This is a genomic window from Xenorhabdus lircayensis, assembly GCF_016306625.1.
Classification (GTDB): Bacteria; Pseudomonadota; Gammaproteobacteria; order Enterobacterales; family Enterobacteriaceae; genus Xenorhabdus; species Xenorhabdus lircayensis.
This window is the reverse complement of record NZ_JACOII010000061.1, coordinates 1-57,671: the sequence shown is the minus strand read 5'-3', so window position 1 is coordinate 57,671 and position 57,671 is coordinate 1. Positions and strand designations below refer to the sequence as shown.

General features: G+C 42.3%; 49 protein-coding genes. 33 read left to right on the top strand and 16 right to left on the bottom strand.

Annotation, left to right across the window (positions count from 1 at the left end):
- Positions 1-300: 300 nt before the first annotated feature.
- Positions 301-1,284 (bottom strand): zinc transporter ZntB, encoded by a 984-nt coding sequence (gene zntB / locus H8A87_RS17200; RefSeq protein WP_198691146.1) that lies wholly within the window; start codon positions 1,282-1,284, stop codon positions 301-303.
- Between the two features lie 76 nt (positions 1,285-1,360).
- Entirely contained in the window at positions 1,361-2,983 is a 1,623-nt protein-coding gene (locus tag H8A87_RS17195) for a peptide ABC transporter substrate-binding protein (protein WP_198691145.1), read from the bottom strand.
- Positions 2,984-3,150: 167 nt separating this feature from the next.
- Between H8A87_RS17195 and tpx the strand changes: the two genes are divergently transcribed.
- The 22 genes from tpx (at position 3,151) to H8A87_RS17085 (ending at position 31,799) form a co-directional block, all read left to right on the top strand.
- Positions 3,151-3,654 (top strand): thiol peroxidase, encoded by a 504-nt coding sequence (tpx, locus tag H8A87_RS17190; protein WP_198691144.1) that lies wholly within the window; start codon positions 3,151-3,153, stop codon positions 3,652-3,654.
- Between the two features lie 517 nt (positions 3,655-4,171).
- Positions 4,172-6,184, top strand: coding sequence for a type VI secretion system Vgr family protein (locus tag H8A87_RS17185; protein WP_198691143.1), 2,013 nt, complete (start codon positions 4,172-4,174; stop codon positions 6,182-6,184).
- 332 nt (positions 6,185-6,516) lie between these two features.
- Complete coding sequence (locus H8A87_RS17180) at positions 6,517-9,087, top strand: DUF2169 family type VI secretion system accessory protein (protein ID WP_198691142.1); 2,571 nt, start codon at positions 6,517-6,519, stop codon at positions 9,085-9,087.
- A complete protein-coding gene (locus tag H8A87_RS17175) occupies positions 9,084-10,157 on the top strand; it encodes a pentapeptide repeat-containing protein (RefSeq protein ID WP_198691141.1) in 1,074 nt (357 codons plus the stop codon). The genes H8A87_RS17180 and H8A87_RS17175 overlap by 4 nt, the downstream gene beginning before the upstream one ends.
- 14 nt (positions 10,158-10,171) lie before the next feature.
- Entirely contained in the window at positions 10,172-10,789 is a 618-nt protein-coding gene (locus H8A87_RS17170) for a DUF3540 domain-containing protein (protein WP_198691140.1), read from the top strand.
- Positions 10,790-10,801: 12 nt separating this feature from the next.
- Positions 10,802-11,203: a DUF4150 domain-containing protein gene (locus H8A87_RS17165; RefSeq protein WP_198691139.1), complete on the top strand. Its 402-nt coding sequence runs from the start codon at positions 10,802-10,804 to the stop codon at positions 11,201-11,203.
- 72 nt (positions 11,204-11,275) lie between these two features.
- Entirely contained in the window at positions 11,276-11,827 is a 552-nt protein-coding gene (gene tssJ / locus H8A87_RS17160; protein WP_198691138.1) for a type VI secretion system lipoprotein TssJ, read from the top strand.
- Between the two features lie 26 nt (positions 11,828-11,853).
- The gene (gene tssK / locus H8A87_RS17155) at positions 11,854-13,194 is read left to right on the top strand and encodes a type VI secretion system baseplate subunit TssK (protein WP_198691137.1); all 1,341 of its coding nucleotides are present in this window, start codon (positions 11,854-11,856) and stop codon (positions 13,192-13,194) included.
- A 14-nt stretch (positions 13,195-13,208) separates the two neighbouring features.
- Complete coding sequence (locus H8A87_RS17150) at positions 13,209-14,423, top strand: DotU family type VI secretion system protein (protein ID WP_198691136.1); 1,215 nt, start codon at positions 13,209-13,211, stop codon at positions 14,421-14,423.
- 12 nt (positions 14,424-14,435) lie between these two features.
- Positions 14,436-18,068: a type VI secretion system membrane subunit TssM gene (tssM, locus tag H8A87_RS17145; protein ID WP_198691135.1), complete on the top strand. Its 3,633-nt coding sequence runs from the start codon at positions 14,436-14,438 to the stop codon at positions 18,066-18,068.
- 40 nt (positions 18,069-18,108) lie between these two features.
- Positions 18,109-19,158, top strand: a complete 1,050-nt coding sequence (gene tssA / locus H8A87_RS17140) for a type VI secretion system protein TssA (RefSeq protein WP_232370339.1) — start codon at positions 18,109-18,111, stop codon at positions 19,156-19,158.
- A 90-nt stretch (positions 19,159-19,248) separates the two neighbouring features.
- Positions 19,249-19,779: a type VI secretion system contractile sheath small subunit gene (tssB, locus tag H8A87_RS17135; RefSeq protein WP_198691134.1), complete on the top strand. Its 531-nt coding sequence runs from the start codon at positions 19,249-19,251 to the stop codon at positions 19,777-19,779.
- A 3-nt stretch (positions 19,780-19,782) separates the two neighbouring features.
- A complete protein-coding gene (gene tssC, locus H8A87_RS17130; protein WP_198691133.1) occupies positions 19,783-21,285 on the top strand; it encodes a type VI secretion system contractile sheath large subunit in 1,503 nt (500 codons plus the stop codon).
- A 118-nt stretch (positions 21,286-21,403) separates the two neighbouring features.
- Positions 21,404-21,889: a type VI secretion system tube protein Hcp gene (locus H8A87_RS17125; protein WP_198691132.1), complete on the top strand. Its 486-nt coding sequence runs from the start codon at positions 21,404-21,406 to the stop codon at positions 21,887-21,889.
- 43 nt (positions 21,890-21,932) lie between these two features.
- The gene (locus tag H8A87_RS17120) at positions 21,933-22,427 is read left to right on the top strand and encodes an Hcp family type VI secretion system effector (RefSeq protein WP_198691131.1); all 495 of its coding nucleotides are present in this window, start codon (positions 21,933-21,935) and stop codon (positions 22,425-22,427) included.
- A gap of 102 nt (positions 22,428-22,529) precedes the next feature.
- On the top strand, positions 22,530-24,239 hold the full coding sequence (locus H8A87_RS17115) for a type VI secretion system-associated FHA domain protein (protein ID WP_232370338.1): 1,710 nt from the start codon (positions 22,530-22,532) through the stop codon (positions 24,237-24,239).
- 83 nt (positions 24,240-24,322) lie between these two features.
- Positions 24,323-24,877 (top strand): type VI secretion system baseplate subunit TssE, encoded by a 555-nt coding sequence (locus tag H8A87_RS17110; protein WP_198691129.1) that lies wholly within the window; start codon positions 24,323-24,325, stop codon positions 24,875-24,877.
- 17 nt (positions 24,878-24,894) lie between these two features.
- Positions 24,895-26,769 carry a type VI secretion system baseplate subunit TssF gene (gene tssF, locus H8A87_RS17105; protein ID WP_198691128.1) on the top strand — a complete coding sequence of 625 codons (1,875 nt, stop codon included), beginning with the start codon at positions 24,895-24,897 and terminating at the stop codon, positions 26,767-26,769.
- Positions 26,770-26,802: 33 nt separating this feature from the next.
- Positions 26,803-27,873 carry a type VI secretion system baseplate subunit TssG gene (gene tssG / locus H8A87_RS17100; RefSeq protein ID WP_408646939.1) on the top strand — a complete coding sequence of 357 codons (1,071 nt, stop codon included), beginning with the start codon at positions 26,803-26,805 and terminating at the stop codon, positions 27,871-27,873.
- Between the two features lie 57 nt (positions 27,874-27,930).
- On the top strand, positions 27,931-30,549 hold the full coding sequence (gene tssH / locus H8A87_RS17095) for a type VI secretion system ATPase TssH (RefSeq protein ID WP_198691127.1): 2,619 nt from the start codon (positions 27,931-27,933) through the stop codon (positions 30,547-30,549).
- 13 nt (positions 30,550-30,562) lie between these two features.
- A complete protein-coding gene (locus H8A87_RS17090) occupies positions 30,563-31,504 on the top strand; it encodes a serine/threonine protein kinase (RefSeq protein ID WP_198691126.1) in 942 nt (313 codons plus the stop codon).
- Entirely contained in the window at positions 31,494-31,799 is a 306-nt protein-coding gene (locus H8A87_RS17085) for a YopJ family acetyltransferase (protein ID WP_198691125.1), read from the top strand. Before H8A87_RS17090 ends, H8A87_RS17085 begins: the two co-directional genes overlap by 11 nt.
- A gap of 64 nt (positions 31,800-31,863) precedes the next feature.
- Here the strand turns inward: H8A87_RS17085 and tyrR are convergent, their stop codons facing one another.
- The 6 genes from tyrR to pspA form a co-directional block, all read right to left on the bottom strand.
- The gene (gene tyrR / locus H8A87_RS17080; protein WP_198691124.1) at positions 31,864-33,441 is read right to left on the bottom strand and encodes a transcriptional regulator TyrR; all 1,578 of its coding nucleotides are present in this window, start codon (positions 33,439-33,441) and stop codon (positions 31,864-31,866) included.
- A 128-nt stretch (positions 33,442-33,569) separates the two neighbouring features.
- Positions 33,570-34,658 (bottom strand): YcjF family protein, encoded by a 1,089-nt coding sequence (locus H8A87_RS17075; RefSeq protein WP_198691123.1) that lies wholly within the window; start codon positions 34,656-34,658, stop codon positions 33,570-33,572.
- Complete coding sequence (locus H8A87_RS17070) at positions 34,655-36,052, bottom strand: YcjX family GTP-binding protein (RefSeq protein WP_198691122.1); 1,398 nt, start codon at positions 36,050-36,052, stop codon at positions 34,655-34,657. The genes H8A87_RS17075 and H8A87_RS17070 overlap by 4 nt, the downstream gene beginning before the upstream one ends.
- 143 nt (positions 36,053-36,195) lie before the next feature.
- Complete coding sequence (gene pspC / locus H8A87_RS17065; RefSeq protein WP_198691121.1) at positions 36,196-36,558, bottom strand: envelope stress response membrane protein PspC; 363 nt, start codon at positions 36,556-36,558, stop codon at positions 36,196-36,198.
- Complete coding sequence (gene pspB, locus H8A87_RS17060) at positions 36,558-36,785, bottom strand: envelope stress response membrane protein PspB (RefSeq protein WP_198691120.1); 228 nt, start codon at positions 36,783-36,785, stop codon at positions 36,558-36,560. The genes pspC and pspB overlap by 1 nt, the downstream gene beginning before the upstream one ends.
- 70 nt (positions 36,786-36,855) lie before the next feature.
- A complete protein-coding gene (gene pspA / locus H8A87_RS17055; protein WP_198691152.1) occupies positions 36,856-37,527 on the bottom strand; it encodes a phage shock protein PspA in 672 nt (223 codons plus the stop codon).
- A gap of 185 nt (positions 37,528-37,712) precedes the next feature.
- On the opposite strand from pspA, the gene pspF reads away from it, so the two are divergent.
- The 8 genes from pspF (at position 37,713) to gstA (ending at position 46,244) form a co-directional block, all read left to right on the top strand.
- Positions 37,713-38,732: a phage shock protein operon transcriptional activator gene (pspF, locus tag H8A87_RS17050; protein WP_198691119.1), complete on the top strand. Its 1,020-nt coding sequence runs from the start codon at positions 37,713-37,715 to the stop codon at positions 38,730-38,732.
- A gap of 286 nt (positions 38,733-39,018) precedes the next feature.
- Complete coding sequence (sapA, locus tag H8A87_RS17045) at positions 39,019-40,734, top strand: ABC transporter substrate-binding protein SapA (RefSeq protein ID WP_198691118.1); 1,716 nt, start codon at positions 39,019-39,021, stop codon at positions 40,732-40,734.
- Positions 40,731-41,696 (top strand): putrescine export ABC transporter permease SapB, encoded by a 966-nt coding sequence (sapB, locus tag H8A87_RS17040; protein ID WP_198691117.1) that lies wholly within the window; start codon positions 40,731-40,733, stop codon positions 41,694-41,696. Before sapA ends, sapB begins: the two co-directional genes overlap by 4 nt.
- Positions 41,683-42,570 carry a putrescine export ABC transporter permease SapC gene (gene sapC, locus H8A87_RS17035; RefSeq protein ID WP_198691116.1) on the top strand — a complete coding sequence of 296 codons (888 nt, stop codon included), beginning with the start codon at positions 41,683-41,685 and terminating at the stop codon, positions 42,568-42,570. The genes sapB and sapC overlap by 14 nt, the downstream gene beginning before the upstream one ends.
- Complete coding sequence (gene sapD, locus H8A87_RS17030) at positions 42,570-43,559, top strand: putrescine export ABC transporter ATP-binding protein SapD (RefSeq protein ID WP_198691115.1); 990 nt, start codon at positions 42,570-42,572, stop codon at positions 43,557-43,559. Before sapC ends, sapD begins: the two co-directional genes overlap by 1 nt.
- A gap of 3 nt (positions 43,560-43,562) precedes the next feature.
- Positions 43,563-44,372, top strand: coding sequence for a putrescine export ABC transporter ATP-binding protein SapF (gene sapF, locus H8A87_RS17025; protein ID WP_198691114.1), 810 nt, complete (start codon positions 43,563-43,565; stop codon positions 44,370-44,372).
- A gap of 228 nt (positions 44,373-44,600) precedes the next feature.
- Positions 44,601-45,389, top strand: coding sequence for an enoyl-ACP reductase FabI (gene fabI, locus H8A87_RS17020; protein WP_198691113.1), 789 nt, complete (start codon positions 44,601-44,603; stop codon positions 45,387-45,389).
- Between the two features lie 246 nt (positions 45,390-45,635).
- Complete coding sequence (gstA, locus tag H8A87_RS17015; RefSeq protein ID WP_198691112.1) at positions 45,636-46,244, top strand: glutathione transferase GstA; 609 nt, start codon at positions 45,636-45,638, stop codon at positions 46,242-46,244.
- A gap of 90 nt (positions 46,245-46,334) precedes the next feature.
- Here gstA and pdxY read toward each other — a convergent pair whose 3' ends face one another.
- From pdxY to anmK, 4 genes are all read right to left on the bottom strand, one after another.
- Positions 46,335-47,213: a pyridoxal kinase PdxY gene (gene pdxY, locus H8A87_RS17010; protein WP_198691111.1), complete on the bottom strand. Its 879-nt coding sequence runs from the start codon at positions 47,211-47,213 to the stop codon at positions 46,335-46,337.
- Positions 47,214-47,321: 108 nt separating this feature from the next.
- Entirely contained in the window at positions 47,322-48,593 is a 1,272-nt protein-coding gene (tyrS, locus tag H8A87_RS17005) for a tyrosine--tRNA ligase (protein WP_198691110.1), read from the bottom strand.
- A gap of 273 nt (positions 48,594-48,866) precedes the next feature.
- A complete protein-coding gene (gene pdxH / locus H8A87_RS17000) occupies positions 48,867-49,520 on the bottom strand; it encodes a pyridoxamine 5'-phosphate oxidase (RefSeq protein ID WP_198691109.1) in 654 nt (217 codons plus the stop codon).
- Positions 49,521-49,630: 110 nt separating this feature from the next.
- Positions 49,631-50,740 (bottom strand): anhydro-N-acetylmuramic acid kinase, encoded by a 1,110-nt coding sequence (gene anmK, locus H8A87_RS16995; RefSeq protein ID WP_198691108.1) that lies wholly within the window; start codon positions 50,738-50,740, stop codon positions 49,631-49,633.
- A 357-nt stretch (positions 50,741-51,097) separates the two neighbouring features.
- Here anmK and H8A87_RS16990 point away from each other — a divergent pair, with 357 nt between their 5' ends.
- A complete protein-coding gene (locus H8A87_RS16990) occupies positions 51,098-51,571 on the top strand; it encodes an outer membrane lipoprotein (RefSeq protein WP_198691107.1) in 474 nt (157 codons plus the stop codon).
- A gap of 78 nt (positions 51,572-51,649) precedes the next feature.
- Here the strand turns inward: H8A87_RS16990 and slyA are convergent, their stop codons facing one another.
- Entirely contained in the window at positions 51,650-52,087 is a 438-nt protein-coding gene (gene slyA, locus H8A87_RS16985; RefSeq protein ID WP_198691106.1) for a transcriptional regulator SlyA, read from the bottom strand.
- A gap of 678 nt (positions 52,088-52,765) precedes the next feature.
- Positions 52,766-53,005, bottom strand: a complete 240-nt coding sequence (locus H8A87_RS16980) for a DUF1289 domain-containing protein (RefSeq protein ID WP_198691105.1) — start codon at positions 53,003-53,005, stop codon at positions 52,766-52,768.
- A 358-nt stretch (positions 53,006-53,363) separates the two neighbouring features.
- On the opposite strand from H8A87_RS16980, the gene H8A87_RS16975 reads away from it, so the two are divergent.
- Positions 53,364-54,458, top strand: coding sequence for a tyrosine-type recombinase/integrase (locus H8A87_RS16975; protein ID WP_198691104.1), 1,095 nt, complete (start codon positions 53,364-53,366; stop codon positions 54,456-54,458).
- A gap of 282 nt (positions 54,459-54,740) precedes the next feature.
- Here the strand turns inward: H8A87_RS16975 and H8A87_RS16970 are convergent, their stop codons facing one another.
- Positions 54,741-55,250: a hypothetical protein gene (locus H8A87_RS16970; RefSeq protein ID WP_198691103.1), complete on the bottom strand. Its 510-nt coding sequence runs from the start codon at positions 55,248-55,250 to the stop codon at positions 54,741-54,743.
- A 422-nt stretch (positions 55,251-55,672) separates the two neighbouring features.
- Here H8A87_RS16970 and H8A87_RS16965 point away from each other — a divergent pair, with 422 nt between their 5' ends.
- Entirely contained in the window at positions 55,673-56,710 is a 1,038-nt protein-coding gene (locus H8A87_RS16965) for a hypothetical protein (protein WP_198691102.1), read from the top strand.
- 47 nt (positions 56,711-56,757) lie between these two features.
- On the opposite strand, the gene H8A87_RS20055 is transcribed toward H8A87_RS16965, so the two are convergent.
- A complete protein-coding gene (locus H8A87_RS20055; protein WP_232370337.1) occupies positions 56,758-57,510 on the bottom strand; it encodes a phage tail fiber protein in 753 nt (250 codons plus the stop codon).
- Positions 57,511-57,671: the final 161 nt, after the last annotated feature.

The window sequence follows — 57,671 nt, the reverse complement described above, 5'->3', positions numbered from 1 at the left end:
TGTGGATTATACGGATTTTTCTTTATGGTTGAAATGAGATGGTTGAATTCCTGAACGACAATAGAAAAAATAGCCGATGTTAAAACTAACATCGGCATAATCATGGTCAATTATTCTGTATAAAGCTCGATATGAGAAAAACTACAATTATGGAGCACAACGCTCATCGCTCAACGTTGTATTCACCTGCGGAAGTGATAGTGCCTTAATTGTAGGATCTGATTATTGATATATCTCAAACCTGATAGCACTATTAGTGCGATTAGGTGATAGTTGATGATTATTTACCCAATTTTCCTGCTATAGCCATTTGCTTCGCCTTAGCCACCAAGCGAAAATCACTATCAATATAGATAACAAAAGGCTGAATAAGCCGAATCCAAATCGATACGCATGGCCGGGTATTCCACCCAAATTGACGCCAAATAATCCCGTCAAAAAGGTAGTCGGCAAGAATATCATTGCCAACAGAGACATCATGTAAGTACGACGGTTCATGGCATCTGCCATCATGGAAGTAATTTCATCCGCAAGGACTGCGGTTCGGGCAATACAACCATCAAGTTCGTCCAATCCCCGTCCCAAGCGATCGGCAATTTCCTGCATTAAACCGCGCTCCTCATCGCTCATCCAAGGCAATCGCTCACTGGCCAAACGGATAAAAACATCACGTTGTGGTGCCATATACCGACGCAGGACGATCAATTGTTTACGCAGCAATACCAATTCCCCGCGGCCGGGAACTTTCTGCTCCAGAATATCGTCCTCAAGCTCAATCAGGCTATCATGTAGCTCTTCAATAAAATCATTCGCCTCATCAGTAATGGCTCCTGCTATTTCAACCAGCCATTGCCCGGTACTTTTTGCACCAACACCGTTGTGTAAATCATCCAAAACTTGGTCGATTGAATGAATCTTCCGATGGCGACTGGAGATAATTATTCTGTCATTAATATAGATGCGGAACGAAACTAAGTGATCGGGGCGCGCATTATCATTGCGATTCACCGACCTCAAGGTAATCAAGGTGCCTTCCCCCATGCGCAAAACCTTCGGGCGAATGCTTTCACTCAGTAACCCGTCCTTGATAGGAGATGGCAGCAAAGTGGTATTCATGAGCCATTGATGGCTATCCTGATTTTTATAATCAAGATGTTGCCAAAATGGCTGTTCTGCTGTTGCAAGTGAATCTTCCCCAAATGCCGTAATTCCCCCTTGTCCATTCAACTGGCAGGCGTAAATTGCATCTGAACCTTTAAATACCGAGCCATAGATTGTTTCCACATCTGCTCCTTTTTCATACCGGTGTTGCGTACTTATGTTTCGTACTTATGTTTCGTACTTATGTTTCATAATTAGTTTAGTGCTTGATGATATACATGGTATGACTATAGGCGACATCTTCAGGATTGGTGATCGGGTATCCTTTTAGCCACGGTTTGATCAATCGACCATTGGTATATTGATAAATCGGGGCAATTGGTGCTTGTTCGGCAATCATTTTTTCGGCCTGATTGTAATCACGGTTTCTGGCTACATCGTCAGTTTCATGACTGGCGGCTTTAAGCAGCGCATCATAGTCAGCATTGTGGAATTTCGCGATATTGCCACTGTGAGTGGATGTCAAAAGAGATAAAAAACTTGATGGTTCGTTATAGTCTCCAGTCCAAGAGGCTCTGACCACATCGAAATTACCGGTGTTACGATTATCGACGTAAGTTTTCCATTCTTGATTGACTAGTTTGACTTCCACCCCCAACTTTTTCTTCCATTCTGAACTAATCGCAATGGCTATCCGCCGGTTATTTTCCAACTTGTTATAAAGCAATGATATTTTCAATGGATTTCCCGGACCATACCCAGCCGCTTTCAATAAAGCCTTAGCCTGATCATCTAGCTCCTGTTGAGTCAATGTTTCCTGCCGGCTTTTCTCTGGCTGGAATCCTGCCGTAACATCAGGAGTGAAATGCCATGCCGGTTTTTCTCCCGTTCCCACTATTTTTCTCGCAATCAACCTCTTATCTATTGTCATGGAAAGCGCTTGTCTGACCCGAATATCACTCGTTGGTGCTCGTTGTGTATTGAAAGCATAGTAGTATGTCCCTAACTGATCTGGTGTGAAGACTTGCCCCGGAAGATCCTGCAGCAATTTCTGGTACATGTTTTTAGGGAAAGATTCCGTAATATCCAGATCTCCTGCCAGATAACGTTTGGTTGCATGAGACTCCTGATTAACGGGCATAAAGGTGACTTTTTTCAGTACCGTATTTTTGTTATCCCAGTAATATTGATTTGGCGTCAGGACAATTTTTTCATTCACCACTCGCCCCGTTAACACAAATGCTCCGTTACCAATCAAATTCCCCACGCGAGTCCAATCGTTGCCATATTTTTCGACACCCTGCTGGTTAACCGGGTAAAGGCTAAAGTTGGTAGTCATACTGGGAAAATAAGGGACAGGCCGATTCAGGGTAACCTTTAATGTATAAGGATCGCTGGCTTCTACACCCAACTTCTCTGGCGGTAACTGTCCGTCAATGATTTCCTGTGCATTCTGAATGCCTGATAAGGCAGCAAACCAAGAGAAAGAGGAAGCATTTTCAGGGTTAACCAACCTCTGCCAGCTATAAACGAAATCAGATGCTGTGACACTGTCACCATTAGACCAACGAACATTCTGGCGCAGTGTAAATATCCATGTTTTGTTATCTGTCGTCTTCCAGTTAATAGCAACTCCTGGAATGGTTTGACCATGGGCATCTTGATTCACTAAGCCTTCAAACAGATCACGCAGTACTTGTGCCTCTGTTAAACCGAAAGATTTTATCGGGTCTAGCGATGCAGGTTCATCTTTCAACTGACGAACCAATTCCTGACGGGGATCAAGTTGTACGCCAGCAGGCACATAAGCAGCAGAAACAGAAAAAGAAAGGGAAAGCCCAGCCATCAGCAACACCGAGGGAAATAACGTAAAATTATGCATAATTTTTTTGCCTTGTGAATTTAATAATTATCCTAAAAATAAATTATAAGACATTGTTAACTAACGGGAGGCAGAGTATTTCATGAATATTACCTCTATTTTTGTGGGCAAGATCGCACTATTCCTTTACACTGACGGCGCAGTTTACTTTATAGAGGGATAAAACCATGACACAAACAGTTAAGTTTCAAGGTAGTGATATCACCGTTAACGGAGATTTTCCACACGCTGGCCAGACAGCGAAAGACTTCACACTCGTTGCCAAGGATCTTGCTGATGTAGCATTGAGCCAGTACGCAGGTAAACGTAAAGTACTTAACATCTTCCCAAGCATTGATACTGGTGTTTGTGCCACATCTGTCCGTAAATTCAATCAACTCGCCAGCGAATTGAACAATACTGTTGTATTGTGCATTTCAGCGGACTTGCCTTTTGCCCAGTCTCGTTTCTGTGGTTCTGAAGGTTTGTCTAATGTTGTTACCCTTTCTACACTTCGTGGTGGGAAATTTCAGGAAGATTACGGCGTTGCAATAAACGAAGGCCCATTAGGTGGGTTGGCTGCACGTGCTGTCGTTGTTCTGGATGAAAGTAACCAAGTCATTTATAGCCAGTTGGTCGATGAGATCACCAATGAACCTGACTATGACAGCGCATTATCAGCATTAAAATAATTGTTTTATTATTGATAATAATATTGCTTTCGTTTTACAGCGCAACAAACTAATTGTTTTATAATAAATTTTTATTTTCTGCCGGTGATGAGTTCACATCAATGAATTTTTCGCCGGCGATTTATTTTATATCTCTCTTTAAAAACCGTCTCCGCAATTAAGAATAATTATTCAAATCCGCGTCAGAATTTACCGTTCATTCAATATAAAAAATATTGTTAAATCAAAAGATTCCATTTGGAATGGTGTATTTCATAACTTGCATACGATGACCCCCATAAACATATCATATTTCCATAAATACACTATTCCTCACAAAAAAGAAATTGCAGTTATAATTTTGTTGCAATATAGTTTTCTATATGAAATATTGTATATTGATTAGTAACATTTGATTACTAATTAAGTTAATAGCAATACCGACAAGACAATTAGTAATTATAAGATATTTTTATTCATTCTCTGATCCTTCGTCCAAAGGCTCATGCGGTAGCTTTGATTTCAAAAGGAGCTTTTAATGGAAAGAACCATTATTGCTCACTCTTCACTGGGTGATAACACTTTACTTTTTAAATCATTAAAAGGAGAGGAAAAACTATCATCTATTTATAGTTTTGAAGTTGAACTTTTTAGTGATAAAAAAGACCTCGATATCAAAGGATTACGAAACAAGCCGATATCAATTGAGATTAAGAATCCAGCAAACACATCAGGAAAACCACGCTATCTAAGCGGGATAATTCGTGAAGCTATCATTTGTGATTATTATGATGAATATCTCTATTTGTATAAGGTCATCATTCAGCCAGCTTTGTTCACACTCACCCTAAACAAAGACTTTAAGATTTGGCAAACAAAAACGGCTCCTGAAATTATTAAAGATATTCTAGATGAACATAAAGTAAAATTTAAGAATGAACTCAATTCAAAATATCAACCATTAGAATATTGCACTCAATACAAAGAAACTGATTTTGACTTTCTGAGTCGGTTAATGGAACGTGAAGGGATTTATTACTATTTTCAGCATAGTAAGGATGATCATACTCTTATATTAGCTGATTCACCTCAGTCCCATTCTGCCCTGTCAGAATCTTCTTCCATTGAATATTATCCGAGCCATTATCCACCAAGGCACAAAGACAAACACTATCTATATGATTGGACAGTAAGTTATTCAATTACACCAAAGCTCTATACGATGAGTGACTATAATTTTCTCAAGCCAAATGCACAGCTAAAAGAAACGCAACAAAATCCAGACTCTACTGTACCAAAAACAGAACTATTTGAATGGCCTGGAAATTATACCGAAAATACACAAGGGCAGTTCTATGTCCAAGTATTACAACAATCCTGTACTGCACAAAGTCAGTATATAAAAGCAAAAAGTATAGAATCAGGTATTGCTCCAGGTTATACCTTTGCACTATCAAAGGCGTTACGGGATAAAGATAATGGTGAATATCTTATTGTCAGTGCGTGTTATGAATTCCACGAAAATACGTACATGATGGGGATAAATCCCCCTAACACTGACAAACTGGGAAAAATACTCACTGAATTTACAGCCATTCCATCTAACGTGAACTGGCGTGCTCCTCGCATCACATCGTGGCCAATAGCTGGCACTGAACGAGCTACCGTTGTAGGGGCAAGTGGTAAAACCATCTGGACAGATGAATATGGTCGAGTAAAACTCAAATTTCACTGGGATCGAAGCGATACAAAAGACGATAAAAGTTCCTGCTGGGTGCGAGTATCCAATAACTGGGCTGGTGCTAAGTTTGGTGCGATACAAATTCCCCGGGTTGGAGAAGAAGTCATTGTCAATTTTATCAATAACAACCCGGACGAACCCCTTATAGTGGGACGTAGTTTTAACAAAAATAATATGCCCCCTTGGGTATTACCGAAAGAGGCCACTAAAATGGGCATCATGTCACGTAGCCTAGAGGGAGGAAAGGATAATGCCAGCTACTTATTTATTGATGACGCCCAAGACAAAGAATCCTTTGAAATACACGCTGAGAAGGACATGAAAGTCTCGGTGGAAAATGATCAAACAGTCGCCATTGATGGTTCACGAACCACAGAGATCAAGAAAAAACAGCAAGATACGGTAGAACAAGACGCCACATTTCTCTACAAGGCGAAACGCGAAACAACGGTAGAAAAAGAAGAAACTGCCACCTTCAAGAATAAACAGAAAACCACTGTTACCAATGGCAAGGAAATTGAAGTCACTAGTGGTGGAATTAAATATACTATTTCTGACGGATATAAAGCAGATATAACCGGCGATAAAGCAGAAAAAATTAGCGGTTCCTATAAATTAGAGGTTGGGAGCGATTTCACTGAAAGCGCTAGTGGAAATTACAAACTGGATATCACAGGTAATAAAAATGAATCAGTCACAGGAAGTGTCGAAGTTAAAGCAAATACACTCACTTTAAAATCTAACTCTACATTAGAAATTAGCGGCGGAGTAAAGATTTCCATAAAAGCAGCGCTTATTGAGTTGGGCTAATCTTCCAGCAATTTTACCCGTATATTCTTCTTGGATAATATTTTAAGAAAAAATAAAACAATTAGATGTGCTATTGACATTATATCTATATATAGAGAGAAACTATATAGAGAACTGTCATACCAAGACCACATTAAAATTGGTATTTCTTAAAATAAGACATTGAGAAAAAAATTTATAAAGGGCTATCATATATATCCGTATGGGAGGGTGGAAACATCGTCATTCTCTGAAACCTCTTTTCCTCCATCTCTACGAAAATGAAATGTTCAATATAAAAATAAACAGGATCTTTCCCTTTTATCTTAAAAAGATTTATTCGGGGCTTTTCAATGAAAATCATTAAACCTCTGCGCTTAAGTATGCTTTATCGTCCTTATCGCTGCCTGCAAAAGAATTATCTTGGGGTATCCATTATGGTTCTGGCCGATATGAGCGCATCCCCTCGCCTGCGACCAGAGCCAGAACTTTGGCAACTTGCAGAGGCCGAATTGAAAACCTGTAATGGCATTATTGATCTCGCCATGCCCAAATCCTATGCTGAATTTCTCGCTACTGGTTATGCCTATACTCACCACCAGACAGATAAAACTACTTGTGCTGCACGTATTCAGGTAGAGCAATTAGATAAGACATTGCTTGCTTTCGGTGATCGACATTGGATGAATGAAGCCCCATCAAAACCTCAGGAATTTGAACAGATGCGGCTGGATTGGAGTCGTGCTTTCGGGGGGGAAAGTTATGATGAGAATCCACACGGTATCGGCTTCACTCCCGAAACACAGGAAAATGGTATAGAGGTTCACCAATTACCCAATATTGAAACCCTGCACAGGCAGTTATTATCGCCACGGGATACACCCAATCCCGCCAGTTTTTGTCCATTAAATTTCATGTGGCCACGTCGTTTTACCCGCATAGGTAAAAAATACGACAAAGAGTGGCTAGAAAATGAATTTCCCGGTTTTGCCCACGATATTGACTGGCGATTGTTTAATGCAGCACCTCGCGACCAGTGGTGGGAACAATATGAAGCACTGCCAGAAAAAGCAACATGGCGCATCTGGAATATGCATCCTAAGAAACCCGTGCAAACAGGAATACTTCCATCATGGCAAGCACGTTGCTTTATCAAACGACTACGTGCTGATGAAGAAGTTTTTGAAGAGATCGTGATGCGTAATACAACAGTATGGTTCTTTCCTCATTTGGAACAAATGATCCTAATATGGCACGGTTGTGCGCGCATTAATGAAGACGATGCCACCGATGTCTTGCAAATGCTCTCCGCAATGGAGCTGAGTGACGAACCTCGTACTGAAAATTACTATCTTCAAATACTCAATCAGCGCACAGATAAGGAAAAAGGCGCATTGTACGCCTTTCGAGAAAAGGATCTGGTTCCAGAAGAGATTATTGGCCCGTGGGTGGATACAGATCAACCAGAAAATGGCAGCTCCTTGAGGGAGACTCTGCAAAATCGTGAAAAACGCCTGCGTGAGCAACAACGGGAACGTATGGCGAAATATGGAAGGGATATCAATACGCTAATTCCGCCCGCTACTGAGCCGCTTTCTCCTCCAAAACAGGATGAATTGCCTGAGTTTACGAACAAAATAGAACAAGATGCCGTTCAAAAATACGCTGAAGCTGAACGGCAACGAGTAGAGATCCGGGCGAGAGCTAAAAAACAAGGCATTAATGTCGAACAAATCGCTGTGGAAAATCAACTCAGGGGGCCACAGAACTTCCATCAGATGCGGGATATACTGCACCAGCAACAACAACAAATGGGACTTAGCGATAAAAATCTGGCACAGGCTGAACAATCACTGCATAAAATGTATCTGGCTTCTGCACTGTCACAAGGCCCTGCCCTGCGTTTAACGGGTGATCTATCACAGATCATTCGCAAACGGGCCCAACGAATCATGCAGAAAGGAGGCGATTTCAGTGGCATGGATTTTACAGGAGCCGATTTGTCCGGCATGGATCTGCGGGGTGCCGACTTTTCCCGTACCTTGCTGGAAAGTGCCTGCTTCAATGACAGCCAACTGGATGGTGCGGATTTCAGTGAAGCAATGCTAGCCAGAACAGAAATATGCCATGCCTCTCTGCATGGTGTGACACTGGATAATGCCAGTCTGACACAGGCAAAGTGTGAACAGAGCAATTTTTCCGCCGCAAGTTTTAAGGAAACTCAATTGCAGGAAACATTGTTTGATCACTGCCGATTTAACAATGCAGTCTTCACAGATTTATTCCTACAAGAAACCTTTATCACACACTGTCGCTTTCAGCATTCACAATGGCAAAGCTGTATTTTTCTCGAAATGACACTGCCTTCACTTAAATTCAACTACGCAAACTTAAATAAAGTTTCTTTTATCAAGTGTCAGCTGGAGAAAGCCATATTTGATCATGCCACGCTTGATGGTTGTTCATGGGTGGAAACAAAAGCAGAAGCAATCCGCTTTCGTTCTGCCAATCTACTAACCTGTGCATTTACCATGGAAAGTGAGCTTAATCAGGCAGATTTCAGCCACGCCACATTGACGGAATGTAATTTGCGCCAGATGCCTCTGGTTCAGTCTACGTTCCATGCTGCAACATTGAATAATAGCGATTTAAGCGAAGCAAATTGCCAATTAGCCAATATGCAGTATTTGAATACTGTCAAAAGTATATTCACCAGAACGGATTTTCGGGAAGCCCTGTTGAATAATGCCAACCTGATAGGTGCCCTTATGCAGAAATGCAGCTTTAATGGTACTGATTTACGAGAAGCCAATCTGTTTCGCACTGATATGTCCCAGTCAATCATTGATGACTCAACTCTGATTGATCATGCCTATACACAGCGTACTAAAACCTTACCCAAACGCGATCAGGAAGTAATATGAGTATGCTGACGGCTGATGAACTCATGATTAAAATCAAACAGGGTGACGTCATTGAACAAGTCAATTTGCAGGGAATATCACTGATTGGACAAAATTTATCAGGCGGGAGATTCAAGGCCGTGGATTTTTCAGAAGCCGACTTTTCCCATTCCATTCTTAGTGAATCAGTTTTTACTGAGTGCCTGCTCGAAGAAACTATTTTTAATTCCGTTAGATGCGATCAAACCCTATTTGAGCGGTGCAATATGGTACGCGCCATGTTCAATAAGGGCACACTGAATGATAGCCTGTTCACTCAATGTGTCTTGAAAAAAACACTGTTTAAAATAACAAAACAAAATAGTATCCAGTTTTCATCCTGTGATCTGCAATATGCTGATTTTAGTGACAGTGATCTTGATCGAGTAACATTTATCGGTTCTTCACTGGATTACGTAAAAATGCGCAATTGTCATTCTTTTCTGGTTACTTTTTTTCGTCAAGACCTACAAAGAATCGATTTTTATGCCAGTGAATTCATTAAGACAGTGTTTTTTGAATGCGATCAACGCGGTCAAAATTATCAAAAACAGCAATTTCAGGAATGCCTGTTTACAGATAATCAACTTGAAGCAGTCAATTTCAATCACACCAAGTTGACCAATTGCAATTTCAAGGGAGCCGGGCTGCAAAACGCTCAGTTATCAAATGTTAATGCTACTCAGGCATTATTCATCGATGCTGATTTAACGCGCGCGTGTTGTCGTAACAGTCTATTTAATGAAGCTATTTTTATCGGTGCTTGTCTTGAATTGGCTGACTTTCGGCAAAGCCAATTGCAACGGGCCATCATGCATAAAGTTCGCGCGGTCAACGCACAATTTTCTGACTGCGACATGGCCTATGCTGATCTTTCCTATGCCAATGTCAACCAAGGTGATTTTCGCGCAGCACAGTTCATGAGAACCCTTTTTCATCGTACTCAACAGGTTGGAGCACTATTCTCTGATCGTCAGGGCATATTGGAAAATGATCCTGAGCTATTTGCTGCTGAAGAGTGGAATACACAACAACGACAACGTAAGTTTTAATTTGGAGAATCGATATGACGGAATCTTCTTATGCTCTTTCTTCATATACTCTTGCCACGGAACCTTCACAGCAGATTGCAGGCCAAATCGTTAATATTCACCAGGACGGCAGTTTAATGGTCGAAAGTAAAAACCGGGGTTGGCATTGCCGACGGGCTGCTAGCTGTCTGTTAACACCGGAAATGGGAGACACCGTATTGATCACAAAGGCTGATGAACAACTCTGGATATTGGCTATATTAGAACGGACGGAACAACAAAACCCGGCCGAAATCAACATACCCGGCGACTTATCCATTACTTCACAGGGAAATTTGAATCTGCACAGTAACGGGCTGAATATCACGGCCGACAATGGAAGCTGCCATATCAATGAAATGCAATACAGCGGTGAGTCCTTATCCGCCTGGGTTTCCATCGCTAGGATAGTCGGTAATCAATTTGAATCTGTCTGGCAAACCGTAACCCAATTAAGCAACCGCCTGTTCCGCCACACAACCCAAACAGAGCAAGTTAACGCAGGGCAATTAGATATGCAGGCTGAAAGCTATGTACGCCTACATGCGCAAAATACTGTGGTTTCCGCCAAAGCAATTACCAAAATAGATGCCGAACAGATTCACATTGGCTAGAGAGGAAAAGTTATGTTTGCTAACACCCAAGGAGGTGGCTCGGATATGGCTACGCCAGATACCTGCCTGACTCCGGCACCCCCAGGCGCACCAGTATCTATGGTTTATGTCAATACGACGCAAGGTACTAATGGTATCAGTGCCAGTACTAGCAATATCCTTTTTATGGGCAGTCCAGCCCATAACACTGCAACAACCATTGCTATGACGAACGGAGATAACGCAGGTATCAATCTTGGTGTCGCTTCAGGTACGGTGATGGGAACATCCCGTCATACGGTTGGAGCCAATAGCGTCCTGATTAAAGGTTTACCCGCAACCCGAATGTCAAGTCCTACCATGCAGAATTCAACCAATGCCATAGGAGCACGCACCAGCCCCAGTCAGACAAAGGTCGATATTTCAGGAGCCTGATATCAACTTGTCAGGTTCTTCAATGGATACAAATCATCACTCATTACAACGCATATGAAGATGAGGGAAATCATGGTTAATACAGGAAGCGCTGCCCATGAAAACCCGCCTTTCAGCAACAAGATATTCGGTACCAAGACGATAATATTACTGTTTCTCACCTTGATAACACTGACAGGATGTGCATCCTCGCCGGAACAGAAAAAATTGCCACCCTATAAATTGATTTTCGATACCACAAATAGCGTAAATGATTCAGCCCCACTGAAAATACGCGTTATTTTATTGAAATCTAATGTGGAATTTATGTCTGCTGATTTTTTTTCATTACAAGGCAATGCGCAGGCTGTACTGGGCGATAAGCTGGTAAATACCGAACAGTTTTTTTTACTTCCTTTCCAACATAAATATTTTTTGTTGGAAAAAAACACGCCAGAAACCAGCTATATCGGCATTTTTGCTGAGTATAAACAATTGGATGGGAAGAAATGGCGAATCTCGGTGCCCGTTCCCATACCTGAACAACCTGCTTTTTACGAGTTTTGGGTTTCATCACCAGACGAATTAAGCATATACATTCAAGTCACAGCCAATGGTTTAAGTTTCATCAATAAATGCAACTAGCGTTATGCCTCTAGAGAAGGAACGGCATGAATAGATCAGAAAAAGTTATCTGGACAGAAGGCATGTTTTTACGCCCCCATCATTTTCAACAGTCTGAAAACTATCTGGAAGCCTATGTTCGTGACTGGGGAATGGCTCGGATTCCATATTATTGGGGTTTTTTGACTCTGGAGTTAAATCAGTCACTCCTTGAGCAAGGTAAGGTGATGATTTCATCAGCCAGCGGAATTTTTCCTGATGGAACGCCATTTAGTTTCACTGAAGCATATGCCCCAGCACCATTACAAATGGTAGAAAATCAAACAGGAGGAAACGTCATATTGGCGCTGCCAATCTTCCGAGGAGGAAGAGAAGAAATCATTTTCAGTGAGAGAAAAGATTCTATGGCGCGTTTTGTCAGCGTTGAATCTGAAGTCAATGATTTTAATGCCATGTCAGTCGGCAGTGCCACAGTACAATTTGGCCAAATGCGTCTGCGGTTGATGTTGGAATCAGATCTGACACCAGAGTGGACTTCACTGAGCATTGTGCATGTCGTGAACAGAACTCGTGATAATAAGTTGCAACTCAATTCACAATTTATTCCTCCTCTACTCAATTGTCATGCACATCCTCAAGTTGTAGGTTTCATTACTGATTTGCAGGGCTTGCTGGAACAACGCCGCCAGCAGATAAGCCAACGTCTGTTACAGTTGGGACGGCGCAACGATTCAGAAGTCATGGACTTTCTTCTATTGTCACTGGTAAATCGTTATAGCGGTCAAGTGAGCCATATACGGAACGTGCCATTACTTCATCCAGAACGGTTGTTCAGTGAATGGCTGCAATTTGCTACCGAATTGGCAAGTTTCTCCCAAACGCGAGTACCAGACGAACATCTCCCTATTTATGATCATGACAATTTGACGATGTGTTTCAATCACCTCATGCTCCAATTGCGTCAGGGATTGTCAATCATTTTGGAAGAACATGCGATTTTGTTGCCTCTGACCGAATATTCTCATGGACTGAATATTGCCACTTTACCAGACGCGAATATGCTAAATACATTCAGCTTTGTGTTGGCTGTCTATGCGGATGTTTCCAAAGAAACGTTGATGAGCCGTTTTCCAGCGCAGATGAAAATTGCACCTGTTGGCCGTATACGTGAGCTGGTTCAGTTACAGTTACCCGGTATTTCAATATGTGCAATGCCATCAGTTCCCAGGCAAATCCCTTGGCATTCAGGTTATTTATATTTCGAATTAGAAAAAGACGGTGACATATGGAACCAAATGGAAAAATCCGGTGGCTTTGCGTTACATCTGGCCGGTGAGTTTCCTGGTCTGAACATAGAGTTTTGGGCTATTCGCAATCAGTCCAAATAGAGGTAGCGGTTCATATGACACAGAAAAAAAACACAAACACGTACAAAGTGCTTTCTGGTAACACTCCAGATAACCCATTAGTGACTGCCGCAAATCCTCTGTTAAATAGTATCCCACAGATCCGACATTCCACAATGCATCGAGATCCCACAGATTTACGGCAAAAACTGATCGATGAAATTCGGGGCTTTGAAGTGAAATGCCAACATGCAAAACTGTCTTATGAAGTGATCATTGGTGCGCGCTACTGCTTATGTACTGCATTGGATGAAGCGGCAGCATTAACCCCTTGGGGGATTCGCAGTGTCTGGTCTGGCAGTGGATTACTGGTCACGTTCCACAATGAAACGTGGGGAGGTGAAAAATTTTTCCAGCTGTTGGTCACGCTATCACAACAACCCAAAGAAAATTTGTTTTTGCTGGAACTGATTAATTTTTGTCTGCAACTTGGATTTGAAGGACGTTATCGTATCATGGATAACGGGCGCTCCCAGTTGGAAACAGTGAAACAACGCCTGTTCCAATTGATTCATTCCGTCCGTGGCAACTATTCCCCAGAACTATCACCAACATTACAGCACATCACAGCACCGAACAAATCCTGGCAATCCCCTTTTCCTATATGGATCTGTACGGCAGTGGTCAGTTTTCTTATGTGTATTCTGTACATCGGACTGAATTGGCAATTGGGTGATATAACCAGCCCCGTATTGGCGACAATCTATCAAACCAATTTGCCTAATGTATCGGTCGATGATCGGGTATCTCCCTCCGTACCACCGACCTTGAATTTGCAAGATATGCTGAGGAATGAAAGTACCGCCGGATTGCTAAATGTGACGGATTTGGCTGATAGAAGTATCGTCACTTTGAAAGGTGATGGATTGTTCAAGACCGGATCCACCCAAATTAAAAGCCATTATCTGAGTGTTATCAGACGGGTTGCTGGGGCAATGAACAATATTCAGGGCAAGATTTTAGTTATTGGCTATACCGATGACATTCCCATCAACAGCTCTAGTTTCTCATCCAACTATGCTTTATCACTGGCCAGAGCCAAATCAGTAAAAAGAGAGCTCCAAAGATATCTGGATCAATCAGAACGGATCAGAACAGAAGGAAGAGGAGCCAGTGACCCTTTGGTACCAAACGATACCCCCAGTAATCGAGCTAAAAACAGACGAGTGGAAATCACACTGTTAGTTTCTCCTGTAAATCAGATGGAGTGAGAAAACTGTCATATGCTAAATGCCATTATTTCTATTATTACTAGCCGGTTAATGTGGAGTTTCCTCGGAATAACAGCCATTTCTTCCATTATCTGGTTTATTGGCCCCATTATCTCCATTGGCAGCGTAGTCCCTTTTGAGTCAAATACAGTACGAATAGTCGTCATTGTCTCATTATTCCTTATCTGGATCTTAATCCAGTTAGTACCTCGCTTATATCGGGCATGGTTAAATAAAAAACTATCCAGCCAGTCGAATAAAGACAGTGATGAGAACAAACAATTCCAGTCTGCACAATATGCAACACTGTCAGAACGCTTTTCTGATGCTTCACGATTGCTGAAAAACGCCTATTTTTATGGCCTGAATACCAAATACAAACCGAATTGGAAGCACTTTTTCAACCGTCAATACTTATATCAGTTACCGTGGTATGTCGTCATCGGTGCTCCCCACTCAGGGAAAACGACCACATTGGCAAATTCCGGCTTGCATTTTCCATTGGCAGACCATTTTGAAAAATCGACCCTGTGCAACATGAAGGGGATGGATAACTGTAACTGGTGGTTTACCAATGACGCTGTTCTGCTGGATACCGCTGGACGATATACCACACAGGACACACAGCACGAACAAGATGCCAGTGAATGGAAATGTTTTATTAAGCTATTGAAAAAGTATCGTACACGCCAACCACTCAATGGAATCATCATTACCCTCAGCGTAGAAGATTTACTGAATCCATCAAAGGACGTGCGTGACCGACAAGCTTATATGTTACGCAGACGTCTATCAGAGTTGCACGAGCAACTCAAGATTCGGTTTCCAATTTACGTCATCATTACCAAAACTGATTTATTGAAAGGATTTAGTGCTTACTTTTCCCATCTTGACAAGGCACAACGCGACCAAATCTGGGGGTTTAACTTCCCATGGAGCAAAACTGGCTGGAGTATGAACGAAGTTTTTGAGCAACAATATAGTCTGTTACAAAAACGATTGGATGCGGAATTACCCAATATCTTACTGCATCAGAATGCTCCTCGACACTGCGCTGAAAGTTATCTATTTCCACAAGAGTTCGCCACACTGCGCCCATGGATTGCTCAGTATCTTGAAATCGCATTCGCTAAATCAGGGTTTGAAATTCCTTATTCACCACGTGGAATTTATTTCACCAGTGGAACCCAGAAAGGCGTACCGTTTGATAGCGTGATGGAGAAACTCAACCACAATCTCCAATTACCGACAGACAATGACAGTAGTTCAATCTCATGGGGCAATAATAAAGCATGGGAAGGTAATAAAGACTTTTTGCATCAGCCCCCCGTTCATCAGGTTTATTTTCTGAAAAATTTACTGGGAAGTATCTTTCAGGAGGCAGGACTCGCCAGTTACAACCGTTGGTGGATATACCGCAACCGATTACTGAATGGGCTGGGTTATGCTATTCTGGCGGCGATTCTAGGGCTTATTATCACCTTGTTTTTTACCAGTTATAGCAACAATAAAAATTACCTGATGGAAGTGCAGGCTAAAATCCCCCCTATCCTGCACCAAGGGGCTGAGTTAAAAAAAAGCACCAATGACATCGATATTTATGCCCTGTTACCTATTTTGAACAATCTGGCTAATCTGGGAAAAAGTAACAACTTTTCGGTTGATGCTCCCCCTCTATCCTATCGTATGGGTTTGTATTGTGGTGAGCAGATCAGTAATGCAAGTTGGTCACTGTACACAAAAACACTACAAACATTGCTGTTACCACAGATAGTACAGTTAATAACCTTTCAGATGCGCCAAAGCGGAAACAATAATACGGATAACACTTACCGCACGTTAAAAGCTTATCAAATGTTATATCTGCCTAAGCATTATGACGGTAAATTTTTGCGTAATTGGGTGATGCAATATTTGCAAACACACTTACCATCAAACATTTCTCAAGAACAGTTGAACCAAATCAACGGGCATCTGCACCAATTACTGGATAATCAAATTGTTACTTCGCCCTATGTTCGTGATAACCAATTGGTGGAACAAAAACAGGTAGTACTCAGTAGCATTCCACCAGCACAACGCATCTATACCCATTTGAAGCATAACTTGTTGAACAATATAAAGTTATCTCCAGTGAATCTGGGAATCCTTGCTGGTCCCCAAGCTGAACTGACTTTTTCACGCATCAGTGGTGCATCAATAACCCTCGGTGTACCCGGAATGTTTACTCCTGTAGGTTATCAAACAGGTATTGGCAAAAATCTCAACTCTCTCATTGACTCCCTGTACAGTCAGGATAGCTGGATACTTGGTTCCTATGAGAGAAAACAGCCCCCTAAAGAGATCGCATTTTTCGTGCGGCAATTTTATATCGATGACTATATTGATCAGTGGGATAAATTTCTGTCTGACATTCACCTGAACAATATTGACAATCTGGAACAACGCGCCAATATGGCACGTTTACTGTCTTCAAATCTTTCACCCATGCGCAACCTACTGATCAATATCAGCAAGAATGTCACTCTGGATGAAGAGCCAAACGATAGCAAAGTAGGTAAAATCGGCAGTACCCTAAGCAATAACTCCAGTTCATTAACAGATTTAGTCTCCAAACAATTACTGCCAGACAACGGTCAACTCACGCCAGAACAAATACTGAAAGAACACTTCGCCCAAATCATTACACTGGCAAAAAGCCCTGATGGGAAAAATAAAAAAATTCCTTTTGATAGCATACTTAGCCAAATCAGTGAATTATATGAATACCTGAATTCAGTACAAAGTGCTGTCAGTATGGGGATACCGGTTCCATCAAATAAAATTATCACGCAGCTACAGACCACGGCGGAACATCTGCCCATTCCCTTCAAAGGCATGATTTCCTCACTGGCGATTGGTGCCAGCAGTGATACGCAGCTTAGTGATATAAAAAATGTCAGTGAGCACCTCAGTGCAGAAGTCAGTAGTTTTTGCAATCAAGCAATTGCCAACCGCTACCCGCTGACACATGGCACACGTAACGATATAAAGCCCGATGATATGGCTCGGATGTTTGCTCCCAAAACAGGCATCATGGACAGTTTTTTCCAAAATAATCTTATAGGGAAAGTCGATACTACCCAATCCGACTGGCGCTTTAGACCGGGAGTGGATGGAAAAACATTGCCGGGAAGTAACAATCTGCTCAAACCGTTCAAACAGGCCCAGATCATTCGCGATACCTTTTTTAACACTGGAGCCACGCCTTCATTTCGTGTCATCGTTCGCACGGTCGATATGGATAACGACATATTGAGCATGATACTGGATGTAGACGGCCAACGATTGCAATATAGCCACGGCCCACCGGTTTCACAATTACTCAACTGGCCCGGTCCCAACGGAACCAACCAGGTTCGCATCCAATTGAATTTAGCAGATGGCACAACTGCAAGTTTAATCACTTCTGGCCCGTGGGCGCTGAACCGCCTGATAGATCTTAAGAAATATTCTACGATGAGCCAAAACACGGGCAATAGCATGGGCCTTTTCGCGACATTCAACATCAGTGGTCATGATATTTCATTAGAATTCACCCCAAACAGTATCTTTAGCCCGTTTCAATTACCCGATTTCACCTGCCCCAGTCTGATAAATTTATAAGAATCGGTAACCTCTATTTAACCATTGATATAAGCAGAAAATGACCATGAATATCGATGCCTTACTTGAGCCAGTCAGCGCCGAATCTCCCTGCGGAGAGTATTTGGAATACGATACCGAATTTATGAAATTAGAGCAGTCCTTGTTCGGAAAAACAGAACAGCAGTTTGGTGATATCACTATTCCAGCAGAGCCACCGAACTGGATACAGGTAGAAAAACAATCCATTAACTTGTTAATGCGCACCAAAGATCTGCGTGTCATCATAGCGTTAATACAAGCATGGGTGGAAACACGAGGATTATGTGGTTATGCGGATGGCCTGAATTTACTCAAGCAAATGCTGGAACGCTATTGGGAAGATGTTTGGCCAAAATTGGTGTTTGAAGGTGAATATGACCCTTTATTCCGTCTTAATATATTGGCTGCCATTGAGGATGCTTCTCCTCTCACGTTGCAAGTGAAACGCTCCATTCTACTGAAAAGCATTTCGAAGGAATTGTCATTACAAGAAGTTTATTCATTGCTGGATGGCACAATAAACGAAGTCAGTGGTTATACAGGTGGGCGCACTCGATTACTGGATGAATTGAGACAACAGGCCAATACCCCTGAAATTGCAGCAATAATAAGTATTCGTGATCACCTTATCGAGATCCTCGACATTATTCGCCAAAAATTATCAGAAAGTAATGTTCCTGAACTATCAGGGTTTTTAAAACATTTGAATAAGCTCATTGAATTTTGCCCTGCATCTCAGCCAATGATAAACATTCCTGAGGCGTCAGTTGGCCCAGATGTTGAACCCACACCATTTATGGAGCAGGAAGATCCCTCATCATCAGCAACTTCGACACATGGAATCTCTATTCATTGGAGCGAAATTGAAGCCGGCAACCGTGATGAAGCACGCATGTTATTAGAAAAAGCTAAAATCTATTTTCTCAAGTATGAGCCTAGCCATCCGGCTCCGATGATGATTGCTCGTATTCAGCGGTTAATTGATCGTGATTTTATCGACATTGTTTATGATCTTGCCCCAGATGGATTAAATCAACTCGAAATCATTTTTGGTCGCCCAGACCCTTAACGTAAGTTAATTGCTTCCAGTCTTACCCCATCAGTCTTATTAGCTGTTTATTTCTTATTAATCTAATTAGCCAGTAATGGAGAATTTGTCATGAAATCCAGTGGACAAAAGTTTATTAGTCGGAATCGACCTCCGCGTGTACAGATTGAATATGATGTCGAACTTTATGGTTCAGAACAGAAAATCCAATTACCGTTTATTATGGGGGTGATGACTGATTTAGCGGGAAAACCCGTAGAAGCCTTACCTGAAGTGGGTGATCGCGGCTTCATGGAAATTGATGTTGATAACTTTGATGAGCGAATGAAGTCTCTAAAACCCCGTGTCGCTTTTCAAGTGGATAATACGCTGACAAGTGACGGAAAACTGAATGTCGAACTGATTTTTGAGAAAATGGAAGATTTTCAGCCCGGGGCCATTGCCAAAAAAGTGGAACCACTCGCTAAACTACTAGAAGCACGAACACAACTGGCAAATTTATTATCCTATATGGACGGTAAAAACGGCGCAGAACAACTGATTGCCGATATCCTGCAAAACCCTGCCCTACTGAAATCACTGGCCGAAGCGCCAAAACCCGCAGAGAGTTCCACCGAAGAAGGAACGGAGAATAAGGAGTAATTAATGAGTACCACTGAACAAGAAACCGAACTTCAGCAAGAACAGGCACCGAAAGAATATACGCCTGATGAACTGAGTGTGTTACTGAATAAAGAATTCCGTCCACAAAGTGATCAGGCACGCAGTGCTGTTGAAAATGCGGTAGCAACGCTGGCACAACAGGCGCTGGAAAATACGGTTACAGTCTCCGGTGATACTTACCGTACCATTCAAGCTCTGATTGCCGAAATTGATGACAAACTATCACAGCAAATCAATCATATTCTACACCATGACGAGTTCCAAACACTGGAAGGTGCTTGGCGTGGCCTGCACCATCTGATCAATAATACTGAAACAGATGAAATGCTGAAAATCCGTGTGATGTGCATTTCCAAAAAAGAGTTGGGCAGTACTCTAAAACGTTTTAAAGGGGTCAGTTGGGATCAAAGCCCAATCTTTAAAAAGATCTACGAAGCAGAATATGGTCAATTTGGGGGTGAACCTTACGGTTGTCTGATTGGAGATTACTATTTCGATCATACTGCACCCGATGTTGAACTTTTGCGTGAGATGGCACAAATTAGCGCGGCAGCACATTGCCCATTTATTTCAGGAGCCGCTCCGAGTGTTATGCAAATGGAATCTTGGCAAGAATTATCTAATCCGCGGGATCTGACCAAAGTTTTTCAGAATACTGAATACGCCCCTTGGCGCAGTTTACGCGAATCAGAAGATGTTCGTTATCTGGGGTTGGCGCTACCACGTTTTCTCTCTCGTCTACCCTACGGCAACAAAACCAATCCCGTAGATGATTTTAATTTTGAGGAGGATACCGAAGGCCCCACTCATAGTAACTACACTTGGGCCAATGCCGCGTATGCCATGGCCGTTAATATCAATCGCTCATTTAAATTGTATGGCTGGTGTACCTCTATCCGCGGCGTAGAATCCGGCGGGAGCGTGGAAAACCTGCCTTGTTATACTTTCCCATCCGATGATGGAGGGGTTGATATGAAATGCCCCACCGAAATAGCAATCAGTGATCGCCGTGAGGCTGAATTGGCCAAAAATGGTTTTATCCCATTGTTGCATCGTAAGAATACGGATATGGCAGCATTTATTGGTGCACAATCACTGCAAAAACCTGCCGAATATTACGATCCCGATGCTACTGCCAATGCAAATCTTTCAGCCCGTCTACCCTATTTATTTGCCTGCTGCCGTTTTGCCCATTACCTGAAATGTATTGTGCGAGACAAAATAGGCTCATTTCAGGAGCGCGGTGATATGGAGAATTGGCTTAATCGCTGGATAATAAACTACGTCGATGGTGATCCAGTAAACTCTTCACAAATAGTCAAAGCTAAAAAACCGCTAGCAAATGCAGAGGTTCAAGTAGAAGAAGTCGAAGGCAATCCTGGGTATTATAAGGCGAAATTTTTTCTGCGTCCTCATTATCAACTAGAAGGTTTAACGGTTTCTCTACGTTTAGTGTCAAAACTTCCTTCATTAAAAGGAGATTAAAATAGAGCAGACCACATATCAATATTTATTTTGTAATGAAATTCATTTGCAATACCATTCTATACATAATTTCAGAATATGTATTATTTATATATTGCTCATTCAATCGGAGTAAATTATGACTGAAGCTAATTATGGGTATATTCAGTTTGAGGGTATTGAAGGCGAATCCGGAGATTCAAAACATACCAACTGGACAGGTTTTAGTAATATTGGTATTCAGACTATAAATCCCTCAAGTATAGATGGTGTTTCTGGTCTGAGTGCTGGAACACCACAAATAGATGAAATCCGGATAGCGTTCGAACTCGAAAAAGCTTACATCACAATGCGTAAATTTCTATTAGAAGGAAAGCACATTAAAACAACGACAATAGAAATAATGAAAAGGGGGGAAGCAAAAGATATAGTATGGCAGAAAATTGTGCTGACAAATGCCTTGATTGTCTATAGTAGTATAAGTATTAGCCTTAATTACTCTTATTGCCAGCTTGGAATAGACTTCGAAAAATACGAAGAGACATACACAGGGCAAAAAGCCGATGGTACTGCTGATGCTGCAATTAAACATGGTTATGATCGTTACACTAACGAAATTACTTGATTAACTTAATTAAAAGTGACATTAATTAAAAGAGACATTAATTATGAGCGAATTAACCAGCGGTTATTTAAAAATAAAAGATATTAAAGGTGAATCCAAACACACCAAATATGTAGATTGCATAACTATTTTAACAATGGATCATATTATAACCAATTCAGCAAGTATGACCCAGAAAAAAGGACTATGCGCAGGTACGCCTTACATAGGTGAAATGATAATTCAAATATTGTATGATAAATCCAGCACTGCCTTGCGTGATTATTTAATAAAGGGAAAACATATTCAAGAAGCCAAATTGGATATATTAAGATCATCAAGTAAGGATGAAGAAGAAGCATTTCATGTGTTTACGATGACGAATGTACTTATTACTGCATGTAATACAACTTACGATGCATTTGGCAGCAGCAATAGCATATTTATCAAGTTAAGTTTTGAACAATACCTAGAAACCTATACTGGCCAAAAATTTGATGGCACTCCAGATGCTTCAGTTTCTTGCGGTTATAATGTTGCCACTAAGAAAATTAGTTAATGAACACAAAAATAATAATGTCAGTAATAACCTCCCTATTTCAAAAGGGAGGTTATCTTTATCAACAATAGGCATCTATATCAACAATAGGTATCCATGGTTATGCGATTCACCATTGTTAAAAATATCGGTACAAACCAGCCGCCACAACTGAGTTGTGACTTTTCTCCACCTGGTGGCACTATCGGCCGCAGTACGGACAATAATTGGGTTCTGCCCGATGAAGATCAAGCTATAGCCCGTTCACAAGCGATTGTCTCCATTTCTGCCGATGGCGAATGCCGCATTACCAATCGTGGGGCTGCCTCTGAGATTTTGCTGAACACAATACCTATGGCTCCCGACCGTCAGATTGAAGTTCGTGATGGTGATGTGCTGAATATTGGTGATTACCAAATTCAAGTCATTAATATCGACCAAAGTGTTCCACCTTCGGCTACAACTCGCGTTCTCAATACGACACAAACACCCACCAGCAAACCTGAGGAAATCCCCAGTGCAGTCTGGGAGGGATTGGAAAATATTTTTACCGCGCCCGATGTAACATCAACATCAACAACATCGACGCAAAAAAACCAACAGATATCTCAGGAATTGCATGACAATAATCCGCTAATAAAGCCTCAGCAACATCAGGAACGCAATCCCATTAATCCACTCGAACAAATGGAGACAACGATTGACCTTGATACTCTGCAATTCCGTGCCACCGATCCTATTACGATGTTTACTTCAGATACTGATTTCCAGCAGGAAAATATTCTGAATGACAGCACGCCCAGTACATTATTACAGCAGAACAATCAATATGGTAATCGGAGTGATAAATGGGAAGTTGATCCACTGGCACTATTTTCCGATAAGCATGCACAGAGTCTTAAAAATGATGATCCCCTGAATTTGATGCTGAATAATGCTGAACCTCTGGTAGCTCCGGATGAAGCGGCTATTTCTGAACTACAAGAAAGACCCGGTCAGGATAATTCACTATACTTTACTCAGGAATCTTCTTCTCCCTTGCCCTCACTCTTCGCAACAGAAGAAACAACCCGAAGCTCTACGGACCCAGTTAAGCACCAGTACAGTGCCAGTAATCCACCTTTTCGTAATAAGAATAATGGTAACCGTGCCTATGAGCGTCTTGATATTGACCCAATTACAATTAAATATACACCTAATTCTCACCCAACAGAGGGGGTTAAATTAGAGGGTAAACTATTGGCAGCCTTACTGGATGGTATGGGACTCAACCATATCCAAAGGCCACAATTTGATGAACATGCGATGTATCAATTGGGGAAATTACTCAGCCAGTTATCCCAAGGTATTATGGCGCTCAATGCTTCACGCACTCTGCTGAAACACGAAGCTGATACAGACATGACCCAGATTCTGGTGGATGCTAACAATCCGTTTAAACTTCTCCCTTCTGGTCAGGCTGTACTGGTTCAAATGTTTGGTAACCAGATGCCGGGATTTATGTCACCAGAACAGGCAACGCGAGATATTTTAATCGAGTTGCAAGCACATCAATTAGGTATGATTGCAGGGTTACGTACCATCGCAACAGACATCTTACAATCATTCGAACCCACCATTATTGAGCAAAAAGCACGTGAAGAAGGTGGGCTTCCTCGCTTGTCATTATCATCAACCTATAAAGCCTCTTTATGGGATTATCTCATCCAAAGTTATCAGAAAACTGTCAATAAACCTGAACAAAGTTATCCCCTGTTTGGTGAGAACTTTTGGCAAACTTATGAAGCAGAAATAAATCAATATAAAGATTCTCAAAATAAATCAAAAAAATAAAAAAACATTAAGAGTCCATTCCTACCACCTTTTCACCCTATCAATCACCATTGCCCATAATCATAATACCTAATAGGTGACCAATGAATGACAATATAACTATGCTATATGGCGGTTATCGTAGTCGTAGGCCACCCGCACGCATAACAGCCAAAGATAGAATGCTGCCTTCTTTGCTGGACAGGCTCACCGATAACGAACCTGATAAAAAAAAAGAAGTCGTTAGCAACTATCTATTGTCACACAACGCTCTGCGGCAAAATGTACTGCGAGATTTGCAGTGGCTGCTCAACAGCATCAATAGAGAATCTAATCAAGATCTTTCCTCTTTTCCGGAGATACGTCACTCCACTTATAACTTTGGCATAACACCCTTGGCTGGTAAAAATATGTCTGATATCGAATGGAATGATATCCAAAATAACATCATTAACACGATTCATGTTTTTGAACCACGCATCCTTCCCGATGAACTTCAGGTGAGTTGTATTTCCGATATAAATTCACTATCGCTATACAATATATTATCCATCGAAATAAAAGGTTTTTTGTGGTGTATTCCTTGGCCACTTGAATTCCTGTTCCGTAGTGATATTGATCTGGAACACGGTTATTTCACCATGAAAGAAGCTGGATAAAAAATACGAGGGAGATTATGGACAGTAAGCTGTTGGAGTATTATAACCGTGAGCTGGTGTATTTGCGTGAAATGGGCAAAGAATTTGCTGAACGCTACCCTAAAGTTGCCAACCGTTTGGGAATGCACGGTATTGAAGTCACCGATCCCTATGTTGAACGCCTAATGGAAGGTTTTGCTTTCCTAACTTCCCGCATCCAATTAAAAATGGATGCCGAGTTTCAACATTTTTCCCAGCACTTACTGGAGATGCTATATCCCAACTATCTGGCCCCTACTCCCTCAATGGCGATTACAGAACTCCAGCCAGACATGAGTAAAGGAGACATCAGCCACGGTTTTCTAGTGCCACGCGGTACCATCATGCTCTGCCAGACACTGAAGAAAGATGGTATTACTTTTCAATATTCCACCGCTCAGGATGTGATTTTACAGCCACTGAATTTGCAAAAAGTGGAGCTTGGCAAGATCCCCGCCAATATTCCTCTTGTGGGATTAAACCTTCACCAATATGGTGCTGTCAGTGCATTGCGGATCCACCTTACCTGTAAGGGAAAGTTTTTCCTCAATGATCTGGATCTGAACAAACTCACATTCTTTCTTTCAGGGCCAGATATTCAGTCCCAAAAATTGCTGGAACTGATTATGGAGCATTCTGTTGGCATGGTATGCCAAACTCTGGGGGCCACTCCGCAATATCAGGTATTGCCTGATATTTCACCACATCATGAGGGCTTTGATGATGATCAGGCACTTTTGCCCAATAATCCCCGTAATTTCAGCGGCTATCGCCAAGTCCAAGAGTATTTTGCCTTTCCGGCACGTTTCCGATTTTTCAGTATTCGTGGTATGCAATCTTTACTAGGGCAAACCCCAAAAGATAATGAATTTGAACTGATCCTACTTTTGGACAAAACCGATAGTGTTTTAGAAAGTCTGGTCGATATTTCCTATCTGGCTTTGAACTGTACTCCCGTGATTAACCTGTTCCCCAAAGTGACCGAACGAGTCACCATTGATGAAAGCACCAATGAATATCATCTGGTCGCAGATAACATCCGTCCACGGGATTACGAAATTTTTTCTGTACAACGCCTGCACGGTGCTGATGCACAACACAAAGAAGAACAGATATTTCGCCCTTTTTGGTCAACTAACAGTGATGATAAGGGCAATTATGGTGCTTACTTCTCACTGCGTCGTGATCCCCGTATTTTGTCTGAACATGATCATCACTATGGAACCCGTACCAGCTATATAGGTACAGAAACATTCATCTCAATTGTTGATGAACATCATTCCCCATGGCCTAACACATTAAAATATCTGAGTGCCGATGTTATGTGTACTAACCGCGATTTACCGGCAATGTTACGACAACAGGATATCAACAGTTTTGCCATGCTGGATTCCATTCCCATCAGTCAGATTGTGTTTCTTAAAAGGCCAACTATCCCACACCCTGCTCTGGCAGAAGATTCAACGTCATGGAAATTAATTAGCCAACTTCAAATTAACCATATGAATTTTATGGATAAAGATGAAAAAGAAGGCACTCAGGCACTACGACAATTATTAAGTCTCTATGCCAACCTTGCTGAACCCGCAGTGGCACGTCAGATCAGCGGAATACGTCACTGCTCATTAAAGGAAATCTATCGCAGAGTACCCGAACCAGGTCCCATCGTTTTTGCCCGTGGCGTTGGCATTAAGCTGGAAGTCGATGAACAGGAGTTTGCAGGTTCCGGTTCATGGCTTCTAGGCAGTGTGCTGGAAAAATTATTCTCACGTCTGGTGACCATGAATTCATTTATTGAAATGACACTGCATAGTCAACAACGTGGGCAGATTGGTTTCTGGCCTGCCCGCATGGGCAACAAGAAATTAATATAAGAATGAATAATAAGAGTTATATAAAAGATACATATGAATATGAAGACAGATGTCATTGCCATTCATCGTGTATGCCGTTTACCAGATAATTTCTGGCAACAACTCTCTCAAACACCCTGGCAATTCGATTTATTCCAGACCCTGCGTCGGATCGACGCCCAATACGGAGAGTATTATAGGCTGGGGACTGCACCATTACCGCGATATGACCCTTTGCGCTTAGGACAAAAAGCTTCAATGGCATTCGCGCCCTCCACGATTTCAGAAGCTCAAAAACGGGAAAATTCGACACTGTATGAAATTATTATTTATAGTTTCGGGTTATTTGGCCCCAATGGGCCATTGCCACTGCATCTAACCGAATATGTCTATTCACGGAAGTATAATTATCATGATACTACGTTGGACGCCTTTGCTAATTTATTCCACCATCGACTGATACTCCTGTTCTACCGTGCGTGGGCCAATGCACAGCCCACATCATCGCTGGATCGGCCAGATAACCAGCAATTTTGCCATTATTTAGCCTGTCTGATAGGCATGGGATTGCCAGCTCAACAGAATATTGAGTCTATCAGTAACCACGCTAGCATAGGCAACCATGCCCGTTACGCTCTGGCTGGTCATCTTTTCCGTCAAGGGCATAGTGCAAAAGGGCTAGAAAAAATCCTGTTCTTTTATTTCAAGGTGCCCGTAAAAGTCATCCAGAATATTCCACAGTGGCTGAAAACCGAAACGCAGGATCAAGCTCGATTGAAAGCGGGACGTTATATGCCCCGTTTAGGTAAATCAGCATTTTTAGGTATTGCGGTATACGATATTCAACACAAGTTCCGCATTGAACTGGGGCCATTAACACGAGCAGAATATGTCATGTTTCTGCCAGGGCAACCCAAATTACAACAACTTCGTGATTGGGTTTATCAATATCTAGGTATTGAGTACGCATGGGATATCAAATTGATACTTGATAAATCAGCCATAACAGAAATGCATTTGTCGGAAACGGTAAAATTGGGTCTGAGTAGCTGGATTGGACAAGCTACCAGACCAACCCATTATGATGATTTAATCTACAACCCAGAACCCTCCAGAACGAATTAAAAACCATTAGCCTCTAGATAAATTCTCCCATAAACACAACTATTGCGGGTTACGCTTATGTCAGAAATCAGTCGTTCTGCGCTCTTTGGTAAACTCAATCGTGTATTATTCACATCACTGGAAAATGCCACAACATTCTGCAAACTACGCAGTAATCCTTATGTCGAACTGGTGCATTGGCTACACCAGCTCATGCAGCAGCAAAACAGTGATTTGCAATTAATAATCCGTTACTTTGCACTGGATGAGTCCAGTCTGACAAAAGATATTATCGCAGCACTGGATCGTCTGCCACGCGGTGCCAGCACAATTTCCGATCTCTCCGAACACATTGACAGCGCCGTAGAACGTGCCTGGGTATATGGTTCACTGAAATTTGGTGTTGATAAGCTCCGCAGTGCGCATTGGCTGATTGGTATGTTAAAAACCTTCAATCTCCGCAATACCCTAAAAGCCATTTCCCCGCAGTTTGATCGGATAAATACAGATATTCTGTTAGATAATTTCAACGCTATCTGCGGTAGCAGCGATGAAGCACAAGAGAGTGCCATATCACCACCAAATGCCCAGACAACAACACAATCAACGTCTGACAGTGCCTTGCGGCAATTCGGACAAGAACTGACCGCCCGCGCCCGCTCTGGCGATATTGACCCCGTATCAGGGCGCGATGAGGAGATCCGCCAGATTATCGATATTCTAATGCGCCGCCGTCAAAATAATCCCCTGCTAACAGGTGAGGCTGGAGTTGGTAAGACTGCTGTCATTGAAGGGTTGGCGTTGCGGATTGTGGCGAACGAAGTTCCCCCACCTCTGCAAAACGTTCAACTCTGGCTATTGGATATTGGTATGTTACAGGCTGGTGCAGGGGTTAGGGGCGAATTCGAATCCCGCTTGCGTAAAGTGATTGATGAAGTGCAATCCAGCCCGATCCCCATCATTTTGTTTATTGATGAAATTCATACTCTGATTGGTGCAGGCGGGCAACAGGGAACCGGCGATGCCGCCAATTTGTTAAAACCCGCATTAGCACGAGGTCAGTTACGAACCCTAGGAGCCACCACTTGGTCAGAATACAAAAAATATATCGAAAAAGATCCTGCCCTCACTCGCCGTTTTCAAGTTGTCCAAGTTCATGAACCAGATGAAACCAAAGCGCTGCTGATGCTGCGTAGTTTAGTAAGTGCACTGGAAAAACACCACCGTGTCCTTTTACTGGATGAAGCCGTTGAAGCTGCGGTGCGTCTCTCCCACCGCTATATTCCTGCCCGTCAATTACCCGATAAAGCGGTGGCTTTACTGGATACAGCTTGCGCTAGAGTTGCAATTAGTCAACAGGCCGAACCACCTCAACTAGAAAATTGCCGCCATCAAATTGATGCATTGAAGATTGAATTAGAAATTGTCGAACGGGAGTCTAAGGTAGGTATTGACGATCGGCTGCGGTCAGAAACGATCCTCAATGAACTATCCATATGGGAAGAAGAGCGGATCCAGCTGGAAAATTGCTGGCAACAAGAACTCGCTCTGATTGACAACATTATTCGCCTGCAAACCCAGCTTCATGAACAGCAGCTCGATGATATCAATACAGTTCATACGGAGTTAACAGAGCGACAACAGCAATTAAAAACTTTGCAGGGAGACACTCCCCTTATCTTTGCCTCAGTAGACAGCAATGTTATTTCCGCTGTTGTATCAGACTGGACGGGGATTCCTCTCAGCCGTATGGTAAAAGACGAAATTGATGCTGTATTGCAGCTGGCTGATACACTCAACCAACGTGTCATCGGCCAGTACCACGCCTTGGAATCAATCGCTAAACGGGTACGCACTTCACGGGCCAGATTAGATGATCCCAATAAACCTGTAGGTGTATTCATGCTCTGTGGCCCCTCCGGTGTCGGTAAAACCGAAACGGCTCTGGCACTGGCAGAAACGCTATATGGCGGTGAACAGAATCTGATCACCATCAATATGAGTGAATTTCAGGAAGCTCATACCGTATCCACATTGAAAGGTGCCCCACCGGGTTACGTAGGTTATGGTGAAGGAGGTGTGTTGACTGAAGCCGTTCGCCGTCGCCCTTACAGCGTGGTATTACTGGATGAAATTGAAAAAGCCCACCCAGATGTTCATGAGATTTTCTTTCAGGTTTTTGACAAAGGTTGGATGGAAGATGGTGAAGGCCGCCACATCGACTTTCGCAACACCATTATTATCCTGACATCCAATGTTGGGGCTGATTTAGTCAGTTCTCTATGTATACAGCAAGATCTTATCCCAGACCCGGAAAAACTCAGTACGGCACTGCGAAAACCGTTGCTTGACGTGTTTCCTGCGGCCTTATTGGGGCGGTTGCTGGTTATTCCTTACTATCCATTGAGTGATGAGGTGATGACAAACATCGTTCATCTGCAATTGGGGCGAATTAAAAAACGCTTACTGGAAAATCATGATATTACAGCCACATTCGATGATGATATGGTTAAATATATCGTTACCCGATGTACAGAAATCGAATCAGGTGGCCGTATGGTCGATGCCATCCTGACCAACACCCTGCTGCCACAAATCAGTCAACACCTGCTTTCTGCCAGAGCGAATGATCAACAATATCATCAGTTACACGTATCTCTCGAACAAGGTGAGTTTCAATTCCAATTCATGGATTAAGAGATTATATATCATGCTAAATTCTAGTAATAACCCTGCCAATGACAATCATTGTCTCTCCTACGCATTGCCTATTGGATACTGTTTTAATGAGTTTGAAATCGAAAAAGTCATTGGCAAAGGAGGATTCGGTATTGTATACCGTGCCTGGGATCATCGGTTGAAACGTACGATTGCTATCAAAGAATATATGCCTTCTTCCTTAGTGACACGCAGCCAAAACTTGGAACTAAAACTGCATAGGGGAAATCTTCAAAAAAGGTTTCAAACTGGGCTAACAAGTTTTATGCGTGAAGCCCATTTTATGAGTTGTTTCAATCATCCATGCCTGCCACTTTTTCTTCGTTTCTGGCAAAAAAACCATACCGCTTATATTGCGACGCCGTTTTACAATGGAATAACGTTAAAAACATTGCAGGCAACACAACCGGAAATCATCAATCAGTGCTGGATCAGCAAGATCTTGTATCCGTTGCTTGATGCAATCAATACGCTCCATAAAACGGGTTATCTACACTGTGATATTTGTTTGGATAATATCCTGATTCAGGAAGATGGAGCCCCCGTCCTGCTTGATTTAGGTTCAACAAGGAAAATAACGGAGCAATTGTCTGATGAATTTGAAATCACTATAAGACCAGGTTTTACGCCTGTAGAACAATACACTGCCAATGAAGAAAGACAGCAAGGCCCCTGGACAGACATCTATGCGATAGGCGCAACACTCCATACCTTGATCATAGGCACTCCCCCACCAGTTAGTATTGTGCGTAATATTGAAGATAACTATCAGCCTTTGGTCAAACGTAGCCCTGCGGGCTACGCATTCCCATTTCTGCATGCCATTGACCGTACTTTGTCCATCCGACCTTCAGAACGCCCAATGACCACTTCAGAATTGGTGACGTCGATAGAATTATCAGTCATCACAAAAGATAAATCCTATGTATACTGAAGAACAACTTTATGAAAAATTGTCTAATCTTTTTATAGAAAATCAGGCGGACGTGAAACATGTACAAGCAGAAAGTCGGTTAAATACATTTTTATTAAAATGGGAAATAAGTCCAGCTACTCTAATTAATAAGAAAAATGAGGTATTGAGACAACGTTTTGATAGATATAAAATCACCGGGGAAAATCAAAAAACTTACAGTAATTCGATAGAAATAAAACGTCAGGAAATCATCAGATCAGTGTTAGAAAATTATAACATGAGAGAAGATTTCTTTGATGATAAGATAAAATGACATTCGATAATTCAGCCAGAGATTATCTCTGGCTGAATATTTAAAACACATAATGCTTCATTAATTATTCATTATCTTCATGTTCAGCTACGTGTTTTTTACCACTTAAGCCATATTCACGTAATTTATTAGCAATTGCTGTATGAGAAACACCAAGTCGTTTGGCCAGTTTACGCGTGCTGGGATAATGGCGATAAAGACGCGTCAATACCGAACGTTCGAAGCGTTTGCTGATTTCATCCAAAGAACCCACCAGAATATCTTCATTAAATGCCATTTCTGTCTCTAATTCAGGTAACTGAATATCCTGTGGACATAATTTGTTACTCTCAAGCTGAGTTAATGCATGGTAGATGGCATTCCGCAGTTGTCTGACATTCCCCGGCCAATGATAACCACACAAAAATTGCGCCAGATCATAAGAAAATTTAGGTTTTTCCAAACCTTGTTCTTCTGCAAAACGCGCCACAAAGTAATCTGTCAACGGCAGGATGTCCGCCTGACGCTCCCGTAAAGGAGGCAATGTAATGGTTAAAACATTCAGCCGGTAATAAAGATCTTCTCGGAACTCCCCTTTTTGTACCAACTCAATCAAGTTCTTCTGAGTGGCACAGATAATCCGGACATTAACCTTAACTTCATTGTCTTCACCAACTCGACGGAATGTTCCATCATTCAAGAAGCGAAGCAATTTGATCTGCATCTGTGGCGACATTTCACCGATTTCATCCAATAAAACCGTACCACCATTAGCCTGTTCAAAGAACCCTTTTTTGCATTCCGGCGTATTCGGATAGGCTCCTGCCGCATAGCCAAATAACTCACTTTCTACAACATCATCCGGCATAGAAGCACAATTTAGCCCCAGAAAAGGCTGTTTTACCCTCGCACTTCGCAGATGGCAGGCTTTAGCAAATTCATCTTTTCCTGTTCCTGTCTCGCCGATAAGCAGTAAAGGTGCATCAAGCATCGCCATTTTACGCGCCTGCTCAACAACATGAACCATTTTAGGACTGACTGCTATGATTTGTTCAAAGGCGCCATCATCATTTACGGTTAATTTTTTGAGTGGCGACTCAACATGTACCGCAGAACGCAGCATAATCACGGCGCCTACACATCTAACGACCTGATTTTCATCCGTTAACTGCATAGGAATAATATCCATCTCATAATCCTGCCCTTTGATGGATAAACGTGCTGAATGTGGCTGATGATGCTCGCTTTCAAGCCAGCGGAGGAAGTTGTGATTGTTAATCAGATAGCTGATGTTTTTTTGGCTGATCTTTTCTTTACTGAGGCCAAACAGTGCCAAAGAGGCGGGATTAGCCAGTTCGATATTACCTTTCATATCAATAGAGAAGATAGGTTCAGGAACCGATTCCAGCAGTGTCCACATTGCCCTGTGCTCTTTCTCTGACGGCATGAAGGCTACCGTCCTGACATCAATCACACCGTTGATACGGCGAATTTCCGCCATCAATAAACGAAAAGTATTGAAATCAATTTGAGTAAAATTAAGGTAAATACGACGTGCAGGAGAAATCTCAATTCCTTTCAGGTCAATATTTCGTAAAACCAGTAAATCAAGTAATTCGCGGGTTAACCCAATTCGATCCTGACAAGTAACTTCCAATCGCATTATTCTGACCTTATTTACACGATGTTCATAACCGTCTGAAATGTTACCTGTTACTGTCCAATAGATGAAGCCCTTGTCAGCAAAAGTTTACGATAAAGCAAGATGTCAATTTGGAATGACAGTAACCACTATTTGGCTACTGTTTTGTCATCTGTATCTTTGGCTGTGCTTTTGCTTTTCATCGGTAACGTACTTTTGAGCTGAGTGAGCAATTGGTTACGAAAATCCCCTAATTTTGGCCTATCTCCATCAATCCACGGCAAAGGACGACATAATTCCATTGCCTTGATGCCCAAACGTGCCGTAAGCAGCCCCGCGCCGATCCCTTGTGCTGCACGCGCTGAAAGACGAGCCGCAATGTCCTGTGACAACCAGTCCATACCAACTTCTCTCACTAACTCTGACGCTCCCGCAAAAGCAATATTCAGCAATACTAACCGAAACAGGCGAATGCGGCTGAAATAGCCTAATTCGATTCCATAAAGTGCCGCAATACGATTAATCAGGCGAATATTCCGCCACGCAATAAAGGCCATATCCACTATAGCCAACGGACTAACAGCTATCATTAAGGCAGATTCGGCAGCAGAACGACTGATCTCTTTCTTGGCCAGCGCGTCCAGAACAGGCTGAACCAGTTTGCTGTATAACATGACGATTTCACGATCATTGTGAGTTTCATGCACTGCCGCCTGCCAGCGCTGCAACGCCGGATGCTGCTGTCCAATTCCAGCCTGTTTCGTTAATTTTTCGCAAAATTGACGCCCCTTGCCAATACCATGACTTTGCAGTAGGGTTTTCGCGGTATCTCGCTCTTCTGTGCGCTGGCGTAAATGGTAGAGCCGTCGCCATTCCCTTATCACAGTGCCTATTCCCGCAAAAACAATCATGCTACCTGCCGCGGCGACTCCCAGTGCAATCCAATCGTGCTGCTGCCATGATTGGTATATCCACTGAAGGAATTGTGCAATGACACTGACGCCTAACAACAACACTGCGCTGGAAAAAACTTTTCGCCAAAAGCTACGCTTCGGTTTCAGTGCTGCATTCACTGCTCCTTCCAATTCGCCTTCCTGCTCCTCTGCTTCCAGCTCTGGCATGGCTGGATAGAACTCCTTTTCCTGATCATTGAATTCTTTTTTTAATTTCAGTGACGGCCCTGGTGATGTTTGCACAAAGTCGTCAAAATCAATTCTCGGTTTCAAGGGATCGGTCATGTTAATTTGTCTCCCAGTAAAAATTCCATCGCACTATCCATGCGAATATGGGGTAACGGTGTGTCAACATTGGCTTGTCTTGGCCGGAATGATTCGAAATGAAACCCTTGTTTTTGCCAGAATTCACTATTCGGCAAACGCTGCGGTACTTCTCCCGGAAAAAACGTCAGTAATTTATCATCTGACAAGCGATTACCCTTAATGGCAGGGATTTTTTCACCATCATGGATCACAAGACCACTTTCTGTTGCCTGAACGGATGCTAGACCCACACAATCCATGCTGATCCCTTCAAATGCCGCGTTTTGCCAAGCCTCCTGAACCAATTGCTGTAAAAGAGAGACAAGGCTGGCATGCTGATCTGCCGTAATATGATCAGCTTTGCTGGCAGCAAACATCAATTTATCAATGCAGGGCGAAAATAAACGTCGAAAAAGGGTTCGCTTACCGTAATGGAAACTCTGCATAAGCTGCGTCAATGCGAGTCGCATATCGTTAAATGCCTGCGGGCCACTGTTTAATGGCTGCAAGCAATCCACCAGAACAATTTGCCGATCAAAACGGAGAAAATGCTCTTTATAGAAGCCTTTGACGATGTGATCACAGTAATAAGCAAAACGCTCCCGCAGCATACCAATATTGGTATATTTATCCGCTTTTGCTAATTGAAGCTCCCCGATTCTGTCAATATCCGGCCATGGAAAAAATTGCAGTGCCGGCGCTCCCGCTAAATCCCCCGGCAATATAAAGCGTCCAGGTTGAATAAAATGCAACCCCTGCTGTTTGCATTGATGTAAGTAATCGGTATAAGCCTGAGCGATTCTGGCAAGCAAATTTTCATCAGCAGGAGCCAATGGATCACATTGTTTGCATAATTCCAACCACGGTTTGGCCCAATTCACTCTTTCGCCTTTCAGCAACCCATTCATATGCCGTGACCACGCCAAATAACTTTGTTCCAGCATGGATAAATCCAATAACCATTCTCCTGGATAATCGACGATTTCCAGATAAAGAGTGGAAATTTCTTTGAGGTAACGGAATAGGGAGCCTTCAGAACGATAACGCAGAGCCAAACGAATTTCACTCACTCCACGTGTTGGTATTGGCCAATAAGGTGGGGTGTCGTGTAATGATGCAATGTTTTCATCATAGGCAAAGCGGGGAATACCAAAATCTCGTTGTGGTACGCGCTTCACACCCAGCAAGCGCCCATCACGCACAGCAGAAAACAGTGGCAACCTAGCTCCACTGTGGACATGAAGTAGTTGGTTCACCAAAGAAGTAATAAATGCGGTTTTTCCACTGCGACTTAATCCTGTTACCGCTAGCCGCAGGTGGCGGTCCATTCCACGATTAACGAGAGCTGTCAGTTCGTTTTGCAATCGTTTCATGTTTCTCCTCAATGGGGTACCGTGACTCCGTTTCATCCGGCCAGTAACATCGGCATAATTGCTACGCAAAACTTGACATTATTTCGGCTGTTACTGACCAGATCCCATATTTTTCTATGTTATAGCCTAATGTTGCTCACGGTCTAGAGCTGGCGAAAGCGGCTGCGAACACTGTAAGTCTCAGAAGTAATATAACGTTCCATCTGACGCAGGCGTGCTTCGCCTGCTCTCAATTGGTAGTCTACTTCATCCAGCATTTTTTTGGCTGATGGCTCCCTCTCTTTTCCCTCTTCCAGATATCCCTCAGGAGCGGGATCCATCACAAAGGTCAAGATAATATAAGCCAATACCGTTATGCCAAATAGCCCAAAGAATAGCGATAATACCGTGATGGTGCGGATAAGCGGAACGGGCACATCAAAATAGTTTGCCAGCCCAGCACAAACCCCTTTTACCATCCCCTGCTCTGGCAGACGGTAAAGTTTCCGGCGGTATGTATTCGACATTATGGCTGTCTCCAGTTCGGATGCTCTGCATCAAGGATATCTTCCAGCGTTTTGATCCGCTCCTGCATACGCCGGGCATTCTCTGTCAATTGTTCTAAACGCTGAATTTCACTGTTCCCTAACTGACCTCGATTGGCATTCTGGTTGCTATAATGCAGCCACAACCAAATGGGTAAAACAAAAAGCACAAAAATGATCAGCGGGATCCCCAGAAATATATAGCCCATTATCTTTCCTTAGTTATGCATGACATAAGTTCAACATCAACATGACTATCATCATGCATGACATATGTCATCATTGTGAATCTTTGATACTCATTTTAGCTTTCAAGGCCGCAAGTTGCGCACTGATTTCATCATCCGCTTTCAATTCTGCAAATTGCTGTTCGAGTGATTTCTGTTTGCCCAGTCCGACAGCTTCCGCTTCAGCTTCCATATGATCTATCCGGCGCTCAAACTGTTCGAAACGCGCCATTGCTTCATCTATTTTACCACTATCCAGCTGACGGCGTACTTCGCGAGAAGATGCTGCGGCCTGATGGCGCAGAGTCAATGACTGTTGTCTTGCACGCGCTTCTGTCAATTTGTTTTCCAGTTCAGTCACTTCACTTTTAATGCGCTCAAGGGTTTCATCCAAAATAGACAGTTCATTTGTCAATGTTTCAACCAGGCTGCTGACTTTCTGTTTTTCAATCAAAGCTGCGCGAGCCAAATCTTCTTTGCCTTTACTCAATGCCAACTCTGCTTTCTCCTGCCAGCCATCGAGTTGGCTTTCACCCATGTTGATACGGCGCAGAAGCTGTTTTTTCTCTGCCAGTGTGCGGGCTGAGGTTGAACGGATTTCCACCAGCGTGTCTTCCATTTCTTGAATCATCAAACGAACCATTTTCTGTGGATCTTCAGCTTTTTCCAGCAGAGAAGAAATGTTGGCGTTAACGATATCAGCAAAGCGAGAAAAAATACCCATAGTCATAAACCTCTTTCATTAGAATGTATGTATGTTATGCCTGTGTACTGTTAAAACGGATACAAGATACATGCCAACTTTTCTAGTTTACTCATCCAATTGAAATAATTTAAATAATCTTTCTTTAACTTTTTATTCCAATAGCTTAATGTAGTTAAATTAACCAACTATTGGCGAAAAACACCATGTCTCAGTTCATTGATAACCTATTAGGTGAAGCAAACTGTTTTATTGAAATTTTGGAACAAGTCTCTGCACTAGCAAAATTAAATAAACCCGTTTTAGTTATCGGAGAAAGAGGAACGGGCAAGGAACTTATCGCCCGCCGCTTACACTATCTTTCCCCACGTTGGCAAGGCCCTTTCATTTCCCTGAATTGTGCTGCGCTCAATGAAAATCTACTTGATTCAGAGCTCTTTGGTCACGAAGCGGGTGCATTCACTGGCGCTAATTCAAAACATCAAGGACGCTTTGAACGGGCAGATGGCGGAACGTTGTTTCTTGACGAATTAGCCACGGCTCCCATGCAGGTACAGGAAAAATTACTGCGGGTCATTGAGTATGGTCATCTGGAACGCGTAGGCGGTAATCAGTCATTACAAGTAGATGTACGTCTGGTCTGTGCAACCAACGAAGACCTGCCCGCTATGGCTGCTCGTGGGAAATTCAGGGCTGATCTGCTTGATAGACTTGCATTCGATGTGGTTCAAATTCCACCACTGCGTCAACGGCAACAGGATATTATGTTACTGGCACAGAATTTTGCGATTCAGATGTGCCGTGAATTGAACCTACCATTTTTCCCCGGTTTTACCGACGAAGCCAAACAGCAATTACTTTCTTATCACTGGCCTGGCAATGTTCGTGAATTAAAAAACGTGATAGAACGCTCTATTTATCGACATGGCAATAATCAAAATGAATTAAATACTATCATTATCAATCCATTTTCATCGTCACAGCTACTTGCTTCACAACCTGCGATTCCACTATCCACTGATGGTGAAATTCCCAATGATTCCCTTCCCAAATTACCTCTCGATTTAAGGCAGTGGCAAAATGATAATGAAAGGCTTTTGATCATGCAGGCATTGGCAGAAAGTCAATTCAGTCAGAAAAAAGCCGCTGACAAGCTAAATCTGACTTACCACCAGCTACGTGGATTAATTAAAAAACACCATATCAATATCCATATTAGTGATTAAACATAAAGTGGGTCAGACAAGATAGATAAAAAAATAGCCGGCACCCGAGCCGGCTAATAAAATACTGGAAGCAATGTGAGCAATGTCGTGCCTTTTCTGAGATTACATACTTGGTATTTCAAAGATGTCTCCCTGTAAGCACGGTACAAATGATAATACTTCTCAATTCTATTTGTAAAGCTTTTTATTGAGAATTTTTCTCATTACCGTGATCTGATCGTTGTTTTTGAGCAAAAAGCATTAATTAAGCTACAATAGCGGACTCTTTTTATGACTGGCTTTTTATATGCGCCATTTGATTTACTGGATTATATTATTGCTGTCCGCCCCCGCTTTGGCGGCCAAGAGCGCTATTCCAGAACCTATTAAAGCGATTCCAGAATCGAAACCCAACAGCACATCGGAAAACCTGTCCCATATTTCAACAGCTTTACGACAGAATGGCTTTATTTATTGTGTTAATGGCAACCTGAATACGTTTAATCCACAAATGAGCATCAGCGGCTTGACCGTGGATACTCTTGCCGCGCAGATTTATAATCGCCTGCTGGGGGTTGATCCCCTGACCTATCGTTTGGTTCCTGAGTTGGCTTCTAACTGGGAAATACTGGACAATGGAGCAACTTACCGTTTTCACCTGCTCCATAATGTCGCTTTCCAAACAACCGCTTGGTTTACACCAACCCGTACCATGAACGCTGATGATGTCGTTTTCAGCTTCCGCCGAGTCTTCGATAAAACGCACTATTATCATGATGTCAATGGTGGCCACTATCCCTATTTCGATAGTTTGCAATTTGGTGATTCAGTGCAGGACATTCGAAAAATCGATAAATATACCGTCGAATTTCGTCTTAAAGCCCCGAATGCTTCCTTTATCTGGCATCTGGCAACACACTATGCGCCTATACTGTCCCAAGAATATGCTGAAAAATTGCACCAACTGAATAGGCAGGAGAAAATAGACTGGGAACCCGTTGGAACGGGGCCATTCATGTTGGAAGATTATCAGATGGGACAATTTATCCGCCTTGTTCGCCATGATAAATATTGGAAAGGCAGACCAAGCATGGAGCAGATTGTGATAGATACTGGAGCCGGTGGTACAGGCAGAATCTCAAAACTGCTCACGGGTGAATGCGATGTGCTGGCCTATCCTGATGCCAACCAGTGGAATATTTTGCAGGATGACCCAAACCTGCGTCAGACATTACGCTCCGGCATGAATATTGCTTATCTTGCATTTAATACCAGCAAACCACCACTGGATAAGCTGGAAGTTCGTCAAGCCATTGCTTATGCCATCAATAACCAACGTCTGATGAAATCCATTTATTATGGTACGGCTGAAACAGCAGCCTCGATATTACCACGCGCATCATGGGCGTATGATAATCGAGCTGAAGTCACCGAATACAATCCAGAAAAAGCCCACAAGATGTTAAATGAACTGGGATTAAACGGATTGGAATTAACTTTATGGGTTCCAACTGCGTCACAATCCTATAATCCAAGTCCTCTGAAAATGGCAGAGCTCATTCAGGCAGATTTGGCGCAAGTCGGAATAAAGATGTCGATTCGCCCCGTCGAAGGTCGTTTTCAGGAAAATCAGCTGATGGATAAGACCCACGACATGACACTGGCTGGCTGGTCTACTGATAGCAATGATCCCGATAGTTTTTTCCGCCCGTTACTGAGTTGTGCCGCGATCTCCTCCCAAACTAACCTGAGCCGTTGGTGTTATCCGGCTTTTGATGATGCACTTCATCAGGCTTTATTAAACCAGCAGCTGGCATCACGCATCAAAGATTATCAAGTCGCACAAGAAATCCTCGCGCAGCAATTACCTGTATTACCATTAGCTTATTCGATGCGCTTGCAGATATTTCGTTATAACATTAGGGGATTGGTACTGAGCCCGTTTGGTAACAGCTCCTTTGGTGGAGTTTACCGCGAACAGGAAGCCTCCGTTCCTGATGAAAATAAAAAGGGAAGCAAATGATTATTTATATCCTGCGTCGTTTGCTGCTTCTGGTTGTGACGTTATTTTTTCTTTCATTAATCAGTTTCAGCCTGATGTACTTCACACCTCATGGCACCTTAAGTGGTGCATCGCTGACAGATGCCTATGTATTCTATTTCCGTAGCCTACTCCAATGGGATTTTGGCATTTCCAGAATAAATGGTGAGCGGATTATTGAACAACTATACGAAGTTCTCCCTGCAACGATGGAGCTTTGCATTCTCTCTTTTTCCATGGCGTTGTTAATCGGTATCCCTCTTGGAATTATCGCCGGTGTCTGGCGCAACAAAAAGGTAGATACCATTATCAGCACGTTTGCCCTGTGTGGTTTTTCCATCCCTGTTTTCTGGCTGGCTCTGCTGCTAACCCTGCTCTTTTCGCTCCACTTGGGATGGCTGCCCGTTTCAGGGCGATTTGATTTACTCTATCGAATGGAGCCTGTGACTGGTTCTGCACTGATTGATGCCTGGCTGTCAAAGTCACCTTATCGCAATGAGATGATCATGAGCGTTATTCTGCACATGATTCTGCCTGTTATCACTCTGGCCGTTGCCCCCACTACCGAAGTCATTCGTTTGATGCGTAACAGTGCCGAGGAAATATCAGCTGCAAACTATATTAAATCAGCGGCAACACGCGGTTTGTCACGGCTGACAATCATTCGCCGCCACCTGCTGCATAATGCTTTGCCTCCCATTATTCCCAAACTGGGATTGCAGTTTTCAACCATGCTCACGTTAGCTATGGTGACAGAACAAGTATTTAACTGGCCTGGTTTAGGGCGTTGGCTTATCAGCGCCACTCGCCAGCAGGATTATTCCGCAATTTCAGCGGGTGTCATGGTGGTAGGAACGTTGGTTATTTCAGTTAATGTGCTGACAGATATTATTGGAGCGATGGCTAACCCCCTGAAGCATAAGGAATGGTATGCCCTTAGATAACTTTTACCAAGAAAAGAAAATGCCGTCGCCATTGAAAGTTATTTGGCGATTTTTCTATGCTGATATATTGGCAATGACTGGCTTTTATGGGGTACTGGTTTTAATTGCATTGAGCTTGTTGGGAAACCAACTCGCTCCGTATCGGCTTGATCAGCAATTTATGGATCACCTTATGCCGCCGTCATGGTCACATCACGGCAATGTCGCTTTTTTCCTTGGAACCGACGATCTCGGTCGCGATATTTTCAGTCGCCTGCTGATTGGCACGTCTTCTACATTTGGGACTGCATTAATTGTGACTGCTGCGGCTGCCATTGTAGGGTTAATCATTGGTAGCCTTGCCGGAATGACTCACGGATTGAGATCTGCTGTTCTGAACCATATTCTCGATACTTTACTCTCTATTCCTTCATTGCTGCTGGCCATCATTGTTGTTGCTTTTGCCGGAGCCAGCCTACACCATGCGATGATTGCGGTTTGGCTGGCATTGCTGCCAAGAATAGTACGCACTATTTATACTGCTGTGCATGATGAGCTGGATAAAGAGTATATTATTGCTGCACGCTTGGATGGCGCTTCAAATTATCATATTTTACGCTATGCTGTTTTTCCTAATATCACTGCGGTGATAGTCAGCGAGCTAACCCGCGCACTCTCTATCGCTATCCTTGATATCGCTGCGTTGGGGTTCCTTGATCTTGGTGCACAACTGCCATCACCCGAATGGGGAGCCATGCTGGGAGATTCATTGGAATTGATCTATGCTGCACCATGGACCGTTATGCTACCCGGAGCCGCGATTATGTTGAGCGTCCTGCTGGTTAACTTACTGGGTGACGGCCTTCACCGCGCCATTAACGCAGGAGTCGAATAATGCCATTGCTCGATATTCGAAACCTTACCATTGAATTCATGACGGCAGAAGGCCCCTTCAAAGCCGTTGACCGTATGAGTATTTCACTGACAGAAGGTGAAATACTCGGGTTGGCTGGCGAATCAGGGTCAGGTAAGAGCTTAATTGCCAAAGCGATATGTGGCGTTACAAAGGATAACCTTAATGTTACCGCCGATCGTTTTCGCTTCAACGATATTGATTTGTTGCGCCTGACACCACGGCAACGCCGTAAAGTGATTGGTCACAATATCTCAATGATTTTCCAGGAACCACAATCATGTCTCGATCCATCAGAAAACATTGGTAAACAGCTTATTCAAGCTATTCCAGGATGGACGTATAAAGGCCGTTGGTGGCAAAGATTTAATTGGCGGAAACGCCGTGCAATTGAGCTGCTGCATCGCGTTGGTATTAAAGATCACTATGACATCATGCACTGTTACCCTTATGAATTAACCGAAGGTGAATGTCAAAAAGTGATGATTGCCATTGCTCTTGCCAATCAGCCACGACTGTTGATTGCAGATGAACCAACCAATGCAATGGAGCCAACCACACAAGCCCAGATATTCCGTTTGCTGTCGAGCTTAAATCAGAACAACAACATGACAATCCTGCTAATCAGTCATGATCTGCAAATGATGAGCAAGCTGGTCAAACGCATCAATGTGCTATATTGCGGCCAAACAGTGGAGAGTGCTACACCAGATGAATTGCTGGTGACACCTTATCATCCCTATACGCAGGCTCTGATTCGCTCAATTCCTGATTTTGGTAGCCCGTTACCGCATAAGAGTCGGCTCAATACGCTGCCCGGAGCTATACCATCATTGGAACATCTTCCGATAGGATGTCGTTTGGGGCCACGTTGTCCCTATGCTCAGAAAACCTGTATTGAAACCCCACGGTTACGAGTGATTAAGAACCATGCATTCGCCTGCCATTTCCCCTTGAATATGGAGGAATAATAATTGGTTGAGACATTATTGGAAGTCAAAAACCTGACGAAAACATTCCGCTATCAAACCGGACTATTTCGCCGTCACCATCTTGACGCCGTAAAACCCGTGAGCTTTATATTGCAACCTAAAAAAACACTGGCCATCATTGGTGCAAATGGCTCCGGTAAATCCACACTGGCAAGAATGCTATCGGGAGTGATTGAACCAACATCAGGTGAAATTCTGATTAACAGTCATAAATTGACTTATGGGGATTACAGCTATCGCAGCCAGCGCATTCGCATGATTTTTCAGGATCCCAGTACTTCATTGAATCCTCGCCAGCGTATTGGTCAGATCTTGGATATGCCATTAATCCTGAATACAGAGTTGTCCCCTTCCGAGCGGGAAAAACGAATCAACCAGACATTACGTCAGGTTGGTTTACTGCCAGATCATGCCAACTATTATCCACACATGCTCGCATCAGGACAAAAGCAGCGCGTGGCTTTGGCACGAGCCTTGATATTGCAACCACAAATCATTGTCGCAGACGAAGCATTGGCTTCCCTTGATATGTCGATGCGCTCCCAAATCATCAACTTGATGCTGGAGTTACAGGAAAAACACGGTATTTCTTATATCTATGTCACTCAACATCTCGGTATGATGAAACATATCAGTGATCAAGTACTGGTGATGCATCAAGGAGACGTTGTCGAGCGTGGTAATACAGCAGAAGTACTGGCTTCTCCACTGCATGATATTACACGCAAGTTGATCGCCAGCCATTTTGGTGAAGCTTTGTCCGCTGAAGCGTGGCGGCAGGATATCACTTAATATTTTAACTGGATGTATTTTATTCACTGATCGGAACAGCATGGGAAACTCACCACATTTCTCTCCGGCGTGGTAGAATCGTCTCCGTTTATTCACAATAGGCACCGTAATCATGCTGGGAATATTTATTATTTTTGTTACTCCATGACTATTGGTGTTTGACCGCAAAGAACTATTTTGATCACAAAGAACTATTTTGATCACTTAAAGAACAATAAGGATACTGCTATGGGTTTCATGACCGGCAAGCGCATTCTCATTACTGGCGTCGCCAGCAAACTGTCTATCGCTTATGGAATTGCCAAGGCAATGCACGATCAAGGAGCTGAACTGGCTTTTACCTACCAAAATGACAAGTTGAAACCTCGTGTCGAAGAATTCGCCGCATCACTGAATTCGAATATCGTTCTGCCATGCGACGTGGCTGAAGATGAAAGTATCGAGGCATTGTTCGTTGAACTGGGTAAAGTATGGCCTAAATTCGATGGCTTCGTTCACTCTATCGGCTATGCACCCGCTGATCAGCTTGATGGTGATTATGTTAATGCCGTCAATCGTGAAGGTTTCAAAATTGCACATGATATCAGCGCATACAGTTTCGTCGCGATGGCAAAAGCATGCCGTGAGATGCTGAATCCTAAATCTGCCCTGCTTACCTTGAGCTACCTAGGTGCAGAACGTGCGATCCCTAACTATAACGTAATGGGTCTGGCGAAAGCTTCTCTGGAAGCGAATGTGCGTTATATGGCTAATGCAATGGGTGCTGAAGGTGTTCGCGTTAACGGTATCTCTGCGGGCCCAATCCGTACTCTTGCGGCATCTGGTATCAAAGACTTCCGTAAAATGCTGGCACACTGTGAAGCAGTTACACCAATTCGCCGCACTGTAACAACAGAAGACGTTGGTAATGCTGCTACATTCTTGTGCTCTGATCTGGCTGGTGGAGTTACAGGTGAGATCCTGCACGTTGACGGTGGTTTCAGCATCGCTGCCATGAATGAGTTAGAATTAAAATAATAGCTCATTGATATATTAAGATAGCCCCAGCTTATACCTTTATGATTGGGGCTATTTCTTTTCTATCTTCTGCATCCCTTTGCATCAATTTATTTTTCACATCATCGTGCCTCCTTCACACCATCTAAGCATTTGACTATTTTTTTATTTGAAGTGCAGCTAAAGTAGATACAGTTGACAATCTATTACCAATTAATTTCGTTCTATTGCATCCCTATATTAAAAATTTTGATTACGGAGCAACATATGAAACTATATTATACGCCGGGTGCTTGCTCACTCTCCCCACACATTATCCTCCGTGAAACTGGGCTAGATTTCAGTCTCATCAAGGTAGATTTGAAAAATAAAACCACAGAAAGTGGCGACGACTTCCTCAAAATTAACCCCAAAGGGCAAGTTCCAGCTCTGGTACTCAATAATGAGGACATTCTCACGGAAGGCCCGGCTATTGTTCAATATATAGCTGATAAGAAATTAGATAGGAAGTTAATAGCGCCAGCCGGGACTTTAGAACGTTATCATCAAATCGAATGGTTAAATTATATCGCCAGCGAAATACACCAAAGCTTTTGGGCATTCTCTCCCATAATGGCGACACCAGAAAGTTATCGTTCTACTGTTCGGAATAAATTGCTGGGGAAATTGACTTACCTTGATGGTATTTTATCAAAACAATCACATATCGCAGGTGATCATTTTACGGTAGCAGATGCTTATCTATTCACCACCTGCACTTGGATGCCTAGCATCAAACTGGATACATCCAAATTAAGACATTTAAGTGTTTATTTACAAAAAATTAAGCAACGCCCACATGTTCATGATGCTTTGAAAGCAGAAGGGATAATTTAAATCTAGCAGCGGCTGCTTCCGGTAAACCAATTCAGTAATTCAACACATCAAAGGCTACCGGAAGCATAATTTCACTGAAAGTCTTGAGCGTCAGTCTATTTGTACAGCATTAAATTGATGCTCTGGTGTAACCATCTTATCTTGAGCAGCAACAAGCTGTAATTCAAACTCCTCACTCTTTTGTGTTTCCAACATGACTTCATAAACTGCCGCGGTGATATGTTCTAACGCAGCTTGTAATGCTACATTTGTCAAAGATGGGCTTTTCAATAGATTGACGAGGAATAAACCACTCGTTAAATCACCGACACCAACTGGCTGACGTGTCCCCGTGTCAATCAATGGGCGGCTGATATGCCAACTGTGTTCTTTAGTCACCAGAAGCATTTCAAAACAATCTACTCGATAACCTGCACGACTCAAGTGCTTAACTAATACAATTTTAGAACCTTTTTCACATAACTCACGAGCTGCGGATATAGCTTGTTCTACATTTTCAATTTTCCGCATCGTCAGTGTTTCAAGCTCCAATAAATTAGGTGCAATCATATCACTGGCAGGCAATGCTTTTTCACAGAAGAATTCAGCAACACCTGGTGCGACAATACATCCTTTTTCTGGGTGTCCCATTACAGGATCACAGAAATACCACGCTTCAGGATTAGCTTTCTTAACCTGCTTCACGATATCAAGGATATAATTTCCCTGCTCCGCAGAACCAATATAACCACTCAATACTGCATCACAGGATGCTAATTTATTAATTTCACCAATTCCCTGCGCAATTTCAGTCAAATGTTCTGGTGGCATCACACAACCACGCCATTGAGGATATTGGGTATGATTAGAAAACTGAACCGTATTTAATGGCCATACGTTCACTCCCATACGACGCATTGGAAAAACAGCCGCGCTGTTCCCCGCGTGACCAAAGACAACATGAGACTGAATTGAAAGAACATGTTTCATGATAAGGCCTAGTTTATTATTTTATATTCATGGATAACTTATATTTATAAAGGTGTCAGATACTTTAAGGGCAACATTACTGTTGCCCTTAAGAATCACCTTTATGGATTATTTCCAGTTAATAAGGCAATAATGCTTTTTACCGCGACGTAACAAGGTATAACGCCCAAACAAACGATCGCCATCCGCAAACACATACATAGGCTCGGATTGTTTTTCACCATTGATCGAAACCGCATTAGAGCTGATCATGGTACGCGCCTGTCCACGGGAAGGAACAAATTCAGCGGTGACCAGTGCTTGTTGCAAATCAGCCCCTTTTTCAAGTTCAACCGCTGGCATACCATCTTGGGCCAATTGTGCCAGATCATCTTCGGTCAAATCAGCAACCATCCCCGAGAACAAACTCTCAGTGATGCGCTTCGCCGCAGCAAGACCTACTTCGCCATGCACCATACCGGTGACTTGCTCTGCCAATACATATTGGGCACGTGGAGCTTTACCGCTGTTCTTATCTTCTTCTTCCAATGCATTAATTTCTTCAATGTCCATAAAAGTAAAGAATTTCAGGAAACGGTAAACATCTGCATCTGCTGTGTTAATCCAGAATTGGTAAAATTTGTATGGGCTTGTTTTCTTCGGGTCCAACCAAACTGCCCCACCCTCTGTCTTACCGAATTTAGTTCCATCTGATTTAGTGATCAGTGGCACTGTCATACCAAACACTTGTTTCTGGTGTAAGCGACGAGTCAAATCAATACCTGAAGTAATATTGCCCCATTGGTCTGAACCACCAATCTGTAATTCAACACCGTATTTTCCATTCAGGTTTGCAAAGTCATATGACTGCAACAGGTTATAAGAAAACTCAGTGTATGAAATACCGACATCATCACGATTCAGGCGCTGTTTCACCGCTTCTTTGTTGATCATCTGGTTAACGGAAAAGTGCTTACCAATATCACGCAGGAAAGCCAGCACATCCATTTCACCAAACCACTCATAGTTATTGGCTAACTCCGCCCCATTTTCACCATCAAAACTGAGGAATGGCGAAACCTGCTTGCGAATTCTTTCAACCCACTCTTTGACGGTTTCTTCTGTATTTAATTTGCGTTCAGTTGCTTTAAAGCTTGGATCGCCAATCAAACCTGTCGCACCACCGACCAACGCAATAGGCTTATGCCCAGCAAGTTGGAATCGTTTTAAACACAGCAAGGGAACCAGATGGCCCAAATGCAAGCTGTCGGCGGTAGGATCAAAGCCACAATAGAGAGAAACCGGACCTTGCGCCAGTCTCTCAGCTAACGCCTCTTCATCCGTTACCTGGGCAACAAGGCCCCGCTCTTGCAGTTGTTTAATCAGGTTATTGCTAGACATCAATGACTCCATCGGTTTGTATACTTTACCTATAATATATATACCTTTCATCTTTCAAGTTGCTGCTCTGTTGGCTGTAACTTGAAATCTATTGGGTATTATAAATATCTCGTTATAAATCGCGGGCTATAGCATAAAACGCCAGTAATATAAGTGCCAGTATTAAAAACGGTAATTATACCCCCATCTTTCAAGTCACTACTTTATTGGCTGTAATTTGAAAGTAATTAGGTATCACTCGGTATAGGGCATTCTGTATTGGGCGTTGTGTTGTTAAGGAGCCAAGCGATCAATATGCCACTCATTACCTTCACGCTGATACAAAAAACGATCATGAAGACGATGAGCACCTCCCTGCCAGAATTCCACCGAATCAAATTCGACTCTGAATCCTCCCCAGAAACTGGGCAAAGGAACTTCACCATTCTGGAATTTCTGTTTTAACTCCAAAAACTTTCCTTCCAAAATTCCTCTGGCAGAAACCCGTGAAGATTGCTGAGAGGCCCAAGCCGCAATTTGGCTATCTCTTGGACGACTATGGAAATATTTCACTACCTCAGTAGGAGACAATCGCACAGCCTTACCGAGAAAACTGACCTGCCGCTCCAATTGATACCATGGGAAGTGGAGACTGATCCGATTATTCTGAGCCAGATGCTTCGCCTTGCGACTACCAAGATTGGTATAAAAAACTAGGCTGTGAGCGTCAAAATGTTTTAATAAAACAATGCGCTGATAGGGCTGGCCTTGCTCATCCACTGTAGCAATACACATCGCCGTCGGATCGCTGAGTTTAGCTTCACAAGCCTGCTTTAACCAACTCTCAAAAAGCTCAATCGGTTCTTCAGTAAGATCTTTTCGCCTTAACCCACCACGTATATATTCGCGGCGTAGTTCTGCGATAGCCGTTTCATTATGTTCTGACATTTCTAACTCTCGGTTTCTTAATGAGTATTAGCATATCATTATTATGCTGCTAGCTAACTGTTATCTAACAACTATTATCTGTTAATAGGTAATAATCTGTTAACAGATTATTATCCAACTACAGGGTAAATCGCCCCTAAAATCGTTTCCCTGTCCGCCCCTGTTACTGATGGTAAATTACCAGACAATCCAGACATGGTTCGGAATGCCAACCAAGCAAATGCCAGAGCTTCCATGTCGTCACCACTCAGCCCATATTTGTCTGTCGTAGTCACTTCAGTACCGGATAATGAAGCAGATAACCGATTCATTACGAGTGGATTTCGAGCCCCTCCGCCACAAACCAAAAGACGATCACATCCACCACTCAACATGACTTGTTGAGCAATACTTACAGCCGTTAACTCAGCCAATGTTGCCTGAATGTCCACTGGTACAACATCAGAAAAATCAGCTAGCTGTTTTTCCAACCATGCCATATTAAAATATTCACGCCCCGTACTTTTTGGTGCCGTACGTGCAAAATAGGGATCAGAAAGCATTTTCTGAAGTAAAGGCTCATTAACGGTTCCTTCACTGGCCCACAGCGCATCTTTATCATAAGGCAGTTGCTTATGCCGCCATGTCCAAGCATCCATCAACATGTTACCCGGCCCAGTATCATATCCTTTAACAGTAGAATTAGGCAGAAGCGCGGAGATATTTGCAATTCCGCCAACATTCAGAATAATGCGCCTTTCTGTTGGGTGCCCCAATACAGCCATATGGAATGCTGGCACCAAAGGCGCTCCCTGACCACCATAAGCCATATCACGCCGTCTGAAATCACCTACAGTTGTAATATTAGTAAGTGCTGCAACACGGTTATTGTCACCGATTTGCATGGTAAAAGGTTTTTCACCGTCTGGCTCATGCCATACCGTCTGCCCATGACACCCAATTGCAGTAATATCACTTGCGGTCAGCTCTGCTTTATCCAGTAACCCTTGCACGGCTTCCGCAAAAAGAGTACCAAGTTCATAATCAAATCTTCCCACCATCGATAATGTCGTTTGCTGCCCCTGACAGATAGAAAGTAATTTTTGTTTAAGTTCCTGCGGGAAAGGATAGTTATAACTCACTTGCTGAGTGACGACTTTATCACTAATTTCCGCCAGAATAACATCAACTCCATCCATGCTGGTGCCAGACATCACACCAATATAACGTCCTGACTTCATAAATATTCTCCTATTAAAGAATGGATTACATTTAGCGTGCAAATTACATTTAATCTTGGGTAAACTATAAAACACATCTATTTGGACTATATATGTTTAATGTTCATTATCAGAGATAAAATCTAAGTTTTGGAGAGCTCTTCACAAAACATGCTAAACTTTTGGTCAGGAATTATTCCTTTCGGAGTTCATCGTGAGCATTTATTATATATGTAGATATGAGGCACTGGTGGCTGGCAAATTTATTATTCCTGCTACTAACAATAGCATCTGCTGCTAACAACAATAGTAGCCGAATGCTTGGTTATAGGTTTATTATCAAGCTCCCCCTATCGGGCATTAAAATTAGGAGTGACTATGTTAAAACGTTTCCTGGTTGGTGCAGTTGTAGTAACCACGTTATCTGGTTGTGCAGACATGGGAGCACTTTCTAGTGATACTTATTCTATTGGTCAAGCCAAACAAGCTCAAGCTGTAACCTATGGCACCATCCTGTCTGTACGCCCCGTCACTATCAAAGGTAATCAAGCTGGTGATCCTAATATGTTAGGTCTCATTGGTGGAGCCGTTTTGGGAGGGTTGTTGGGTAATACGGTCGGCGGTGGTACTGGTCAAAGGCTTGCGACAGCTGCAGGAGCTATTGCTGGTGGTATGGCTGGACAAGGAATCGAGGGCGCTATAGATCAGACAAAAGGTGTTGAGTTAGAAATTCGTACAGATAGCGGAAAAAATATCATTGTGGTACAAAAATTGGATCGAGTCGCATTCAATAGAGGGCAGCGTGTCAGGATTGCCGATAGTGGGGATTCTCTAACCGTTTCACCACTTTGAAATACTCAAGCAACACAAGACTAAAAAATCGCGGCTTACCAGTATCTGGACCGCGATTTTATTATTATCGATTAATTTTTATATTACCTGTTTATGTAATTGGCTAATATTTTTTTCGATTTTTTTTATTACAGAAGCAAGGAGAGTTAACTCATCATGAGTAATTCCTCCCAAAATTTCTTTCCTTGTCGAATCAATAACACTATCCACTTCTCTGATAAAAGTTTCCGATTCTCCGGTTAATTTGATTCTTTTTGCTCGTCGATCATTGACACATGTATGCCGTGTAATCAGCTTTTTTTCTTCTAATTGATCAAGAGTCCTCACCAGAGATGGTTGCTCGATACCAATAGCTTTCGCGAGCTGTATCTGTGACTGCTCTGGTGGCAGCTGACTAATATTGTATAGAGTAACCCAATGTGTTTGAGTTAATTTCAACGGTTTCAAACGATGATCAATTAAAGCGCGCCAAACACGAACTAAACGTGCCAGGTCTGATCCCAATGTCAATTCCAATTACCCCTCCTTATAATTAGAGACTCATATAACATCAATGAATTATCCAATCAGTTTATTCATATGAATAATGGATACGCACTCTATATCATGCTTACATTAGCAGAGTCAGAAATTTCGCTAATTACCTAATTAGTGTCGCGTTGGCTTGTTACTCAAAGTTGACATCTTCGTCGCCCTAAAGAGCGAAATTCTACGGTACACCGAATAAAATCGCACATTAAACCACCAACTATATAAACTGTATAAAATAATCCTCCAACTAAACTATTGCAATTTTAAATATCAACAAAAAAAATACAAACCCCCAAAATATATACATTTCCACTCGGTTAAAGTTCTATAAGAATAACCGCCATCCAAATACTAATCTATATATTTTTACATTAATATCATTTTTCTCTTACAGAGAGTGCCAAAATTAGAATAAATAACATAAAAAACAAACAGATAACAAATCATCTCTTTTATTGTTCAATAAATAATTCTTTGATAAGAAATTTTTATCGAAATATCTCAACCAATCAATAGAAGCAAAATTTTGAAATGACTTATGTCAAATTAAAGAGATGTAATATAAATAATATATCATTTATTACTGGTATTATTTTTTATTTTTAAGGTAATCCTAAACCATTATTCATATAAGTAATATTTTTTCATCAATTCAGTATAAAATTAAAATAAATCGGTCTGATCCGGAATAATATCTCCTTCATCCCCTTTTATTTTTAAAGTCCTTAGATATCTCTGATGACATAACCGCAATATCTTTCTTTTTTCACTATTCGATGATTCCATCCACATAAATCGTTCTTCCCTGCTCCGATAACATCCTCGGCAAAAACCACGGGAATCAGATTCACAAATTCCTCGGCAAGGATTTGGAATAGCAAAGAATTCTAGTTGTTCAGCCATCTAATCCTCCTGCACCTAGATTTATCAGCCCACTCCCCATAAGGAAACGGCCATATTGGTCAGTATAAGCCTCAAGCATAACAATTTAAAATGAAATAATAACAAACTAAACTAAATAAATGAAAGGGCAAATTGAATTATTTTATCTATACAAGTTATAGTTGGATAGATAATAAAAACAAATAGCCCTATCTAATCGGCAAAGCCTCACCATACCTTGCTATCACAGTGAAATTCATACACTTTTACTTTTACTTATTTTCGTGCATTTGGGGTTATTTTAGGCTATTTTGTCATTAACAGCACCCCAAATAGCACCCCTGTTATTATGGGGAGTCCGAACAGGAAAATATTAAAAATGGCCTACTATAGTATAGAAAAACGCCCACGTGCAGATGGCACAATACGTTACCGCTGCACCGTTGGTGTTAAATCTGGCGGCAAATATATTTACAGGGAGAATCGCACATTTGGAAAGCAGGCTCATGCCAAAACATGGGGCATCAAACGGGTGGCGGAACTGGAACAAAATGGAATCCCTGTACATGACGATATGGATGATTTAACAATTGGTGATTTATTATCTAAATATATTAATGATCCAAATGTTGGTGGAAAGGCAGGGAAAACGAAGAAATCTATATTAAATATGTTATTACGCAGTGAACTCTCAAAATTATTGCTATCTGAGCTATCAGTTAGTCATATTATTGAACACTGCAAGCAGCGACACTCTACAGGAATCGCCCCCTCCACTATCATTCATGATGTCATCTATTTGTCATTGGTCTTAAAATCAGCCAAGCCTATCTATGATATAAACTATACTTCAAACCCCGCACATGAAGCTCGTCCACTTTTAACCCAAATGGGATTAATCGGCAAAGCCCAACGACGCAGCAGGAGACCAGAGGTAAACGAACTAGCGCAACTAACTGAAGCACTACGCAAACGAAGTGGTCACTGGAGGAGTAAAATTCCTTATGAGGATATATTGAATTTCTCTATACTTACCTGCATGCGCATAGGGGAAGTGTGCAAAATCAGATGGGATGATATAGACGAAAAACAGAGAGCGGTTCTTGTAAGGGATAGAAAAGATCCTAGAAAAAAAACTGGTAATCATATGTTCGTCCCTTTACTTGGAGAGGCATGGAATATAGCTCAAAAACAACCAAAATCTGATAATGAATTTATATTTCCCTACAATCCTTCAAGTATATCCCTCGGATTTCATCGGGTGTGCAACGAACTGGGTATTAAAGATCTCCGCTATCATGATCTCCGCAGAGAAGGTGCGAGTCGCTTATTCGAAGCAGGGTTCTCAATTGAGGAGGTGGCGCAGGTTACGGGACATCGTTCTCTCAATATATTATGGCAAGTCTATACAGAACTGTTTCCAAAAACTCTGCATGACAAATTCAATAAGCTAGCGCAACAGAAAGAAGAATAATTTCCAAAGGGCAGGTTTCTGCCCTTTAACATATGAAGCGATAGCCTGAAAGAATTTTCCGATTTGAAATCGGGAAACCTGCACCATGCAGGAGATAAGAGATATCGAGGGGTTAAAGAGGATAATTCTCCTATTTAACGTAACCTATTGATTTTGCTTAATTCTGTCAGAAAACCAGAGATTAATGGAATCAAGGGGTTAAAAGGTGAGAAATCTCACCTTTATATCGATAGTTTCAGTTCATCAAGAAATAAATAATCATATTTAAATCTCAGTGCATTTCTACTTCGAAAAACCTATACTTATAAAATCAGGTGTGTGAACACCGACACTTCCCATCTTTGTCATGTGACAATTATTCAGATCTGAGCAATAATTAAGACAATCCATGTCTGCACATGTTGCATAGCTAATTAGATTTTCGCAGGTGCTTGTAATTGCTGCATGCCAATGATCAAACCAGTAATAAGTAACACTAAGTTGCACGAAACAAGCTTTAGGGTCTGTACTGGCGTGGTTGTGTGTATGACTCACTGCCCAGATTATCTTTTTTTGTATTCCAGCGCATATGCCAAGACCAGCGTTACTATCTTCAATGGTCATCTTATATTGATTGCTAACACTGAAATTTAATGGACCCGCGCTATCCATACATTTATCATTTATTCTAGATAAGTGAGTAGCACTAGTGTTAGCTGGATTTGAAAATGTTATATCATATTTCTGCCAAGATAAAGCCGGTTTTGCGATTAAAAATAACGCCATTAAAATAACACCAAGTAAAGCTTTCATATCGCCTCCTTTTGATGAAATTACGCAAAAGAATTATTATCACTTCATTATTAATAAAGCGCTAACATGATAATTTCTTTATCATATAGGTTATTTACCCATGCGATTTAATGTAAATAAATTCATTTAATGACGATAGCTTAAAAGCCAGCAATCGATTGAGGTGATTTAATATGACCCGCCCCTTCCCTCGGGTTCAGTTACCTTAGTCCCTGTTGCTATAATCCCCCTTAAAAATCACTTCATATCGGCATCATTCCATTCAATAACAATAACTTATGTAACTACGTGCGCGTTATAAAATTCATCTCACAGATTAAGAAAATTCCGATCATATATTAGGGGAAGTTAATTAGTATGGGCGCTAACACTGATAGGAGTCATATCAAGACTATATATAAAAATTTACTATGGAATGAATTATGGAAGCAATTAAGATCAATAACTTAAACGATATCACTGCGCTACTACTTAAAATAAATCAAGGTGAACATATAGATGTTGGGTTATTAGATCTTACGGCCCTAAATGAAATAAAAATCAAGGCGTTTGGTGAAGGTGAGCAGTTTTCAGGAAAACTTACATCATCCATTTGTTACGGGCTTAGAGATTTTCACAATGAACTTCTAAAAACATATTGCATCATTAGGTACAATACAGATAATTTACGGCATTTAAAGGATGCTGATAAAGAAGCTCTCGAAATAATATTCTCAATAGAACCCGGCTGCACTCAAATCTTAGCAAATCTGAAGGATTTTATAGTAAGTTGTGGTGAAGCATTCAGTAAGGCGACTAACGGTATGACTGGAAACCAAAAAGCAGCGTGTTATATTTTTACAGCGCTTTGCGTTACGGGATACTTTGCTTTTGATAATTACAGTGAAAGGCAGTCCATCGAAGCAATCGCGGAAAAAGAGAACACTAAAGAAATTGAATTGCAAAAAAATCAGCTTGAACAAATGCAAGAGATTAGGGCGGGAATTATTCAGGCTTTATCTGTGAATAACAAGCAACCTCTGATAATGCCAGAGATAGAAACAAAAGCCTCAAAAGCGTACGAACATGTAATAAAACCACTTGCAAATGCTGACAAGATAGAAATTCAAAGCGTTCAAAATGTAGAACTTAATAATAAAGAAATTAATGAATTTTTAGCTAATCCAACTCCCAAGATTCAAAGCGAAGATGCGAAAAAAGTCTTGGAAATTGATAGCATTAAGCGAACCTTTGAAAAGCTGACAGTAATCTGTAGAGAAAAAGGCTCAGAAGATTCATTTGCTCTATATGTTGATCTTAGCTTTATCAACAAAGATGAAGTCGATATTTTGTTCGATGCATTCAAAAATAACAAGCCTGTGACTGTCCAAGGTAACTTTAAAACAAGAGCCCGAATTATTGAAAGAGCAAACGCCTCATCAATTACAGCGCATTCTCCCACGCAGCCAAAGAAAATCTAATCTAAATTAATGCTTCTCAGCCCTCTCTGAGGGCTTTTTCACATCTGTCACAAACCTACACCCACCTTCTCCCTCAAATTCCACACCGAATCTGCCGGCATCTGAACGCGGACGTCCAGGCGACACCCTTCGGGAATGTCACAGGGTTCCCCATCAGCGTAGTAAACCTTCTCGCCGTCCACGATGGCTTTTATCCGCCGGTTCTGAAACCGTTCAGGCAAATGCGCGTGCTGACGGTGGAACGTCTCAATGGTGATGCTGCCGTCCTTCTTCACCCGGTCATCAAGGTAGATGAGTTCCAGTCCGTTGTTGTTCTTCGGCGAGGAAATACCGCCATGCACCCCCCATGCCCCGTCAGCGTTATAGCCCAGTACCCCGGAGACCTGATAGTGACCGGTGCCAAGTTTGGCAACCGTGGCCCCTTCGGATTCGTCGTTGGGGGTAAAGGTGCCGTCGGGGTGAATTTGGATGATGGGGGAGGATTTTTTGTAATATCCGCCGGGATCCACAGTCCACATATTGGAGGTCATGACGGTATAGTTTACCCATGAGCTGCCTCCGGTCAGCCTCTTAATATACATAATAGGCAGGTTATAGTTTGACAATACAATCATCTGTTGGTTATGAGAGTTATAACACGTCTTGATAACAGAGCCGAATGGAATGTAGTCCCCCGTTAGATTGGCTGTACGGTTGGTGTACGAATAAAATCCTATTTTATATCCCCTATCCTCCATGTCTCCAATGAATGACTGACCATCCATGTTGCCAGTGCCAATTCCATACTCCCCCACTTTCATCGCATTTCCCAGCCCAATATTCCGCACAAACTCCGGTTTATTCGGAATATCCGCCCCGTTCCGGCCCCTGTCCAATTTCCGGTCCATCTCCGCCTGCAATGCCCGGATCGATTGCAGCGCCACCGTCTGGCCATTCGGCAAAGTCACATTCACCACGCCAT

Excerpts from the sequence above, each read along its gene's own strand:
- H8A87_RS17195 (WP_198691145.1), bottom strand. The coding sequence starts at position 2,983 with ATGCATAATTTTACGTTATTTCCCTCGGTGTTGCTGATGGCTGGGCTT.
- tpx (WP_198691144.1), top strand. The coding sequence starts at position 3,151 with ATGACACAAACAGTTAAGTTTCAAGGTAGTGATATCACCGTTAACGGA.
- H8A87_RS17185 (WP_198691143.1), top strand. The coding sequence starts at position 4,172 with ATGGAAAGAACCATTATTGCTCACTCTTCACTGGGTGATAACACTTTA.
- H8A87_RS17180 (WP_198691142.1), top strand. The coding sequence starts at position 6,517 with ATGAAAATCATTAAACCTCTGCGCTTAAGTATGCTTTATCGTCCTTAT.
- H8A87_RS17175 (WP_198691141.1), top strand. The coding sequence starts at position 9,084 with ATGAGTATGCTGACGGCTGATGAACTCATGATTAAAATCAAACAGGGT.
- H8A87_RS17170 (WP_198691140.1), top strand. The coding sequence starts at position 10,172 with ATGACGGAATCTTCTTATGCTCTTTCTTCATATACTCTTGCCACGGAA.
- H8A87_RS17165 (WP_198691139.1), top strand. The coding sequence starts at position 10,802 with ATGTTTGCTAACACCCAAGGAGGTGGCTCGGATATGGCTACGCCAGAT.
- tssJ (WP_198691138.1), top strand. The coding sequence starts at position 11,276 with ATGGTTAATACAGGAAGCGCTGCCCATGAAAACCCGCCTTTCAGCAAC.
- tssK (WP_198691137.1), top strand. The coding sequence starts at position 11,854 with ATGAATAGATCAGAAAAAGTTATCTGGACAGAAGGCATGTTTTTACGC.
- H8A87_RS17150 (WP_198691136.1), top strand. The coding sequence starts at position 13,209 with ATGACACAGAAAAAAAACACAAACACGTACAAAGTGCTTTCTGGTAAC.
- tssM (WP_198691135.1), top strand. The coding sequence starts at position 14,436 with ATGCTAAATGCCATTATTTCTATTATTACTAGCCGGTTAATGTGGAGT.
- tssA (WP_232370339.1), top strand. The coding sequence starts at position 18,109 with ATGACCATGAATATCGATGCCTTACTTGAGCCAGTCAGCGCCGAATCT.
- tssB (WP_198691134.1), top strand. The coding sequence starts at position 19,249 with ATGAAATCCAGTGGACAAAAGTTTATTAGTCGGAATCGACCTCCGCGT.
- tssC (WP_198691133.1), top strand. The coding sequence starts at position 19,783 with ATGAGTACCACTGAACAAGAAACCGAACTTCAGCAAGAACAGGCACCG.
- H8A87_RS17125 (WP_198691132.1), top strand. The coding sequence starts at position 21,404 with ATGACTGAAGCTAATTATGGGTATATTCAGTTTGAGGGTATTGAAGGC.
- H8A87_RS17120 (WP_198691131.1), top strand. The coding sequence starts at position 21,933 with ATGAGCGAATTAACCAGCGGTTATTTAAAAATAAAAGATATTAAAGGT.
- H8A87_RS17115 (WP_232370338.1), top strand. The coding sequence starts at position 22,530 with ATGCGATTCACCATTGTTAAAAATATCGGTACAAACCAGCCGCCACAA.
- H8A87_RS17110 (WP_198691129.1), top strand. The coding sequence starts at position 24,323 with ATGAATGACAATATAACTATGCTATATGGCGGTTATCGTAGTCGTAGG.
- tssF (WP_198691128.1), top strand. The coding sequence starts at position 24,895 with ATGGACAGTAAGCTGTTGGAGTATTATAACCGTGAGCTGGTGTATTTG.
- tssG (WP_408646939.1), top strand. The coding sequence starts at position 26,803 with ATGAATATGAAGACAGATGTCATTGCCATTCATCGTGTATGCCGTTTA.
- tssH (WP_198691127.1), top strand. The coding sequence starts at position 27,931 with ATGTCAGAAATCAGTCGTTCTGCGCTCTTTGGTAAACTCAATCGTGTA.
- H8A87_RS17090 (WP_198691126.1), top strand. The coding sequence starts at position 30,563 with ATGCTAAATTCTAGTAATAACCCTGCCAATGACAATCATTGTCTCTCC.
- H8A87_RS17085 (WP_198691125.1), top strand. The coding sequence starts at position 31,494 with ATGTATACTGAAGAACAACTTTATGAAAAATTGTCTAATCTTTTTATA.
- tyrR (WP_198691124.1), bottom strand. The coding sequence starts at position 33,441 with ATGCGATTGGAAGTTACTTGTCAGGATCGAATTGGGTTAACCCGCGAA.
- H8A87_RS17075 (WP_198691123.1), bottom strand. The coding sequence starts at position 34,658 with ATGACCGATCCCTTGAAACCGAGAATTGATTTTGACGACTTTGTGCAA.
- H8A87_RS17070 (WP_198691122.1), bottom strand. The coding sequence starts at position 36,052 with ATGAAACGATTGCAAAACGAACTGACAGCTCTCGTTAATCGTGGAATG.
- pspC (WP_198691121.1), bottom strand. The coding sequence starts at position 36,558 with ATGTCGAATACATACCGCCGGAAACTTTACCGTCTGCCAGAGCAGGGG.
- pspB (WP_198691120.1), bottom strand. The coding sequence starts at position 36,785 with ATGGGCTATATATTTCTGGGGATCCCGCTGATCATTTTTGTGCTTTTT.
- pspA (WP_198691152.1), bottom strand. The coding sequence starts at position 37,527 with ATGGGTATTTTTTCTCGCTTTGCTGATATCGTTAACGCCAACATTTCT.
- pspF (WP_198691119.1), top strand. The coding sequence starts at position 37,713 with ATGTCTCAGTTCATTGATAACCTATTAGGTGAAGCAAACTGTTTTATT.
- sapA (WP_198691118.1), top strand. The coding sequence starts at position 39,019 with ATGCGCCATTTGATTTACTGGATTATATTATTGCTGTCCGCCCCCGCT.
- sapB (WP_198691117.1), top strand. The coding sequence starts at position 40,731 with ATGATTATTTATATCCTGCGTCGTTTGCTGCTTCTGGTTGTGACGTTA.
- sapC (WP_198691116.1), top strand. The coding sequence starts at position 41,683 with ATGCCCTTAGATAACTTTTACCAAGAAAAGAAAATGCCGTCGCCATTG.
- sapD (WP_198691115.1), top strand. The coding sequence starts at position 42,570 with ATGCCATTGCTCGATATTCGAAACCTTACCATTGAATTCATGACGGCA.
- fabI (WP_198691113.1), top strand. The coding sequence starts at position 44,601 with ATGGGTTTCATGACCGGCAAGCGCATTCTCATTACTGGCGTCGCCAGC.
- gstA (WP_198691112.1), top strand. The coding sequence starts at position 45,636 with ATGAAACTATATTATACGCCGGGTGCTTGCTCACTCTCCCCACACATT.
- pdxY (WP_198691111.1), bottom strand. The coding sequence starts at position 47,213 with ATGAAACATGTTCTTTCAATTCAGTCTCATGTTGTCTTTGGTCACGCG.
- tyrS (WP_198691110.1), bottom strand. The coding sequence starts at position 48,593 with ATGTCTAGCAATAACCTGATTAAACAACTGCAAGAGCGGGGCCTTGTT.
- pdxH (WP_198691109.1), bottom strand. The coding sequence starts at position 49,520 with ATGTCAGAACATAATGAAACGGCTATCGCAGAACTACGCCGCGAATAT.
- anmK (WP_198691108.1), bottom strand. The coding sequence starts at position 50,740 with ATGAAGTCAGGACGTTATATTGGTGTGATGTCTGGCACCAGCATGGAT.
- H8A87_RS16990 (WP_198691107.1), top strand. The coding sequence starts at position 51,098 with ATGTTAAAACGTTTCCTGGTTGGTGCAGTTGTAGTAACCACGTTATCT.
- H8A87_RS16980 (WP_198691105.1), bottom strand. The coding sequence starts at position 53,005 with ATGGCTGAACAACTAGAATTCTTTGCTATTCCAAATCCTTGCCGAGGA.
- H8A87_RS16975 (WP_198691104.1), top strand. The coding sequence starts at position 53,364 with ATGGCCTACTATAGTATAGAAAAACGCCCACGTGCAGATGGCACAATA.
- H8A87_RS16970 (WP_198691103.1), bottom strand. The coding sequence starts at position 55,250 with ATGAAAGCTTTACTTGGTGTTATTTTAATGGCGTTATTTTTAATCGCA.
- H8A87_RS16965 (WP_198691102.1), top strand. The coding sequence starts at position 55,673 with ATGGAAGCAATTAAGATCAATAACTTAAACGATATCACTGCGCTACTA.
- H8A87_RS20055 (WP_232370337.1), bottom strand. The coding sequence starts at position 57,510 with ATGAAAGTGGGGGAGTATGGAATTGGCACTGGCAACATGGATGGTCAG.